At 71.9% G+C, this 57671-nt stretch carries 48 protein-coding genes and 3 pseudogenes (2 of these 51 running past the window's edge); 31 read left to right on the forward strand and 20 right to left on the reverse strand.

What is annotated here, in order from left to right:
* On the forward strand, positions 1–497 hold the 3' portion of the coding sequence (gene hutI / locus ACWCQS_RS25750) for an imidazolonepropionase (RefSeq protein WP_451006627.1). 679 nt of this gene lie to the left of the window's left edge; the window shows 497 of its 1176 coding nt (coding positions 680–1176); its start codon lies beyond the left edge, outside the window; it ends in the stop codon at positions 495–497.
* 30 nt (positions 498–527) lie between these two features.
* Here hutI and ACWCQS_RS25755 read toward each other — a convergent pair whose 3' ends face one another.
* Together ACWCQS_RS25755 and ACWCQS_RS25760 are read right to left on the reverse strand one after the other, a co-directional pair.
* Positions 528–2102: a ricin-type beta-trefoil lectin domain protein gene (locus ACWCQS_RS25755; protein ID WP_451006628.1), complete on the reverse strand. Its 1575-nt coding sequence runs from the start codon at positions 2100–2102 to the stop codon at positions 528–530.
* Between the two features lie 310 nt (positions 2103–2412).
* Positions 2413–3309 (reverse strand): RNA polymerase sigma factor SigF, encoded by an 897-nt coding sequence (locus ACWCQS_RS25760; RefSeq protein ID WP_451006683.1) that lies wholly within the window; start codon positions 3307–3309, stop codon positions 2413–2415.
* Between the two features lie 242 nt (positions 3310–3551).
* On the opposite strand from ACWCQS_RS25760, the gene ACWCQS_RS25765 reads away from it, so the two are divergent.
* The 7 genes and pseudogenes from ACWCQS_RS25765 to ACWCQS_RS25795 all read left to right on the forward strand — a co-directional run bounded on the left by ACWCQS_RS25765 (position 3552) and on the right by ACWCQS_RS25795 (position 11493).
* Positions 3552–3929 carry an STAS domain-containing protein gene (locus ACWCQS_RS25765; RefSeq protein ID WP_451006629.1) on the forward strand — a complete coding sequence of 126 codons (378 nt, stop codon included), beginning with the start codon at positions 3552–3554 and terminating at the stop codon, positions 3927–3929.
* Between the two features lie 326 nt (positions 3930–4255).
* A complete protein-coding gene (locus ACWCQS_RS25770; protein ID WP_451006630.1) occupies positions 4256–4825 on the forward strand; it encodes an ATP-binding protein in 570 nt (189 codons plus the stop codon).
* Between the two features lie 355 nt (positions 4826–5180).
* Positions 5181–6464, forward strand: a complete 1284-nt coding sequence (gene serS, locus ACWCQS_RS25775) for a serine--tRNA ligase (RefSeq protein ID WP_451006631.1) — start codon at positions 5181–5183, stop codon at positions 6462–6464.
* Positions 6465–6649: 185 nt separating this feature from the next.
* Positions 6650–7333 carry an LPXTG cell wall anchor domain-containing protein gene (locus ACWCQS_RS25780; protein WP_451006632.1) on the forward strand — a complete coding sequence of 228 codons (684 nt, stop codon included), beginning with the start codon at positions 6650–6652 and terminating at the stop codon, positions 7331–7333.
* A 388-nt stretch (positions 7334–7721) separates the two neighbouring features.
* Positions 7722–8513: pseudogene (locus tag ACWCQS_RS25785) on the forward strand (COG1470 family protein); the annotation flags it as partial.
* A 620-nt stretch (positions 8514–9133) separates the two neighbouring features.
* Complete coding sequence (locus ACWCQS_RS25790) at positions 9134–10219, forward strand: hypothetical protein (RefSeq protein WP_451006633.1); 1086 nt, start codon at positions 9134–9136, stop codon at positions 10217–10219.
* Positions 10216–11493, forward strand: coding sequence for a hypothetical protein (locus ACWCQS_RS25795; RefSeq protein WP_451006634.1), 1278 nt, complete (start codon positions 10216–10218; stop codon positions 11491–11493). Before ACWCQS_RS25790 ends, ACWCQS_RS25795 begins: the two co-directional genes overlap by 4 nt.
* A gap of 90 nt (positions 11494–11583) precedes the next feature.
* Here ACWCQS_RS25795 and ACWCQS_RS25800 read toward each other — a convergent pair whose 3' ends face one another.
* Positions 11584–13089: an oligopeptide:H+ symporter gene (locus ACWCQS_RS25800; RefSeq protein ID WP_388631858.1), complete on the reverse strand. Its 1506-nt coding sequence runs from the start codon at positions 13087–13089 to the stop codon at positions 11584–11586.
* 504 nt (positions 13090–13593) lie between these two features.
* Between ACWCQS_RS25800 and ACWCQS_RS25805 the strand changes: the two genes are divergently transcribed.
* Together ACWCQS_RS25805 and ACWCQS_RS25810 are read left to right on the forward strand one after the other, a co-directional pair.
* Complete coding sequence (locus ACWCQS_RS25805) at positions 13594–14271, forward strand: response regulator transcription factor (protein WP_020940464.1); 678 nt, start codon at positions 13594–13596, stop codon at positions 14269–14271.
* A gap of 44 nt (positions 14272–14315) precedes the next feature.
* Complete coding sequence (locus ACWCQS_RS25810; protein ID WP_451006635.1) at positions 14316–15587, forward strand: ATP-binding protein; 1272 nt, start codon at positions 14316–14318, stop codon at positions 15585–15587.
* Positions 15588–15593: 6 nt separating this feature from the next.
* On the opposite strand, the gene ACWCQS_RS25815 is transcribed toward ACWCQS_RS25810, so the two are convergent.
* Entirely contained in the window at positions 15594–16100 is a 507-nt protein-coding gene (locus ACWCQS_RS25815) for a GtrA family protein (RefSeq protein WP_451006636.1), read from the reverse strand.
* Between the two features lie 182 nt (positions 16101–16282).
* On the opposite strand from ACWCQS_RS25815, the gene ACWCQS_RS25820 reads away from it, so the two are divergent.
* From ACWCQS_RS25820 to ACWCQS_RS25830, 3 genes are read left to right on the forward strand one after another with little or no spacing between them, the layout of a single operon-like run.
* Complete coding sequence (locus ACWCQS_RS25820) at positions 16283–17422, forward strand: 5-(carboxyamino)imidazole ribonucleotide synthase (RefSeq protein ID WP_451006637.1); 1140 nt, start codon at positions 16283–16285, stop codon at positions 17420–17422.
* Positions 17419–17940: a 5-(carboxyamino)imidazole ribonucleotide mutase gene (gene purE / locus ACWCQS_RS25825; protein ID WP_388631847.1), complete on the forward strand. Its 522-nt coding sequence runs from the start codon at positions 17419–17421 to the stop codon at positions 17938–17940. Before ACWCQS_RS25820 ends, purE begins: the two co-directional genes overlap by 4 nt.
* 6 nt (positions 17941–17946) lie before the next feature.
* A complete protein-coding gene (locus ACWCQS_RS25830) occupies positions 17947–19134 on the forward strand; it encodes a dipeptidase (protein ID WP_451006638.1) in 1188 nt (395 codons plus the stop codon).
* On the opposite strand, the pseudogene ACWCQS_RS25835 reads toward ACWCQS_RS25830, so the two are convergent.
* Positions 19074–19292: pseudogene (locus ACWCQS_RS25835) on the reverse strand (alkene reductase); the annotation flags it as partial. The gene ACWCQS_RS25830 and the pseudogene ACWCQS_RS25835 overlap by 61 nt on opposite strands.
* Here ACWCQS_RS25835 and ACWCQS_RS25840 point away from each other — a divergent pair.
* Both ACWCQS_RS25840 and ACWCQS_RS25845 read left to right on the forward strand, forming a co-directional pair.
* Positions 19234–19665: a hypothetical protein gene (locus ACWCQS_RS25840; protein ID WP_451006639.1), complete on the forward strand. Its 432-nt coding sequence runs from the start codon at positions 19234–19236 to the stop codon at positions 19663–19665. The pseudogene ACWCQS_RS25835 and the gene ACWCQS_RS25840 overlap by 59 nt on opposite strands.
* 125 nt (positions 19666–19790) lie before the next feature.
* Positions 19791–20885: a dipeptidase gene (locus ACWCQS_RS25845; protein ID WP_451006640.1), complete on the forward strand. Its 1095-nt coding sequence runs from the start codon at positions 19791–19793 to the stop codon at positions 20883–20885.
* A 10-nt stretch (positions 20886–20895) separates the two neighbouring features.
* Here ACWCQS_RS25845 and ACWCQS_RS25850 read toward each other — a convergent pair whose 3' ends face one another.
* Positions 20896–21288 (reverse strand): VOC family protein, encoded by a 393-nt coding sequence (locus ACWCQS_RS25850; RefSeq protein ID WP_451006641.1) that lies wholly within the window; start codon positions 21286–21288, stop codon positions 20896–20898.
* Between the two features lie 20 nt (positions 21289–21308).
* A complete protein-coding gene (locus ACWCQS_RS25855; protein WP_388631837.1) occupies positions 21309–21668 on the reverse strand; it encodes a VOC family protein in 360 nt (119 codons plus the stop codon).
* Positions 21669–21766: 98 nt separating this feature from the next.
* Between ACWCQS_RS25855 and ACWCQS_RS25860 the strand changes: the two genes are divergently transcribed.
* Positions 21767–22273 (forward strand): CGNR zinc finger domain-containing protein, encoded by a 507-nt coding sequence (locus ACWCQS_RS25860; protein WP_451006642.1) that lies wholly within the window; start codon positions 21767–21769, stop codon positions 22271–22273.
* Between the two features lie 108 nt (positions 22274–22381).
* On the opposite strand, the gene ACWCQS_RS25865 is transcribed toward ACWCQS_RS25860, so the two are convergent.
* On the reverse strand, positions 22382–23725 hold the full coding sequence (locus ACWCQS_RS25865) for a UDP-glucose dehydrogenase family protein (protein ID WP_451006643.1): 1344 nt from the start codon (positions 23723–23725) through the stop codon (positions 22382–22384).
* Between the two features lie 181 nt (positions 23726–23906).
* Between ACWCQS_RS25865 and ACWCQS_RS25870 the strand changes: the two genes are divergently transcribed.
* Together ACWCQS_RS25870 and ACWCQS_RS25875 are read left to right on the forward strand one after the other, a co-directional pair.
* Positions 23907–25064: an acyl-CoA dehydrogenase family protein gene (locus ACWCQS_RS25870; protein ID WP_451006644.1), complete on the forward strand. Its 1158-nt coding sequence runs from the start codon at positions 23907–23909 to the stop codon at positions 25062–25064.
* 163 nt (positions 25065–25227) lie between these two features.
* A complete protein-coding gene (locus ACWCQS_RS25875) occupies positions 25228–25590 on the forward strand; it encodes a four-helix bundle copper-binding protein (protein WP_451006645.1) in 363 nt (120 codons plus the stop codon).
* A gap of 58 nt (positions 25591–25648) precedes the next feature.
* On the opposite strand, the pseudogene ACWCQS_RS25880 reads toward ACWCQS_RS25875, so the two are convergent.
* A pseudogene (locus tag ACWCQS_RS25880) lies at positions 25649–26260 on the reverse strand (ABC transporter permease); the annotation flags it as partial.
* Between the two features lie 530 nt (positions 26261–26790).
* Here ACWCQS_RS25880 and ACWCQS_RS25885 point away from each other — a divergent pair.
* Positions 26791–27261 (forward strand): DUF2690 domain-containing protein, encoded by a 471-nt coding sequence (locus tag ACWCQS_RS25885; RefSeq protein WP_451006646.1) that lies wholly within the window; start codon positions 26791–26793, stop codon positions 27259–27261.
* A gap of 111 nt (positions 27262–27372) precedes the next feature.
* Here the strand turns inward: ACWCQS_RS25885 and ACWCQS_RS25890 are convergent, their stop codons facing one another.
* Positions 27373–28998: an LCP family protein gene (locus tag ACWCQS_RS25890; protein ID WP_451006647.1), complete on the reverse strand. Its 1626-nt coding sequence runs from the start codon at positions 28996–28998 to the stop codon at positions 27373–27375.
* A 620-nt stretch (positions 28999–29618) separates the two neighbouring features.
* On the reverse strand, positions 29619–30941 hold the full coding sequence (locus ACWCQS_RS25895) for an LCP family protein (RefSeq protein ID WP_451006648.1): 1323 nt from the start codon (positions 30939–30941) through the stop codon (positions 29619–29621).
* Between the two features lie 119 nt (positions 30942–31060).
* Here ACWCQS_RS25895 and ACWCQS_RS25900 point away from each other — a divergent pair, with 119 nt between their 5' ends.
* Positions 31061–31621 (forward strand): acyl-CoA thioesterase, encoded by a 561-nt coding sequence (locus ACWCQS_RS25900; protein WP_388631812.1) that lies wholly within the window; start codon positions 31061–31063, stop codon positions 31619–31621.
* Between the two features lie 89 nt (positions 31622–31710).
* Positions 31711–33399 (forward strand): LCP family protein, encoded by a 1689-nt coding sequence (locus tag ACWCQS_RS25905; protein WP_451006649.1) that lies wholly within the window; start codon positions 31711–31713, stop codon positions 33397–33399.
* 1 nt (position 33400) lies between these two features.
* On the opposite strand, the gene ACWCQS_RS25910 is transcribed toward ACWCQS_RS25905, so the two are convergent.
* Positions 33401–34918 carry an LCP family protein gene (locus tag ACWCQS_RS25910; protein ID WP_451006650.1) on the reverse strand — a complete coding sequence of 506 codons (1518 nt, stop codon included), beginning with the start codon at positions 34916–34918 and terminating at the stop codon, positions 33401–33403.
* Between the two features lie 128 nt (positions 34919–35046).
* Here ACWCQS_RS25910 and ACWCQS_RS25915 point away from each other — a divergent pair, with 128 nt between their 5' ends.
* Positions 35047–36075, forward strand: a complete 1029-nt coding sequence (locus tag ACWCQS_RS25915) for a glycosyltransferase family 2 protein (protein ID WP_451006651.1) — start codon at positions 35047–35049, stop codon at positions 36073–36075.
* 117 nt (positions 36076–36192) lie between these two features.
* Here ACWCQS_RS25915 and ACWCQS_RS25920 read toward each other — a convergent pair whose 3' ends face one another.
* The 3 genes from ACWCQS_RS25920 to ACWCQS_RS25930 form a co-directional block, all read right to left on the reverse strand.
* Positions 36193–37953: an LCP family glycopolymer transferase gene (locus tag ACWCQS_RS25920; protein ID WP_451006652.1), complete on the reverse strand. Its 1761-nt coding sequence runs from the start codon at positions 37951–37953 to the stop codon at positions 36193–36195.
* Positions 37954–38184: 231 nt separating this feature from the next.
* Positions 38185–39366 carry an LCP family protein gene (locus tag ACWCQS_RS25925; RefSeq protein WP_451006653.1) on the reverse strand — a complete coding sequence of 394 codons (1182 nt, stop codon included), beginning with the start codon at positions 39364–39366 and terminating at the stop codon, positions 38185–38187.
* Positions 39367–39503: 137 nt separating this feature from the next.
* Positions 39504–40259: a TIGR03089 family protein gene (locus ACWCQS_RS25930; RefSeq protein ID WP_451006654.1), complete on the reverse strand. Its 756-nt coding sequence runs from the start codon at positions 40257–40259 to the stop codon at positions 39504–39506.
* Between the two features lie 122 nt (positions 40260–40381).
* Here ACWCQS_RS25930 and ACWCQS_RS25935 point away from each other — a divergent pair, with 122 nt between their 5' ends.
* Positions 40382–41770 carry a peptidoglycan recognition protein family protein gene (locus ACWCQS_RS25935; RefSeq protein ID WP_451006684.1) on the forward strand — a complete coding sequence of 463 codons (1389 nt, stop codon included), beginning with the start codon at positions 40382–40384 and terminating at the stop codon, positions 41768–41770.
* A gap of 185 nt (positions 41771–41955) precedes the next feature.
* Positions 41956–43038 (forward strand): sugar phosphate nucleotidyltransferase, encoded by a 1083-nt coding sequence (locus ACWCQS_RS25940; RefSeq protein ID WP_451006655.1) that lies wholly within the window; start codon positions 41956–41958, stop codon positions 43036–43038.
* Between the two features lie 377 nt (positions 43039–43415).
* Here the strand turns inward: ACWCQS_RS25940 and ACWCQS_RS25945 are convergent, their stop codons facing one another.
* The 4 genes from ACWCQS_RS25945 to ACWCQS_RS25960 all read right to left on the reverse strand — a co-directional run bounded on the left by ACWCQS_RS25945 (position 43416) and on the right by ACWCQS_RS25960 (position 47315).
* Positions 43416–44435 carry a DNA-3-methyladenine glycosylase family protein gene (locus ACWCQS_RS25945; RefSeq protein ID WP_451006656.1) on the reverse strand — a complete coding sequence of 340 codons (1020 nt, stop codon included), beginning with the start codon at positions 44433–44435 and terminating at the stop codon, positions 43416–43418.
* Positions 44436–44523: 88 nt separating this feature from the next.
* The gene (locus tag ACWCQS_RS25950) at positions 44524–45831 is read right to left on the reverse strand and encodes a coenzyme F420-0:L-glutamate ligase (RefSeq protein WP_451006657.1); all 1308 of its coding nucleotides are present in this window, start codon (positions 45829–45831) and stop codon (positions 44524–44526) included.
* Complete coding sequence (gene cofD, locus ACWCQS_RS25955; protein ID WP_450986998.1) at positions 45828–46787, reverse strand: 2-phospho-L-lactate transferase; 960 nt, start codon at positions 46785–46787, stop codon at positions 45828–45830. The genes ACWCQS_RS25950 and cofD overlap by 4 nt, the downstream gene beginning before the upstream one ends.
* Positions 46788–46820: 33 nt before the next feature.
* Entirely contained in the window at positions 46821–47315 is a 495-nt protein-coding gene (locus ACWCQS_RS25960; RefSeq protein WP_451006658.1) for a cysteine dioxygenase, read from the reverse strand.
* A 623-nt stretch (positions 47316–47938) separates the two neighbouring features.
* Here ACWCQS_RS25960 and ACWCQS_RS25965 point away from each other — a divergent pair.
* The 3 genes from ACWCQS_RS25965 to ACWCQS_RS25975 all read left to right on the forward strand — a co-directional run bounded on the left by ACWCQS_RS25965 (position 47939) and on the right by ACWCQS_RS25975 (position 53595).
* Complete coding sequence (locus ACWCQS_RS25965; protein ID WP_003975777.1) at positions 47939–48202, forward strand: WhiB family transcriptional regulator; 264 nt, start codon at positions 47939–47941, stop codon at positions 48200–48202.
* A gap of 192 nt (positions 48203–48394) precedes the next feature.
* A complete protein-coding gene (locus ACWCQS_RS25970) occupies positions 48395–52072 on the forward strand; it encodes a glycosyltransferase (protein ID WP_451006659.1) in 3678 nt (1225 codons plus the stop codon).
* Entirely contained in the window at positions 52069–53595 is a 1527-nt protein-coding gene (locus ACWCQS_RS25975) for a DUF5719 family protein (protein WP_451006660.1), read from the forward strand. The genes ACWCQS_RS25970 and ACWCQS_RS25975 overlap by 4 nt, the downstream gene beginning before the upstream one ends.
* Positions 53596–53710: 115 nt before the next feature.
* Here ACWCQS_RS25975 and ACWCQS_RS25980 read toward each other — a convergent pair whose 3' ends face one another.
* Positions 53711–54094: a metallopeptidase family protein gene (locus ACWCQS_RS25980; RefSeq protein WP_451006661.1), complete on the reverse strand. Its 384-nt coding sequence runs from the start codon at positions 54092–54094 to the stop codon at positions 53711–53713.
* A 504-nt stretch (positions 54095–54598) separates the two neighbouring features.
* Between ACWCQS_RS25980 and ACWCQS_RS25985 the strand changes: the two genes are divergently transcribed.
* The 4 genes from ACWCQS_RS25985 to ACWCQS_RS26000 all read left to right on the forward strand — a co-directional run.
* Positions 54599–55024: a DUF3499 domain-containing protein gene (locus ACWCQS_RS25985; protein WP_094216539.1), complete on the forward strand. Its 426-nt coding sequence runs from the start codon at positions 54599–54601 to the stop codon at positions 55022–55024.
* Positions 55025–55160: 136 nt separating this feature from the next.
* Positions 55161–56525: a phosphomannomutase/phosphoglucomutase gene (locus tag ACWCQS_RS25990; protein WP_451006662.1), complete on the forward strand. Its 1365-nt coding sequence runs from the start codon at positions 55161–55163 to the stop codon at positions 56523–56525.
* Between the two features lie 131 nt (positions 56526–56656).
* Positions 56657–56827: a Trm112 family protein gene (locus ACWCQS_RS25995; protein ID WP_451006663.1), complete on the forward strand. Its 171-nt coding sequence runs from the start codon at positions 56657–56659 to the stop codon at positions 56825–56827.
* 59 nt (positions 56828–56886) lie between these two features.
* Positions 56887–57671 carry the 5' portion of an SIS domain-containing protein gene (locus ACWCQS_RS26000; RefSeq protein WP_451006664.1) on the forward strand. It continues 343 nt past the right edge of the window, so 785 of the gene's 1128 nt are visible here — the first part of the coding sequence; the start codon lies at positions 56887–56889; its stop codon lies off the right edge, out of view.

A 57671-nucleotide genomic window follows, 5' to 3' on the forward strand; every position in this document is an offset into this window, starting at 1 on the left:
GTATCCACGCCAACCAGCTCTCGTACGGCCCCGGCGTCCAGCTGGCCGTCGAACTGGACGCGGCGAGCGCCGACCACTGCACCCACCTGACCGACGCGGACGTCGACGCCCTGGCGAACAGCGACACGGTCGCCACCCTGCTGCCGGGCGCCGAGTTCTCCACCCGCGCCGAGTGGCCGGACGCCCGCCGCCTGCTGGACGCCGGCGTCACGGTCGCTCTGTCCACGGACTGCAACCCGGGCTCGTCCTTCACCTCCTCGCTCCCCTTCTGCATCGCCCTGGCCGTCCGCGACATGCGGATGACCCCGGACGAGGCGGTCTGGTCGGCCACGGCGGGCGGTGCGGCGGCCCTGCGCCGCACCGACGTCGGCCACCTCACCCCCGGCGCCCGCGCCGACCTCACCCTCCTGGACGCCCCCAGCCACGTCCACCTCGCCTACCGCCCGGGCGTGCCCCTGGTCAGCGGGGTGTGGCGGCGCGGCGAACGCGTGGTCTGAGCGGGGACCGGCGGCGGAGCAAGGCCCGCCTCACCGCGCCCCCGCCCGCCACCGCTGCTCCCCGCCGTCGGACAGAGGCTGGAGGGACACGTCGTAGCGGCCGTCCGGGGTCACCGCTGTCTCGATGGCGATGTTCGGGCGGATCGTGCCGTCGGGGTCGATGGTGAAGCGGAGGTTCTCGCCGTTGCCGCCGTAGACCGAGTCGCAGGTCCAGATACCCACGCCGCGGTCGGTCGAGCCCCGGCTGTCCAGGCAGAAGTCGTCGTCGGCCGCCGACCGCAGCACGCCCAGGTAGGTGTCGAACCGCCAGCGCTGGGTGTCCGCGGAGGAGCAGGGGGCCGTGATGACGTCGTTGCCCTGGGACACATCGCCGTCGCGGATGTCCAGGCAGCGGCCCGTCGCCAGGTTCACCACCTGGGTGAAGGAGGCGCCGGGCGGTGCGAACGAGGGCGACGGCTTGGGAGTGGGCTTTTGGGTGTGCGGCGGGTGCGTGGCCGTGCGGGACGGGCTCGGCGTGGCGGACGACGGCCTGGGCGAGGGGGACCTCGTGGGGGACGGCGACGGGGACGGGGAGGGCGAGGCCGTCGGCGTCGCGGTCCTCGTCACCGGGGGCGGGGTGGGCGTCGCCGCGGTCGGCTGCTGTTCGTCGGTGTGTGCCGGGGTGAGGAGGAACACCAGGAGCGGGGTCAGGGCCACGCCCAGGGCCGCCGAGGCCAGCAGGACACGGCGCCGGGGCGGCCAGGACGGACGTACGGCGGCGAGGCGGGGGGCGGCCGGGGGTTCCGCGGCGCGTATGTACGCCGTTCCCTGCCACGGCAGCAGGCCCTCCGCCAGGGCCTGCCGGGGCGAGTCCCGCAGGGCCCGCAGATCCTCGAACGCGGCCGTGCAGTGCGGGCAGCGGGCCATGTGGGCGTCCAGGTCGGCGCTGTGGCGCGGGCCGTCCGGCCGTACCGCCTCCTCGATCAGCCGGCGGAAGTCGGCGCAGCGCGGGTCGTCGGAGGCGGCGAGACGGTGGCGCAGACAGGCCTGGGCCAGGGCCTTGAGGGCCTGCGGGGTGCCGTAGGCCACGTCGACGCCGCTCAGGCCGAGGAAGGCGGCGGTGCGGTCCTGCGGCTCCGCCTCCAGCACGCCGTACCAGATCAGGCCTTGGGTACGGGAGGGCAGCGAGCGGAACGCCGGGAGCAGCGGCGGGGTGGGGCCCTCGGGCAGGCCGGAGGCGTTCAGGACGAGCAGCAGTCCGGGGTCGAGGCCGGCGGAGCGCTCGTCGCGCGCCCAGCCGGCCGCCAGCCGTGCGGTGAGCAGCAGCAGCCGGTGGCGCAGCGGGACGGCGGGGTCGACGCCGCGGGCCGTCTCGCGGGCCGCCGTGGTGAAGACCTCGGCCGCCAGCCGGCGGGCGGCCGACTCTCCCGCGGCGCACAGCCGGGCGTAGACCAGGACCGCCGGGTCGTGCCGGCGGCGCAGTTCCTGCAGGGCGGGGTACGCCGTCGCCGTGGGGGAGCGGAGCAGTTCGGTCAGCCGGGTGTCCGGCGCGTTCTCGAGTTCCCCGGGCGTCCCGGTGTCGCCCGTCTCGGTTCCGCCCGTTCCGGCCCCGTCCCCCTGAGCCATGCGTCCAGCCTCCTCGCACCCCCGGGCACCGCGCCGTTGCGGCCCCGGTCTGACATACCGGCCAGTAGCCAGTTAGGGGGGCCATAGTGGTCGAGGGGGGCGGCCGGGAAAAGAGGTTTCCGCGGGTAACCACATAACGGTTGGGACCACGGGGCGAGTTGGCCGGAAGAGCGGCCCGGAACCGGGATTGGCATGCGCAGTCCGGGATACCCGTGCCACTCGGAGAGGTGGGTCCGGCGGCGGAACGCCGCAGCGGCCCGGCATCGGTGGCCGGGCCGCTGCGCAGGCGTCACAGCAGCGGACGCGGAGGTCACTCCTCGAGTGTCAGACCCTTGCGCAGCCGTACCAGCGTGCGCGACAGCAGCCGGGACACGTGCATCTGGGAGATGCCGAGTTCCTCGCCGATCTCCGACTGGGTCATGTTCGCCACGAACCGCAGGGAGAGGATCTTCCGGTCCCGTTGCGGGAGTTCGGCGATCAGCGGCTTGAGGGACTCGACGTACTCGATGCCCTCCAGCCCGTGGTCCTCGTACCCGATGCGGTCCGCGAGCGCGCCCTCCGTCTCGTCCTCCTCGGGCTGGGCGTCCAGCGAGGAGGCGGTGTACGCGTTCGAGGCGGCCATGCCCTCGACGACCTCGTCGTTGGAGATGCCGAGCCTCTCGGCCAGCTCCTGGACGGTCGGGGCCCGGTCCAGCCGCTGGGCCAGCTCGTCCCCGGCCTTGGCCAGGTCCAGGCGCAGCTCCTGCAGCCTGCGCGGAACGCGCACGGACCACGAGGTGTCGCGGAAGAAACGCTTGATCTCGCCGATGATGGTCGGCATCGCGAAGGTCGGGAACTCGACCCCGCGGGAGAGCTCGAAGCGGTCGATCGCCTTGATCAGGCCGATGGTGCCGACCTGGATGATGTCCTCCATCGGCTCGCTGCGGGAGCGGAAGCGGGAGGCGGCGAACTTGACGAGCGCGAGGTTGAGCTCGACGAGCGTGTTGCGGACGTACGAGTACTCGTGCGTCCCTTCCTCCAGCGACTGAAGGCGCTCGAAGAGGGTCTTGGACAGGGCCCGCGCGTCGACCGGGCCGATCTCGTCGTACGGGGGGATCTCCGGGAGTCCCTCGAAGGGCTCGAGGGCGTCGATGGGATGATCCAGTTGTTCCGGTGGGGGTGTCGACGTCGCGAGCGGGGTATGCGATGCGTCGAGCCGGGGTGACATGGTGTCCTCCATCGTTCTCGGCATACGGCTGCCGAAGCCATGCGTGCACTGCGGTGTGCGGCGCCTCCGAAGCCGGCGTGTAGGAGTAGGTGTCCTACTAGCCCTACCTGCTCGACCGAGCCGATCGCAAGTGCGTCCTGTTCGGGTATGTCCGGTTCTGTGAGGTTCTTCAGGTGCCGGAGTGTGCAGGGAGGGCGTAATGTTCGAGACCAGTCAGCGTCCGCGACCTCGGGAGAGACGGCATGGACCACGGGACGGTCGGCAGCGCACAGTCGGGCCGGCTTCTGGTGGAGGTGCGGGAAGAGGGCTCCAGCGCCGTTGTGACACCGGCGGGTGAGCTCGATCACCACACCGCCGATCTTCTGCGTGAGCCTCTCGACGACCTTCTGGCCAAGGGCTTCTCACGCCTCGTCGTGGACTGCACCCGCCTGGAGTTCTGCGACTCCACGGGGCTGAACGTCCTGCTCGGAGCCCGGTTGAAGGCCGAGGCCGCCGGGGGCGGGGTCCATCTGGCGGGGATGCAGCCGGTGGTCGCCCGTGTGTTCGAGATCACCGGAGCCGAGGCGGTCTTCACCGTGCACGACTCCGTGGAGGCGGCCCTGGCCGACGGCGCCGGCTGAGTCCGCCGTCCCCGCCCTCCCGCGCGCCACCGGCCCCGGGCGCCCGTTTCCGGCACGCCGAAAACGGGGGTGTTGTGCCGGATCGGCCGGGCAGGAGAGGGCAGGAGAAGGCGGGGAACCCCCTGACGACCGCCGGCCCGGACCGCCCCGGCACCGGCGAAACGACTGGACGGGACGTACGTGCGACGGACGGGCGAGCGGGACACCCCGCGCGGACAGCGGCCGGAGGGCCTGCGCACAGCGGGCGGACGACGTACGGACCGGCCGGCACGGAGCAGTGCCGGCCCTTTGAATCTGAACTGGTGAATCGGTGAGGTGAAGCGCTGATGAGCACCACCCGGCCTTGCTCGCCGGGCGACCGCGGCCCGGAGCCCAGCGGCGCTTCCGGGGCGTCCGAGGAGGGTGCGCCGACGACAGGCGCGCCCACGGGGGCAGCCGCGCCGTCCGTGCCGCCCGGCCCCGCCGACGGCACTCAGGGCACCGGCGGGCCGCAGGTCCGCAGGATCGGCCTCGCGGGCGAGAGCGGGGTCGTACCGCTCGCCCGCGACTTCGCCCGCCAGGCGCTGTACGCATGGGGCTGGCTGCCCGCCGCGGGCGCCGACCGGCGAGCCGCGGCCGAGGATGTGCTGCTCGTCGTCTCCGAACTGGTCACCAACGCCTGCCTGCACGCCGAGGGCCCCGACGAACTGCTCCTGGCCTGCGACAACAAGGTGATCCGGATCGAGGTCTCGGACCGCGGTGCCGGCCAGCCGGCCCCTCGCACCCCGCACCGCGCCGGCCGCCCCGGCGGCCACGGCATGTTCATCGTGCAGCGGCTGTGCCTGGACTGGGGTGTCGTACGCGCCGCGGGCCGGCCGGGCAAGACGGTGTGGGCGGAGCTGGGTGCCCCGGCGTGAGCGCCCCGCTTCGGAGCGCGCGGAAATTCGCTTTCCTGTGGGTACGAGCCTTCCTACCCTGGGTGCAACGCGCTGACGGAGACGAGTAGCCCGGGCCCAGCGAGCCGAGAGAGCCGCCACCCGCTGTGAAGGCGGCCTCGCACCCCGGTGTGAATCCCCTCCCGAGTGCGGGGAGGAACGGACCGCCGCGCCACGACGGCCCCCATGCCCCGCCGGCCGGCCCCCGTCATCGGGCCCGACGAGGCCGTCGTAGACGGCGAAGGCGTGGTGGCACCGCGAGCACCCTCTCGCCCACGCCCCGAGGGCACCGACCCGGGGCGGACCGTGCCGCCCCGCCGACCAGTTGGGCAGCACCATGCTTGACGTCACCCTCATCCGACAGCACCCCCGACGCGTCCGCGAAGGCCTCGCCAAGCGAGGCCTCGACGTGGACCTCGACGCCTTCCTCGACCTCGACGAACGGCTGCGCGAGGCCCGTACGGCCCTGGAGCGGCTGCGCGGCGAACGGCGCCGCGTCTCGGCGGACGTCGCGGCCCGCCGCCGGGCCGGCGAACCGGCGGACGAACTCCTCGGCAGGGCCGCGGAACTGGCCGGCCGGGTCGCGGAGGCGACCGCCGCGCACGGCAGGCTGGACGCCGAACACCGCGCGTTCCTCGACGGCCTGCCGAACCTCCCCGACCCGGACGTGCCCGCGGGCGGCAAGGAGCACAACGAGGTCGTCCGCACCGAGGGCACCCGTCCGGAGTTCGGCTTCCCGCCCCGGGACCACGTGCAGCTCACCGAGGACCTCGCACTGGTCGACCACCGGCGCGGCGCCGCGCTGGCCGGCAGCGGGAACTGGGTCTACCGGGGCGAGGGCGCCGCGCTGGAGTGGGCCCTGCTCAACCACTTCCTGGACGGCCACCGGCGGGCGGGCTACACCTTCGTGCTGCCGCCGCACCTGCTCACCTGGCAGGCCGGCTACACCGCGGGCCAGTTCCCGAAGTTCGCGGACGACGTCTTCGTCACCGACCGCTCGCCCGACGGCCGCCCCGAGCGGTTCCTGCTGCCGACCGCCGAGACCGCGCTGGCCGCCCTGCACCACGGCGAGACCCTCGACGAGGCCGAGCTGCCGCTCAAGTACGTCGCCTACACGCCCTGTTACCGCAAGGAGGCCGGCGGCTACCGCACTGCCGAGCGGGGCACCCTGCGCGGGCACCAGTTCAACAAGGTCGAACTGTTCCAGCTCACACGGCCCGCCGATTCGGACGCGGCTCAGCGGGAACTCCTCGGCCGCGCGGAGGAGTTGGTGGCCGGCCTCGGCCTGCACCACCGGGTCACCCGGCTCGCCGCCGGGGACACCAGCGCCGCGCAGGCCAGGACGTACGACGTGGAGGTCTGGCTGCCCAGCCTCGGCGCCTACGTCGAGGTCAGCTCGGTGTCGAACGCCCGCGACTACCAGGCCCGGCGCGGCGGCATCCGGTACCGCCCGGCGGGCGGCGGCAGGGCCGGGTACGTCCACACCCTCAACGCCTCGGGCCTGGCCACCAGCCGTCTGGTGCCGGCCCTCCTGGAACAGCACCAGCGGGCCGACGGCAGCGTCGCCGTGCCCGAGGTGCTGCGGCGCTGGGGCCTGCCGGAGGTGCTGCGCAGGCCCTGAGGCCCGGGCCGGCCCGGGCCCACCCTCCACTCCAGCCACGCGTCACACACGCCGGATCGCCACAACTCCGGCGTGTGCTGCGTCTTCCCTCCTCGCGGCGCCGGGCGTACCTTGACGGCCAAATCTGATACGTCGTCAGGAACTGCTCGTCCGAACGAATCCGGAACGAATGGGGTGGACCGACCGTGTCGTACCCGAAACGAACCGCCGCGCTCGCGTCCGCCGCGGCCCTGGCCGGCTCGGCGGTGCTGCTGGCCGCGCCGGCGGCCCACGCCGACGTCGTTGACGTCAACTACCGCTGTCAGACCCCGATCGGCGTCAAGAGCGCCGTCTCGCCCATCGACATGACGGGCGTCAAGAGCGGCAGTGGCTACAAGATCACCATGTCCTGGCAGAAGGGCGTCTCCTCCAGCCCGGTCGAGCTGGGCAAGGGCGCGATGACCCCGAGCGCGAGCATCGTGCTGGGCGGCGCCGACAGCGGCACACTGCCGGTCAGCGGGCCCGCCAACGCGGCCGCGATCCCCGCCAACACCCCGATCAAGATCAGCGACTTGACCGGCACGTACACGCCGAAGAAGACCGGCAAGGTCACCTTCACGCCGGGCACGCTGATCATCAAGGCGCTCGGTACTACGACTACCTGCACGCCGACCAACAGCCCCAAGCCGGGGCTCACGCTGGACGTGACGGCGGCCGGCGGATCGTCGTCCTCCTCGGCCTCGGGCGGCTCCTCCTCCGGCGGACAGCTCCCGCAGACCGGCCCCGAGGACAGCGCGATCGCCCTCGGCACACTCGGCGGCACGGTGCTCCTCGCCGGAGCGGCGGGCACGCTCTGGCTGACCCGCCGTGGCCAGCCGTCCCGGCGCTGACCCGGACCGACGACCACCGAAACCCGGGCCGCCCGGTGGAGCCCGGTAGCCGCACCAGCTCGGGCAACGGCTCAAGCCGGTAGCTGCCGAGGCTCGGGCGACTGCTGAAGCCGGGGGCAGTCGCCGAAGCCGAGGTCGTCGCCGAGGCCAGGTCGTCGGCGAAGCCCAGACCCATCGCCGAAGCCCAGGTCGATCGCCGAAGCCCGCGGGCCACCGCCGAAGTTCGGGCCAACCGCTGGAGCCGCCCATGCCGTCCGCCGTCCGCGCTCTGACCCACGCGCTGAGCCGTGCTCTGACCCGCGCGCTGAGCCGCGCTCTGCCGCGCCGCCGACGCCCGCCAGGGTCCCGCGCCCCGACCAGCCACCGGCGCCCGCTCCGGACCAAGGCGCTGCTCCCGGCCCGCGTCGTCCTGCCCGCGACCCTGTGCCTGTGCACCGTGCTGGGTGCCGCGCCCGGCGCCTCAGCCACACCCGCGCGGTGGTCCGTCGCGCCCGCGGGCGGTGGTCGTCCGTCCTTCTACGCCGAGGGTCCGCCGGGGTCGGTGCTGCAGGACACGGTGGCCGTCACCAATCCCGGGCGGGCGCCGGTCGTCGTGCGGCTGTCCGGAAGCGGCCTGCGGACCGTCTTCGCCGACAAGGCCGAGCACGGGATACGCGTTCCGGCCCGCACCCGCGCCGAGGTGCCCTTCACGGTGACCGTGCCGGCCGGGGCCGCGCCCGGCGACCGCTCGGGTGCCGTCGTCGCGCGGGACACGCGGGGGCGTACGGCCACCGTCCCGGTCCGGCTGCGCGTCGGTGGCCCGGCGCTCGCCGCGCTGACCGTCGAGCACGTCGCCGTGCACGCCGAGGGCATCACGTACGAGCTGGTCAACCGCGGTACGACCGTCCTGGTGCCGAGGCTCGCGGTGCGCGTGGACGGCGTCCTCGGCCGGGTCCTGGACCGCGCGCCCCGCACCCTGCCCGTCCACCTGCGCCCCGGCGCCCGCGTGAAGCTCACCGAGCCCTGGCCCGACCGGCCCGCGCTGGACGCGGTCGACGTACGGCTGACGGTCACGGCCCCGGGCGGAGCCCACGACACGGCGACCACGTCGGCCCGGTTCGTGCCGTGGCCGGCGGTGGCGGGCGGCGCGTTGCTCGCGGGAGCGATCGCGGTGCTCACAGTCCGCAGGCGGCGCCACCCCAGGCCCTCCCACCACCCGGCACCCGAGGACTCGGCCCCGGACATCCCGACGCCCGGTGCCCCAGCCTCCGACGCCCCGGCGGCCGGGAGTTCCTCCTCCGGTCCCTTGCCGACCGGCACTTCGGCCTCCATCGCGCCGCCCCTCGACGGTCAGGGCCTCGAGGACTCTGTGACGGGCTCGGTGACGGCGGGTGTTCCGATGCCTGGTGTGGCGGCCCCCGGTGGCCCGGCGGCTCGGGGCTTCTCCGCTGGTCCCTTGCCGACCGGCACTTCGGCCTCCACCCCGCAGCCCCTCGACGGCCGGGCCCTTGAAGGCTCTGTGACCGGCCCGGTGACGGCGGGTGTTCCGACGCCTGGTGTGGCGGCCCCCGACGGCCCGGCGGCTCGGGGCTTCTCCGCTGGTCCCTTGCCGGCCGGCACTTCGGCCTTCACCTCGCCGCACCGCGTCGGCCCGGCCCCCGAAGGCCGCACAACCCGCCCGCTGGTGCCGGGGGCCCCGGCACCCGGTCCGGCGTCGGGAGGCCCGAGGTGGCCCGGCTGGGTGGAAGCCGCCGGGGGGCCACCCACCGGTCCGGCACCCGGTGGTGGGCACGGCGGTGAGTTGACGGAAGGTGCGGTGCAGTGAGCGGGAAGGCAAGGATTCTGCTGCCGGTGACGGTGCTCGTGGCTGTGCTTGGGCTGCTTGTCGGTGGTCCGGTGTCCGCGGCGGACGGCCCCGTCGTGAAGCTGTCGGTGGCTCAGGCCGGTGCCGGTGGCTCGGTCACCGTCACGGGCAGTGGCTGGAGGGCGCGCACGTTGCTGATGGTGTTGGTGTGTGGGCGGGCCACACCGGCCCGGGGTGTCATCGGTGGCACCAACTCCTGCGCCAACGGCGACGGGCGGGCCGTGACCACCGACGCCCAGGGGGCCTTCAGCCGGAAGCTTCCGGTCGCCGAACCTCCCGTGCCCTGCCCCTGTGTGGTGCACGTGGCCACCGTCACCGGCGCCAAGGCCGAGGCGGACGCCGTCCTGCAGATCGCCGGGCATCCCGTCGCCCCGCTGCCCGCCGAACAGTCCGGAGGGCGGCTGGCCATTCTCTCGGACACGCGGCTGACCGGGTCGAGCGGACTGCTCACCTGGTTCGGGGCGCCGCCGAGCCGCACCCTCGTCCTCACCGTCGGCAACACCGGCACCGGCGCTATCAAGGACCCGGTGTTCCAAGTCGGCTCGGCGCACGGCGTCTTCGCGCCGCAGTGGGACGACCGGCAGTGGCACGGCACCCTGGCGCCCGGACGGAAGGCCGAGGTCAGACTGCCGGTCGAGCTGTCCGCCGGGGCGCACGGCGACTACACCGTCTCCCTGAAGTACGACGGCAGGGTCCTCGCCGAACAGCCCTGGGGCGTGGGCCGCCCCTGGGGCGTGACGCTGTTCTGGATCCTGCTCTGCCTGGTCGTCCCGGCCGCGCTGTTCCGCGTCGGCATGGCCGTGGTGGACCGGGTGCGCCCGCGCCACCCGGCTGCCGCCCGCCTCACCCGCACCCTGCGCCTGCCCCGGCTCCCCCGGCTGCCCCGCACCGGCGGCCGTACCACCGAACCGCCCCCCACGAACCCGACCCTGCCGTGGTTCGCCCCGGACTCCGTCCCGGGTGACCCGGTCGGCCGGCTCTCCGCACCGCACTCCGACAGCCCGACGAGTCCCACGACTCCCACCAGGAAAGGACCGACGTGAGCATCCGAAGGAGAGGTACGGCCGCGGGCGCCGCGCTGGCGCTGAGCGGTGCGGGCGTCCTGCTCGGCCTCGCCGCGAGCCCCGCGCAGGCGGCCGAGGTGTCGTACGCCACCCACTGTGTGCCACCCGCGGGCATCAGCCCGATCGACGGCACCACGAAGGTCGACATCACGGCCCCGGCCACGGCGAAGGTCGGCGACACGGTGGACGTCGTGTGGAAGTTCGTGCAGGCCGCGTCCAAGAATCCCGACATCATCGACCTGCCCGCGAACTCCGTCCAGCCGTCCGGCGTGCTGAAGGCGGCCGGTGCGCAGGTCGCCGACATCGCCATGCAGGGGACGCGCACGAACCCCGCGATCCCCAAGGGCGGCGCCATGGTGCTGTCCGACATGAAGGGCAGCATCAAGCTGACGACGGCCGGCGAGGTGACGCTGACACCGGACGCGTACACCGTCAACGCCATGTCGACGGACACCAAGTGCACACCGAAGGAGACCGTGCAGAAGGCGGCGACCATCCAGGTGACCGGGGGTGACGGCGGCGGCAGCACGTCCAGTGCGACACCGACGCAGTCCACGACCCCGACCCGGTCGGGCACCCCCACCCAGTCGGCCACCGCCACGGCGACCGGCGGCAGCGGGCAGACCGACTACACCGGCAAGGAGGTGCAGATCCCCTACGCCTGCAAGACCCCGATCGGCGACAAGAACGCGACCTCGCCGGTGCAGATCAACGCGAAGAGGAACGGCGGGAACTTCGATCTCACCGTGCAGTTCAAGAAGTCGGTCATGAACAGCCCCGCCGACATCCCGAAGGGGTCCGTGAAGCCGTCCATGGAGGTGGTGCTGGGCGGCGCCGACAAGGGCACGGTGCATGTGGAGGGGCCGACGAACGCGAAGGACATCAAGTCCGGCGACCCGATCGAGATCCCCGACCTCACCGGCACCTACAAGCCCGGCGCGAGCGGCACCTCGACGCTGTCCCCGGGCGTCCTGACGGTCAAGGCGCTCGGTACGACCACGACGTGCACGCCGACGAAGACGGAGGTCTCGCTCACCCTGGACACCAGCCGGCAGCCGGGCGGCGCGTCCGGAGGCACGTCCACCTCCGGCGGCTCGACGAGCGGCGGCGGCAGCACCTCCGGCTCCGGCGGGCTCGCCCAGACCGGCGCGAGCGACCACGGCGTGCTGAAGGCCCTCGGCCTGGTGGCGGGCACGGCGATCCTGCTGGGCGGCGCGGTGTTCACGTTCATGCCGAAACGAAGGGCACGCTGACCCCCCTGACCTCGCCGACCCTCCTGACATGAAAGAGGGCCGCCGCACCCACAGGGATGCGGCGGCCCTCTCCAAGCCAGGTCCGGACGACTAGTGCACGTCGCCCATCAGCTTGTTGACCTTCTTGCGGTAGATCCACACCGCCGCACCGGCGACGACGGCGAGCACGGCCTCCAGGGCGACGAAGCCCATCTTGTCGAGGTTGACGCCGCCGATGGCCGGGTTGGACACCAGCGCGGTGACCGAGTCGCCCGCGGTGACCGCGAGGAACCAGACGCCCATCATCTGCGAGGCGTACTTCTTCGGCGCCATCTTCGTCGTGACGGACAGACCCACCGGAGACAGCGTCAGCTCACCGACGGTCTGCACGAAGTAGATCGCGACCAGCCACATCGCCGCGGCCTTGTGACCGCCCTCGGCGATCGACAGCGGGGCGAGGAAGAGGAAGAAGGACGCACCGATCAGCACCAGACCGGAGGCGAACTTCACGATCGTGCTCGGCTCCTTGCCACGGCGGTTCAGCCACAGCCACAGCCAGGCGAAGACCGGCGCCAGCGCCATGATCATGACCGGGTTGACCGACTGGTACCAGGAGACCGGGAACGTCCAGCCGGCGATCGAGTTCTTGGCCGAGCTGTCCGCGAAGAGCGACAGGGTCGAGCCGCCCTGGTCGTAGATCATCCAGAAGACGGCGGCGGCGACGAAGAACCAGATGTACGCCGACACCTTCGACTTCTCGGCCGAGTCCAGGTCCTTGTCCCGGCGGATGCGGGCGATGACCAGGATCGGGACGATCAGGCCGATCAGGGTGAGCGGGATCAGCGCCCAGTTCAGGGTGAAGTGGCCGGTGCCGCCGACGAGGCCGTAGAAGACCGCGGCGATGACCAGCCAGATCAGGCCCTTGCGCAGGGTGGCGGACTTCTCCGCGGCGGTGAGCGGGGTCGGGACCTCGCTGCTCTTCGGGTTCAGGTGGCGGCCGCCGAGCAGGTACTGGGCCAGACCCAGCGCCATGCCGAGCGCGGCCAGCGCGAAGCCGAAGTGCCAGTTGACGTTCTCACCGACGGTGCCGATGACCAGCGGAGCGGCGAAGGCACCGAGGTTGATGCCGATGTAGAAGAGGGTGAAGCCACCGTCCCGGCGCGGGTCGTCCGGGCCCTTGTAGAGGTGGCCGACCATCGTGGAGATGTTGGCCTTCAGCAGACCCGAACCGATGGCGACGAGACCCAGGCCGACGAAGAAGCTGGCGGCCACGGGCAGTGCGAGGCACAGGTGGCCGAGCATGATGACGATGCCCGCGACGGCGACCGTCTTGCGGGGGCCGAGGAAGCGGTCCGCGACCCAGCCGCCGGGCAGGGCGAGCAGGTACACGAGCGACACGTACACCGAGTAGATCGCGGTGGCCGTGCCCGCGCTCAGGTGCAGGCCGCCCGGAGCCACCAGGTACAGCGGGAGCAGAGCCCTCATGCCGTAGTAGGAGAAACGCTCCCACATCTCGGTCATGAAGAGAGTGGCCAGGCCGCGGGGGTGGCCGAAGAAGGTCTTCTCGGACCCGGGGGTGCCCGGGCGGACCGAGTCCTTCGTCAGGCTGGACGCCATGGTCGTTCCTTGCTGGTCGGGACGCGCTTGTGGAGCGTTGCGCGCCCGGCGGGGGCCGGCACCGGCACGGTCGGTCGTCCGCCCCCAACGCCCGAGGGGATTCCGCATCCGGGTCTCGGAGGCGGTGGACGGCGACCACCGGGATCCACGCCCCGTCGCGCGGCGATGCGCTGCGGAGCCCGGCCAGAGGTCATTCCTTTCAGGGCTGATCTTGATCAGCCCGCACACAAAAGAGACCCCCAGCGTCATCTGCCCGCCGAAGGTCCCCTGGTGTACTACAGGCGTTCAGGTCACTTTAAGACAGGACACTGCCGGATATGGAAGGACTTGAGACGCGGATCACAGGTGTCGGGGGAACCGCGGGACCGGAATCGAAGGTCCTTCCTACGATCGCATCCCCAGAGCGATGGTTCGTACCAACGCCGTGCCGGCGGTGTACGAAGGTAAGAGTTCCTGGAAGCGATCACACCCCAGCACCGTGCGCGGGCGGTCTACCATCACTGCATGACCCGTGTACTGCTCGCCGAGGACGACGCGTCCATCTCGGAGCCGCTGGCCCGCGCCCTGCGCCGGGAAGGTTACGAGGTCGAGGTGCGCGAGGACGGACCCACCGCGCTCGACGCCGGGATGCAGGGCGGCGTCGACCTGGTCGTACTGGACCTGGGCCTGCCGGGCATGGACGGCCTGGAGGTCGCCCGCCGGCTGCGGGCCGACGGCCACACCGTGCCGATCCTCATCCTGACCGCGCGCGCCGACGAGGTGGACACCGTCGTCGGCCTGGACGCGGGCGCCGACGACTACGTCACCAAGCCCTTCCGGCTCGCCGAACTGCTCGCCCGGGTACGGGCCCTGCTCCGGCGCGGTGCCGCCGAGCCGCAGCAGCCGCCGGCCACGCACGGGGTGCGGATCGACGTCGAGTCGCACCGGGCGTGGATGGGCGACGAGGAACTCCAGCTCACCGCCAAGGAGTTCGACCTGCTCCGGGTCCTGGTGCGGGACGCCGGCCGGGTCGTCACGCGCGACCAGCTGATGCGCGAGGTCTGGGACACCACGTGGTGGTCGTCCACCAAGACCCTCGACATGCACATCTCCTGGCTGCGCAAGAAGCTCGGCGACGACGCGGCGAACCCCCGCTACATCGCCACGGTGCGTGGAGTGGGCTTCCGCTTCGAGAAGAGCTGAGCAGCCCCGCGCGGGGGACCAGCGATCACCTCAGGTAACGGAACATGCGCCGACGTCTCATCCAGTCCACCCTCGCCGTCGTCCTCGTGGTGATCGCCGTCTTCGGCATCTCCCTGGTGATCGTCGAGACGCGGACGATCAGCAACAGCGCCCAGGAGCGGGTGGACTCCGAGGCGATCCGGCTGGCCAGCATCGTGGACAGCCGGCTCCTCGCCGCGGAGAAGGTCAACGCGGACGTGCTGCGCAATCCGGTGAGCAAGGAGCAGTACGCGGTCATCCGCATGCCGGGGCAGCCGCCGATAGAGATCGGCTCCAAGCCGCGGGGCGATGTCATCCGCGCCACCCAGCAGGGCGAGGAGGGCGAGACCGTCACCGTGCAGGAGCCGCGCTCCGCGGTGACCCGCGAGGTCGGCCGTACCCTGCTGATCATCGGCCTGGTGGCGCTGCTCGCGGTGGTCGCGGCGGTGCTGCTCGCCGTACGCCAGGCCAACCGGCTCGCCTCCCCGCTGACCGACCTCGCGGAGACCGCCGAGCGGCTCGGCTCCGGCGACCCGCGCCCGCGGCACAAGCGGTACGGCGTCCCCGAGCTGGACCGGGTCGCCGATGTGCTGGACTCCTCCGCCGAGCGGATCGGGCGCATGCTGACCGCCGAGCGGCGGCTGGCCGCCGACGCCTCCCACCAGCTCCGCACCCCGCTGACCGCGCTGTCCATGCGCCTTGAGGAGATCACCCTCACGGACGACCCGGACATCGTGAAGGAGGAGGCGAACGTCGCGCTCACCCAGGTCGAGCGGCTCACGGACGTGGTCGAGCGGCTGCTGACGAACTCCCGCGACCCGCGTACCGGCTCCGCCGTCACCTTCGACCTGGACGAGGTCATCCAGCAGCAGCTCGCCGAGTGGCGGCCCGCCTACCGCAGCGCCGGCCGGGCCATCGTCAGCTCCGGCAAACGGCATCTGCAGGCCGTCGGCACGCCGGGGGCGGTCGCCCAGGTGCTGGCGGCGCTGATCGAGAACTCCCTCATGCACGGGGGCGGGACCGTCGCGCTGCGCACCCGGGTCACCGGCAACCAGGCCGTGGTCGAGGTGACCGACGAGGGGCCCGGGGTCCCGGCCGACCTCGGCGCGCGGATCTTCGAGCGGACGATCAGCGGGCGGAACTCCACGGGGATCGGCCTGGCCGTCGCCCGCGACCTCGCGGAGGCCGACGGCGGCCGCCTTGAGCTGCTGCAAGCTCAGCCGCCGGTGTTCGGTCTGTTCCTGTCACGCACGCCGCCGACTCGCAAGGCGGAGGAGGACCGGCCGACGGTGCGCTGAACCGGGTTACGGAACCCGCTGGGACTTCGGCTTCGGCTCGGCGTGCGGCCTCTTCGACTCGGCCACCAGGATCGACTCCGCCTCCTGCGACGGCTGCACCCGGAACACCCAGGTGCGGTACGACCAGAAGCGGAACAGGGTCGCGACGCCGATGCCGACGAACTTGAAGACGTTGCTCTGCAGCGGGCTGTCCCAGCCGAAGCCGTAGGTCGCCGCGTACAGCACGCCGTTCTCGATCACCAGGCCGATCGCGCTGAAGAAGAGGAAGAGCGTGAGTTCCTTGGTCCGGCCGCCCTTGTCGCGGTCCCGGTACGTCCAGTAACGGAAGCCCACGTAGTTGAAGGCGATGGCGACCACGGTCGCGATGATGCTCGCGCGCACCACCGGCAGGTCGGAGACGTGGCGGACCAGGTTGAACACGCCGAGGTTGACGAAGATGCCCGCAACGCCGACGGTGCCGAACTTGGCCACCTCGCGTACGAGCCGTTGCAGCCCCGAGGAACGAGGTTCCATGGCTGTGCAGCTCCTGTCCGTAGGTTTCGTCGGCCCAGCCATGCTATCCAGACGAACCGTCGCCTGCCTGTGCACAAGGCCAAGACCAGGAAACAGATCGGAAAGAGGGCGGAAAGTGGCTGGTAAGAGTTTGTGAGAGGGACGCGATCGGGCCGTCCCGGCGCGGCCGATACGCTAGGGGTGTGACGTTCCCGGTAGTCGGCATGGTCGGCGGGGGGCAGCTCGCGCGTATGACGCACGAGGCGGGCATCCCGTTGGGCATCAGGTTCAAGCTTCTCAGTGACACCCCTCAGGACTCGGCGGCCCAGGTCGTGAGCGATGTCGTCATCGGCGACTATCGCGATCTGGACACGCTGCGTGAGTTCGCGCGCGGCTGTGATGTGATCACCTTCGATCACGAACATGTACCCACCGAGCACCTCAGGGCCCTGGAGGCGGACGGCATCCCCGTGCGTCCGGGGCCCGACGCGCTGGTGCACGCCCAGGACAAGGGCGTGATGCGCGCAAAGCTCGACGCGATCGGCATCCCGTGCCCGCGGCACCGGATCGTCGCCGACCCGGAGGACGTGGTCCGGTTCGCGGCCGAGGGCGACGGCTTCCCGGTCGTCCTGAAGACCGTCCGCGGCGGCTATGACGGCAAGGGCGTGTGGGTCGTGGAGACCGCCGAGGAGGCCAGCGAGCCGTTCCGGGCCGGCGTCCCGGTCCTCGCCGAGGAGAAGGTCGACTACGTCCGCGAGCTCGCCGCCAACGTCGTACGCTCCCCGCACGGCCAGGCCGTGGCCTACCCGGTGGTGGAGTCCCGGCAGGTGAACGGCGTCTGCGACACGGTGATAGCCCCCGCGCCCGGCCTGGACGAATCCCTCGCCCTCGAGGCCGAGCGGATGGCCCTGACCATCGCCAAGGAGCTGGGCGTGGTCGGGCACCTCGCGGTCGAGCTGTTCCAGACCCGCGACGGCCGCGTCCTCGTCAACGAGCTGGCGATGCGCCCGCACAACTCCGGTCACTGGACCCAGGACGGCGCGATCACCTCGCAGTTCGCCAACCACGTCCGCGCGGTCCTCGACCTGCCGCTCGGCGACCCGCGCCCGCGCGCCCAGTGGACCGTGATGGTCAACGTCCTGGGCGGCGACTACCCGGACATGTACTCCGCGTACTTGCACTGCATGGCCCGCGACCCCAAGCTCAAGATCCACATGTACGGCAAGGACGTGAAGCCCGGCCGCAAGGTCGGCCACGTCAACACCTACGGCGACGACCTGGACGACGTGCTGGAGCGCGCCCGTCACGCTGCCGGCTACTTGAGAGGCACGATCACCGAATGAGCCCCGTTGTTGGCATCGTCATGGGGTCGGACTCCGACTGGCCCGTCATGGAGGCCGCCGCCAAGGCCCTGGACGAGTTCGAGATCGGCTACGAGGTCGACGTCGTCTCCGCGCACCGCATGCCCCGCGAGATGATCAACTACGGCGAGCAGGCCGCCGACCGCGGACTGAAGGTGATCATCGCCGGTGCGGGCGGTGCCGCCCATCTGCCGGGCATGCTCGCCTCCGTCACCCCGCTGCCGGTCATCGGCGTGCCGGTGCCGCTGAAGTACCTGGACGGCATGGACTCGCTGCTGTCCATCGTGCAGATGCCGGCCGGCGTGCCCGTCGCCACCGTCTCCGTCGCCGGTGCGCGCAACGCCGGTCTCCTCGCGGCCCGCATCCTCGCCGCGCACGACGAGGACCTGCTGCACAAGATGCGCGACTTCCAGCAGGACCTCAACGACCAGGCCACCGAGAAGGGCAAGCGGCTGCGCTCGAAAGTCGAGGGGTCGAGCGGGTTCGGCTTCGGGAAGTAACAGGCAATGACCTCACTGGACGAAGCACGGTCCCTGCTGCGCGAGTTCCCGGTCGTCGACGGCCACAACGACCTGCCGTGGGCGCTGCGCCAGCAGGTCCGCTACGACCTCGCCGCCCGTGACATCGCCGTACGCCAGGACGACCACCTGCACACCGACATCCCCCGGCTGCGCGCGGGCGGGGTCGGGGCGCAGTACTGGTCGGTGTATGTGCCCTCGGACCGGCCCGGGGCGGTGCCGGCGACCCTGGAGCAGATCGACTGCGTACGGCAGCTGATCGCCGGGCACCCCGCCGATCTGCGGGCCGCGCTGACCGCCGCCGACATGGAGGCGGCGCGCGCGGAGGGCCGTATCGCCTCCCTCATGGGCGCGGAGGGCGGGCACTCCATCGACAACTCCCTCGGCACCCTGCGCGGTCTGTACGAGCTGGGTGTGCGCTACATGACGCTCACCCACAACCACAACAACGACTGGGCGGACTCCGCCACGGACGAGCCGAAGGTGGGCGGTCTGTCCGCGTTCGGCCGCGAGGTGGTCCGCGAGATGAACCGTCTCGGCATGCTGGTCGACCTCTCCCACGTGGCCCCCGCGACCATGCGGGCCGCGCTGGACACCACGTCCGCGCCGGTGGTCTTCTCGCACTCCTCCGCGCGGGCCGTGTGCGATCATCCGCGCAACATCCCCGACGACGTGCTGGAGCGCCTGCCCGCCAACGGCGGGGTGGCGATGGTGACGTTCGTGCCGAAGTTCGTGCTGCAGGCGGCCGTCGACTGGACGGCCGCGGCCGACGACAACCTGCGCGCCCACGGTCTGCACCATCTCGACACCGGACCCGAGGCGATGAAGATCCACCGGGCCTTCGAGGAGCGCAACCCGCGCCCGATCGCCACGGTGTCCACGGTCGCGGACCACCTGGACCACATGCGTGAGGTCGCCGGCATCGACCACCTGGGCGTCGGCGGCGACTACGACGGCACCGCCTTCACCCCGGACGGCCTCGGCGACGTCTCCGGCTACCCGAACCTGCTCGCCGAACTGCTGGACCGCGGCTGGTCCAGGGCCGACCTGGCCAAGCTGACCTGGCGGAACGCGGTACGGGTGCTGGGCGCTGCGGAGGACGTGGCCCGTGACCTTCAGGCCACCCGCGCCCCGTCCAACGCCACCATCGAGTCGCTGGACGGCGGCTCCGCCTGACCCGCCAGGGCGGGGTGGTCGTTGTAGCCGGCGGCCCCGCCCACGTACATGAAGGACCGGTCCCGGACCGGGTTGAGCGGTGCGCCGAGGCGCAGCCGGGTGACCAGGTCCGGGTTGGCGAGGAACGGCCGGCCGAGCGCCACCAGATCGGCGCCGGCATCTGCCGCGACAGGCGAGGTCCAGCCCCTTCGGACGGAGACCCAGGGGCCGCTCACCGCCGAGCGCATCCCCGGCGGCCACCGCGACTGCCCGGAGACGGCCGTCGACCGCGTCATCCGGATCCAGGAGCTGCACGCGGCCGGGCTGCACAGCGGGAAGATCCGGCAGCTGCTGCCCTGCATGCGCGACCGGGACGGCGGACCTTCCGCGATCGCCACCCTGCGCCTGGTACGGGACCCGACCGCCGAGCGCGACCGGATCGACCGCATGATCGCCGATCTCGGGCTCCCCCACTCTCGACTGCGCTCGAGCGGGGGGACCCCCATCCGGGAGACCCTGGACGAGGTGATCCCCACGGCCCGGGACGCCTGACCGGCCGTACCCCCGAACGCCCCACTCACCAGGAAGCCATCCTCCCCTCCGTGCGACCGTGGCGATACGCCTCAGCCCGACGTAGCTCACGACCGCGTAGGCAACGACGACGTACGGAGCCCGCCATGGCCGACCTCCAGGACGACATCCCCTCCCCGACCGAGGTCGACGAGGGTGACGGCCTGCCGGACGACCCCTTCCCCTCGGAGTCCGCGTCCCTGGAGCGGGCCCACGCCCTGCTGGCGGCCCACCCGGTCGCCGACGGCTACAGCGGACTGCCGTGGGCCCTGCGTCATCTGTCCTGGTACGACCTGGAGCTGGGCGAGGCGGCCATCGACACCGACATACCCCGGATGCGTGAGGGCCACGTGAGCGCGCTGTTCTGGTCGCTGCACCTGCCCGAGGGCCCCGGCGGCGACCGTGCGACCTCCGCGACCCTGGAACAGCTGGACCAGGCGCGCGCGGTGATCGAGGCCCATCCGGAGGGACTGCGCCTGGTGGGCAATGCCGGGCAGATCATCGACGCCCGCAACTGCGGCCGGGTCGCCGTGGTGCTGGGCCCCGCCCACGCCACCGCGCTCGACGACTCCCTCGGCATCCTGCGCGTCCTGCACGCCCTCGGCCTGCGCGTGCTCACGCTCGCCGGCACCGCCTGGGCGGGGGAGGCGGGGCTGACCCGGTTCGGCGAGGAGGTCGTGCGCGAGATGAACCGGCTCGGGGTGCTCGCCGATGTCTCCGCCGCCTCCCGGGCCACCGCCGAACGCGCCTTCGCGCTGTCCAAGACGCCCGTGCTGTGCACCCGCTCTGCCGCAGGCGCCCTGCGCCCCCACCCGGCCAACCTGCCCGACGGACTGCTCGCGGCGCTGGGCGCGGCGAAGGGCCTGTGCATGGTGCCGCTGACCGCCGAGCAGACCGGGCCGACGGTCCAGGACGTCGCCGACCACCTCGACCACGTCCGCGACGTGGCCGGCGCCGAGTGCGTGGGCCTGTCCGGCACCTACGACTCCGGCGCCGCCCACCCCCGCGACCTCGCCGACACCTCCCGCTACCCCCACCTGATCGCCGAACTGCTCCGGCGCGGCTGGTCCGAGACCGAGCTGTCCCTGCTGACCTGGGGCAACGTCCAACGGGTGCTGCGCAGCGCGGACTTCACGGCCCGCGCCGCGCAGCACCGCCGGGAGTCGTCGAACGCGAGGATCGGCGAGCTGCACACCCCCTAGCTCACCCGGGTCACGGGTGGTCGATCCGGCACAGGCAGAACGGATGCCCGGCCGGGTCTGCGTACACCTGGAAGTCCTTCTTCTCCCGGTCCTCCAGATCCAGCGGCCGGGCGCCCAGCGCCAGCAACCGCTCATGGGCCACGTCGATCTCCGCCCAGGTCCGGCCCGCGTCGAAGTCGAGGTGGAACTGCTGGCCGTTGCGGTCCGCGCGCGGCCACTCCGGCGGGGCGTACCCCTCGGCCCGCTGAAAGGCCAGCCGCGGCCCGTCCGGCACCCGCAGGACGACCCAGTCGTCGTCCTCGGCGTCCGGGGTGCCCCCGGCCACCGCCGCGTAGAAGGCGGCCAGCGCATGCGGATCGGGGCAGTCGAGCACGACGGAGCGGAACCGGGCGACGGACGCCATGATGTCCTCCTTCGGACGCCTCAGCAGGCGCACAGACAGAACGGGTGCCCCGCCGGGTCGGCGTACACACGGAAGGTCCGCTCGCGGTCCTCCGCGTCCAGGGGCTTGGCGCCCAGCTCCAGCACCCCCTTCTCCGCCGCGTCCAGGTCCTCCACGACCAGGTCCAGATGGAACTGCTGCGAGTCGTCCGGCGCGGGCCACTTCGGCGGCACGTGCCCGGGCGCCTGCTGGAAGGCCAGTGCCGTCCCACCGGGCACCTTCAGGTCGACCCACTCGCCGTCCCCCTCCACCGTGCCGCCCAGCACCTCGGCGTAGAAGCCGGCCAGCGCACGGGGGTCGGGACAGTCCAGTACCACGACACCGAACTTGGCGAGAGCCATGACCACCTCCGTAAGTTGTCACGGACAGGGTTACCCATAGAGTCGGGCAACCGGTAACGGTTACTGCATGCTCCCGCATTGGGGGTAACGTCGCAACCATGAATGAGAGATCGGCCGCCCCCGGAGCCCTGGCGCTGGTCGAGTCCCTGGTCAACACGCTGGACATCGAGAGCGGCGCCGACACGCTGGACACCGAGGAGGGCCGGGCGCGCTTCGGGATCGCCGAGGACGGGCTGGCGGAGGCGCGGGAGCTGCGGGAGTCGCTGCGGGCCACGCTGCTCGCGCACGCCGGGCACGCGCCGCACCGCGAGGTGACCCCGCTGGGCACGCTGCTGTCCCGCGCTCCCCTGTACGTCGCCGTGGACGACCGCGACGGCTCCGCGGCCCTCGCCCCCGCCCCGGACGCCCCGCTGCTCTCCCGGGTCGCCGCCGCCGTCGCCGAGGGGCTGACACAAAGCACCTGGATGCGGCTGAAGGCCTGCGAGTCCGAGACCTGCCACTGGGCGTACTACGACCGCAGTCCGGCCGGACGCGGCCGCTGGTGTTCCATGCAGGTGTGCGGGGCGCGGGCAAAGATGCGCCGGTACCGGGCCAAGGAGGGGTAAGACACAGGCAGTTCACCGGCCATGTATGTGTCCGGTGGTGCAGAATGCGGAAAGACGCCGGTTCGGCCGACTGAGCCTCGGCCGAACCGGCGTCACCTGTCCCGTGGGTTATGCGGTCGGGCGGCCCATCGCCCGGTACGTCCAGCCAGCCCGGCGCCACAGCTCCGGGTCGAGCGCGTTGCGGCCGTCCAGGATCAGCCGGGCCGCCGCGACCTCGCCGAGCGCCGCCGGGTCCAGCTCGCGGAACTCCCGCCACTCGGTGAGGTGCAGGACGACATCGGCGCCCCGGACGGCGTCCCGCGCGGAGTCGGCGTACCCGAGGGTCGGGAACACGCGCCCGGCGTTGGCCATGCCCTTCGGGTCGTACACCGTGACCTGGCCGCCCTGCAGGTGGATCTGGCCGGCCACGTTCAGCGCGGGCGAGTCGCGCACGTCGTCCGAGTCGGGCTTGAACGTGGCGCCGAGCACCGCGACCCGCTTGCCGAGGAAGGAACCGCCGCCGAGCGCCTCCCGGGTCATCTCCACCATCTGCCCGCGCCGGCGCATGTTGATGGAGTCGATCTCGCGCAGGAAGGTCAGCGCCTGGTCCGCGCCCAGCTCGCCCGCCCGTGCCATGAACGCCCGGATGTCCTTCGGCAGACAGCCGCCGCCGAAGCCGATCCCGGCGCGCAGGAACTTCTTCCCGATCCGGTCGTCGTGCCCGATGGCCTCCGCCAGCTTCGCCACGTCACCGCCCGCGGCCTCGCACACCTCCGCCATCGCGTTGATGAAGGAGATCTTCGTCGCGAGGAAGGAGTTCGCGGCCGTCTTGACCAGTTCGGCCGTCGGGAAGTCGGTCACCACGAACGGCGTGCCCTCGCCGATCGGCGTCGCGTACACCTCCCGCAGCAGCTTCTCGGCGCGCTCGCTGCGCACGCCCACCACGATCCGGTCCGGGTGCAGGGTGTCCTGCACGGCGAAGCCCTCGCGCAGGAACTCCGGGTTCCAGGCCAGCTCGGCGTCGCCGCCCGCCGGGGCGTGCTCGGCGAGATAGCCGGCCAGCCGCTCGGCCGAGCCCACCGGCACGGTCGACTTGCCGACGACCAGGGCCGGGCCGTGCAGATGCGGAGCGAGAGAGGAGACGGCGGAGTCGACGTACGACATGTCGGCCGCGTACTCCCCGTGCCGCTGCGGGGTGTTCACGCACACGAAGTGGACGTCACCGAAGGCGCCGATCTCGGCCCAGTCGGTGGTGAAGCGGAGCCGCCCGGTGGAGCCCTCGATACCGGCCACGTGCCTGCGCAGCAGCTCCTCCAGCCCCGGCTCGTACATGGGGGTCTCGCCGCGCTCCAGCATGGCGATCTTCTCGGGTACGACGTCGAGTCCCAGTACCTCGTAGCCGAGCTCGGCCATGGCCGCGGCGTGTGTGGCGCCGAGGTAGCCGGTGCCGATCACGGTGATCTTCAGGCTCATGGATGCGCTCCAGCTCGGGTACGTCGGTGTTGCGGCCCCTGAGCATAGTCGGGTGCCTCGACGGGCAATTTCCCCGCTGTCGTGTAGCTCACGTAGGCGTGCTGCAGGCGGCCCTCTAAAATTTGAGTTACTTAACGGTAATTAGCGTCAGTATCACTGCGTCTTTGGAGCGTGAGAGACCGTGGCCGGATCGGCTGACTTCGACCTGTACCGCCCGTCCGAGGAGCACGACATGCTCCGCGACGCCGTCCGTTCCCTGGTCGAGGCGAAGATCGCGCCGTACGCCGCGGCGGTGGACGAGGAGGCCCGCTTCCCGCAGGAGGCCCTCGACGCCCTCGTCGTCAATGACCTGCACGCGGTGCACGTCCCCGAGGAGTACGGCGGCGCCGGCGCCGACGCGCTCGCCACGGTGATCGTGATCGAGGAGGTGGCCCGCGCCTGCGTGTCCTCCTCCCTCATCCCCGCCGTGAACAAGCTCGGCTCCCTCCCGGTGATCCTCTCCGGCGGCGAGGAGCTGAAGAAGAAGTACCTGACCCCGCTCGCCAAGGGCGACGCGATGTTCTCGTACTGCCTCTCCGAGCCGGAGGCGGGCTCGGACGCGGCCGGCATGAAGACCAAGGCCGTCCGCGACGGCGACCACTGGATCCTCAACGGCGTGAAGCGCTGGATCACCAACGCGGGCGTGAGCGAGTACTACACGGTGATGGCGGTCACGGACCCGGCCAAGCGCTCCAAGGGCATCTCCGCCTTCGTCGTCGAGAAGTCGGACGAGGGCGTCTCCTTCGGTGCTCCCGAGAAGAAGCTCGGCATCAAGGGCTCCCCGACCCGCGAGGTCTACTTCGACAACGTCCGCATCCCCGCCGACCGCATGATCGGCGAGGAGGGCACCGGCTTCATGACGGCCATGAAGACCCTGGACCACACCCGCATCACCATCGCCGCCCAGGCGCTCGGTGTCGCGCAGGGCGCCTTCGACTACGCCAAGGGCTATGTCCAGGAGCGCAAGCAGTTCGGCAAGCCGATCGCCGACTTCCAGGGCATCCAGTTCATGCTCGCCGACATGTCGATGAAGATCTCGGCGGCCCGCGCCCTCACCTACCAGGCCGCGGCCGCCTCCGAGCGCGGCGACGCCGACCTCACCTACCTGGGCGCCGCCGCCAAGTGCTTCGCCTCGGACGTCGCGATGGAGGTCACCACCGACGCCGTCCAGCTCCTCGGCGGCTACGGCTACACCCGCGACTACCCGGTGGAGCGCATGATGCGCGATGCCAAGATCACCCAGATATACGAAGGCACGAATCAGGTCCAGCGGATCGTCATGGCCCGCAACCTGCCGTAAACGGCAAGGACCTTCGGGTCTGTTCGGAAAGGCGCCCTCCGGGGCGCCTTTCTGCTGCTGCGGCGCACCTTACGACCGGTCGGTCACATGCACGCGGGGCCGGGGCGACGTAGGACGGAAGCACACGGGGTCCGCCCCGGGCCCCCGCCTCCGAGGAGGAGCCATGACCCAGTCCCAGATGATGCCGGCGCTCACCCAGCAGATGCAGGAGTGCATCGAGGCCTGCATGAACTGCCACAGCGTGTGCGAGGAGACCATGAGCTCCTGCATGCAGAAGGGCGGCCAGCAGCAGATGCAGGTCATGCGCGCCCTGATGGACTGCTCCGAGATGACCCGCATGTGCGCCGACATGATGATGCGCCGTTCGCCCATGTCCGCCGAGATGTGCACGCTCTGCGCCAAGGTGTGCGAGATGTGCGCCGAGGCGTGTATGTCCATGCGTGACGACCCGCAGATGATGCGCTGTGCGGAGGCGTGTCGCCGCTGTTCGGAGACCTGCCGTGCGATGGCGGGCGCCGGCATGTGAGCCTCGCCGCCGAGAGCCGGAAAGGGGCGAGGGCACCCGGACGGGTGCCCTCGGACGGTCACTGCCGCAGCGCCTCCAGCGGCTCGATACGGGCCGCCCGCAGCGCGGGGTAGAGGCCCGCCGGCAGGCCGACGACGGAGCCCACGAGCGGGGCGGGCAGCACGGTCATCGGGTCCACGATGGCGGTCCAGTGCTGCACCAGGGCGACGGTGACGACCGTGCACACCCCGATCGCCGTGCCGATCAGTCCGCCGAGTGTGCCGAGCGTGGTGGACTCGGTGAGGAACTGTGCCGCGATGTGCCGGGGGTGGGCGCCCAGCGAGCGGCGCAGACCGATCTCTCCGGTGCGTTCGAGGATCGCCACCAGCGTGGTGTTGGCGATGCAGAGCGCGCCGATCACCAGGCAGATGGCGGCCAGCAGGAGGAACAGTCCGGACAGCGATGTGTTCACGGCGTCCCGCAGGGCGTGCGGGTCCGGCGGCGGGCTGGCGTGCAGCAGCCGGGGGTGTGCGGGCAGCAGGGCAAGCGGGGCCTGGCGGGCGATGAGGTGGGCCGCGCCGATCCGGGTGTGGATGATCATCTCGGCCGGCTGGTCGGCCGGCGGCCCGAACGCCTTGAGCGCGGTGCTGGTGGGCAGCATCGCGCCCATGAGCGCCTTTGGCTTGCGCTGTTGGGACGGTGAGAACCGCTCCGGTCGTGGCCGCGGCCGTGATGGTCGTCCGTACGTTCTGTCCGTCGAGCCGGTTGTCCCAGTCCGGGTTGTGCGTCACCTGCACCGGGAGATAGGGGAGGTCACCGTTGGCGGTGGCGCCCGAGCCCTGGGCCGACGCGCCGTCGGGGATTCGCCGGCCGGCTGGGAGCCGGTCCTGTCGCATGTCAAATGGCGGCAACCCGAGTTGGCGCCGTAGTTGATCACGGTTGTTGATGTTCCGTCAATCTCCATATCCGTGCATGGCCGTTGCCCTTCCTGTGGACGGCTATAGCGTTTGCCATGGGCATGGCCATAGGTCATGATCTTCCGGTCGATTCTGTGATCGATCTGTGGAGACTGACGGGGGATACGCGATGACCGGGCGCAGGCTGCGCGACCACGGAAGCTGACCACCGCGGCTCTCAGCACCACAGCCTTCCCAACTGCGGCTGGCCGTCAGGCTTCTGACGATGCGCCGGTCGGCCTCCCGGCATGCGCAGGAGAAAGTCATGAACCTGAAGAAGCGAGCCCTAGCCCGCACCGCCGTCGTGTTCGGCGGCGTCGCCCTGTCGGTCATCGCCGCCACCGGTGGCGCGCAGGCGTACACCAACGACGGCACCAGCCCGGCGTCCACCGGCTGCGCCAACGACGGGACCACGGTCGAGTCCGCGCCGATGACGAACAGCGCCGGCACCCACGGCACCATCGAGCTGCGCTACAGCCTGACCTGTCACACGGCCTGGGCCCGGCTCACCCTCAACAACCCGCAGCGCGCGTGCGGAAACGCCTCCGCCGGGTACGCCTGCTCGGTCGCGACCGTCACCCGCAACAACGACGGACGCACCTACAGCTGCACCATCACGCAGGGCCAGACCCAGTGCTACACCCCGCAGGTGTACGACAAGGGCATGACGTCCCACGCCACGGGCTACATGGACAGCGTCAGCGGTGAGATGCAGATCCGTACCGCCGCGTACTGATCACCGCCGCGCACCACGCCCACGGGGCCGCAACTCCTCGCGGAGTCGCGGCCCCGTCGTCGTACGCGCGGCCTGTGCGGTGACCGGGGCTGCCCGGTCACCGCGCCTTCCTCACCAGGTGAAGCCCTGCTGGACGGTCATGCACGCGTCCTTCTTGTCGCCGGGGAGCACGGCCGCCGTGGACGGCGCCTTGGTCGGCTCGGTGGGCGCCTTGTACGCGGTGCCGGTGCGCCAGTCGGCGCCCACGACCAGCGTGACGCCGGAGACATCGGTCGACTTGCGCACCTGCTTGAGCGGGATCCCGAGCGCCTTGGCCACCGCCTCGGCGTCCCCTGCGAGGTCGGCGCTGGGATACAGCAGGGTGGTCCTGGCCTCCGAGGCCGGCGTGGTGTCCGCCTTGGCCTGGGTGAAGCCCTTGCCCTCCAGGATCTGGACGACCCCGCTCGCCCGCTGGGGCGTGGGCGCCTCGTCGTTCGATCCGGTGCCGTTGCGGACCTGCACCGCGATCTTGCCGTCCGGGTCCGTGGGAGTCTTCGGCTGCTCCTCGGTCTTGTGCTTCACTCCGCGTCCGTCCAGCGGGGTGTCGTCGCGGACCATGGAGATGAGCTGGTCGGCGTCCTCGGGCGCGGGCACGAGCCGGGCATGGTTCTGCGACCACTGCACGGTCGGCAGCGTCGTCATCGTGATGCGCTTGGTGGGGACCTTCTTGAACTCCTCGGACAGGTCGTACAGCTTCGCGATCGTCCCCAGGCCTTCGTCGACCTTGAGGGCCTTCGTCGCGGTCTCCGCCAGACTGCGCATCGCGCCGGGGTTGGTCAGCGTCGCGTTCTTGCGCAACTGGCGCACCATCGCGCTCATGTACATGTGCTGCGCGTGGGTACGGCCGAGGTCGCTGCCGTCCTCGAAGCCGTAGCGGGTGCGCAGCCACTGCAGGGCCTGCTCGCCCTTGACGTACGTCGTCCCCGCCTTCAGCTTCAGGCCGGAGCCGTGCCCGTCGGAGGTGTGCGACCAGACGTTCTGCTTGACACAGACCGGGACGCCGCCGATGGCGTCCGCCATGTCGACCACGCCGGAGAAGTCGACCATCATGAAGTGGTCGATGTGGATGTTGGTGAGGCTCTGCCAGGTGGCGACGGTGCAGCCGGGGCCGCCGCGGGCCAGCGACTCGTTCGCCATGGCCAGGGAGAGCGCCGGGTACTTGTGGCCGTCGTGCGGGTCGGTGCACCTGGGGATCGGGATCATCGTGTCGCGGGGCAGGCTGACCACGGACATGTTGGTGCGGTCGGCCGACACATGCACCAGCATCTGCACGTCCGCGAGGCCCGCGCGGCCCACATCCCCCTTGGACCCGCCGAGTTGGAGGTCCTTCGCGCTGTTCCGGCTGTCCGAGCCGATCAGCAGGACGTTCAGCGGCGTCTGGCCGGCCGCGTTCGGGGTCGCCTTGGGCACGTCCGAGTCGCCCAGGTTCAGCTTGTCCTTCTGGATGTTGGCGTTGAGGTGCTCGTAGTAGAGGTAACCCGCGCCGGCGGTGCCGAGTATGACCACCGCCAGGGTCAACGCCGACCAGCGCAGTATCCGGCGTTTGGGGCGCGGTGATCCGGGCTCCGTGCGAACTCTGTGGCCACGGTTGCGCCGACGGTCATGGCGCCCGCCCTCCGGCTCGCCCTCCACATCGGTTTCACCGGTGTGCCGAGCACGCGGTACCGCCCCCTCCTGGTCCACGCTGCTGCGTGTCATCTCCTGCCCTCCCGCCCTCGGCACCCTTACACCGCGGCTTCGTTGCGCGCCCACCGCCCTCCACGGAGGCGTACGGCGCCCTTGTCGTTTGTGTGTCGGTCGTGTGCCGCGGTGACCGGGCACAGTCCGAAGCGCGGGGCCGGCCCCGGCCCGTGCCGTGGCGCCGCCGCGCTCAGTTAGACGCAGAACCGGGCCCTTGCGTCACGAGGCGCGTGTGACTTCGGCGGCGGACGCCGAAAGGCCCGGGAGCGCGGCGAGTTCACGCACCTGTCCCATGGGGACGGGAGGGTGCGTCGCCCGGGCCGTGCCGGTCGCCACGGTGTTCCGCCGGGCCGACGCGGCGATGCCGTCACCCCGTCCACGGCCTTGTGTGTCCACGGTCGCTTCGTCCTCCGCCGGGCCGCGCGACGAGTCGCCCCCCAAGCCCCTCGATACAGTCGGTCGAACGGCGTACGACGGCGCGGTCGTTCCGCGCCGGATCGCACACACTATCCGCACAGTTCAGCGGCTGGACACTGCGTTGACAAACCCCGGGGCTCGCACAACCGGTCGATTCGTCCGGTATCTGGGGAATGGACAGCGCGCCTTGATCGATGCTTTACCCCGCCGTGGGCGAGGAGCTAGTTGCCGGAGACGGTGACCTTCTGGTCGTTGTTCAGCTCGTTCACCAGCGTCTTGACCTTGGCCTTGTCCCAGACGAGGTTGCCGCCGGCGGAGCCGGAGATCGGCATGTTCATGGACGTGCCGTCACCGCCCTGGACGCCCTTCATCGCCCAGAACATCGAGCCCAGGTCCCACAGAGACATGTCCTTGTCGACGATCAGGGAGTCCAGACCCGCGCCCATGGTCGGGTAGAACTTGAAGGGGTTCAGGACCGTTCCCGGCGTGGCCACCTGGTGGGCCAGGGCCGACAGGAACTTCTGCTGGTTCTTGGTGCGCTGCAGGTCGGAGGCGGCGAACGCGTGCCGGGTGCGGACGAAGGCGAGGGCCTGCTGGCCGTTCAGCGTCTGCTTGCCGGCCTTGAAGTCGGCGCCGGACCACTTGTCCTTGAAGCCCTTGTCGATGTTGATCTCGACACCGCCGACCGCGTCCACGATGTTGGCGAAGCCCTGGAAGCCGATCTCGACGTAGTGGTCGATGTGCAGACCGGTGTTGTACTCGATCGTGCGGACCAGCAGCGTCGGGCCGTCGTACGCGTACGCCGCGTTCAGCTTGTTCTGTCCCATGGCGGGGCGGATCTTGCCGGACGTGGAGCCCCGGAACGACGGGATCGTGACGTTCGAGTCGCGCGGCAGCGAGATCAGCGTGTCGCCGTTGTCGCCGACGTGCAGGATCATCATCGAGTCCGTGCGCTTGCCCTCGGCGGCGCCGGTGTGCAGCTTCTTCTCGTCCGCCTTGGACATGCCCTCACGGCTGTCCGAGCCGACGATCAGGTAGTTGGTGCCGGCGCCCGACGCCGGCCGGTCGATGACCTTGGACAGGTCGACCTCGCGGCGCAGCTTGGAGTCGGCCCAGAAGTAGGTCGCGACGGATGTGACGACCAGCACGGTCGCCAGCGTGATCACGGTCCACTTGATCCGGCGCCGCCAGTTCGGGCGCGGCCGGTAGCGGTCGAGTTCCGGGTCCGCGTCGTTGTCGTTGGGCACGAAGCCGCCGGGCCGCCCACCGCCGCCGTACACCTGCCCGGTGTTGTAGCCGCTGTCGTAACCGGCGCCGTCGTCGTACCCCTGGCCGTCGACGTACGACGGCTGCTGCGGGACTCCGGCCCCGTACGGCGGCGCCGCGGGGCCGGGGTCGCCGTAGGAGCGCTGCCCGGGCGGTACCGCCGGGCCGCGCCGCACCTGACGCATCACGCGGGCGTTCTCCGGCTGCGCGCCGGCACTGCCGCGTCCATAGCGCGGGCCGCGGTTGTCGTCGGACCATCCCTCGGGCCAGTCATTCATGCGCCCCAGTGTGCAGGGCCTCGGTGTGAGGCTTACAAGGGCTGTCGGAAAATAACAGCGCCGCTGTTGCGAAGCCGACACAAAATCCGCGATTGTCACTTCGGCATAAGGTGGAGGGCATGACAGACCAGGCCACGGACGCGGAACCGGACATCGAGCCGGATATCCCGGGCAAGCCGACATCCGCCTCGCGCACCACCCTCAGCCACATCATGACCCATAACGACACCAACCTGCTGGGGACGGTGCACGGCGGCGTGATCATGAAGCTGGTCGACGACGCGGCGGGCGCCGTGGCGGGCCGGCACTCCGGCGGTCCCGCCGTCACGGCCTCCATGGACGAGATGGCCTTCCTGGAGCCGGTCCGCGTCGGTGATCTGGTCCATGTGAAGGCACAGGTGAACTGGACCGGCCGCACCTCCATGGAGGTCGGCGTCCGGGTCCTCGCCGAGCGCTGGAACGAGTCGGCCCCGCCCACTCAGGTCGGCTCCGCCTATCTGGTCTTCGCGGCCGTCGACGCCGACGGCAAGCCGCGCCGGGTGCCGCCGGTGATCCCCGAGACCGACCGGGACCGCCGCCGCTACCAGGAGGCCCAGATCCGTCGCACCCACCGTCTGGCCCGCCGCCGGGCCATTCGCGAGCTGCGCGAGAAGCGTGCGGCCGAGGGCTTCGAGGACTAGCAACTCCCGTCCTCTTCAGGGGGGTTGTACGAGAGTGGGAAAGGTCACGGCCGTCCGCTGCCGGTGATCTGTGTGGATATTGTGATGGCGTGGACACATCAGGCCTGGATCACGGCGACGGCATCGACCCCGCGGACCAGTGGGTGCGCAACCCGCACACGGGCGAGTACGAGCTGCGGCCGGCCCCGTCCGCCGGCCGGCCGGACGTGCCCGGGCCCCGGTCGGCACCGGATGCCGCGGGCGAGTCCCGGGTGCCCGGCACTCGCCCCGCGGCGGGCCGAGCCGGCAGCCGTGCCGACGGCCGTGCCCGGCGCGGGACCGGAAAGAAGGCCGGCCGGAAGTCCACCGGAAAAAGGGTTCTGCTGTGGACCAGCGGCACGCTCGCCTTCGTCGTCGTCGCCGGTGCCGTCGGCGGCTATCTCTACCTCAAGCACCTCGACAGCAACATCACGACCACCGACACCGCAGGCGCCACCAGCGACTCCTTCAGCAAGGACAAGGCGTTCAACATCCTGGTGATCGGCACCGACAAACGGCAGGGCAAGGGTGACTCCGGCTACGGCGACGCCAACAGCGTCGGGCACGCGGACACCAACATCCTGCTGCACGTCTCCCAGGACCGGACGAACGCGACCGCGCTCAGCATCCCCCGGGACCTGATCACGGACGTACCGGACTGCCCGACCAGACAGCCGGACGGCTCGCTGCGGACCATCCCGGGCGCTCAGGGCGTCCGCTTCAACACCAGCCTCGGCCAGCTGAGCCGCGACCCCGGCTGCACGGTCCGCACCGTGGAGCAGCTCGCCGGGGGCATGAAGATCGACCACTTCATGATGGCCGACTTCAACGCCGTGAAGACGCTGACCACGGCCGTCGGCGGGGTCGACGTCTGCCTCGCGCACGCCGTCAAGGACAAGAAGTCCCACCTGGACCTGCCCGCCGGGCCGTCGAAGATCCAGGGCGAGCAGGCCCTGGCCTTCGTCCGCACCCGCTACAGCTGGGGCAACTTCGGCGACCTGGACCGCATCAAGGTCCAGCAGCAGTTCCTCGGAGCGCTGTTCCGCAAGATGAAGTCCGACTCCACGCTCACCAGCCCGGGCAGACTGCTCGACCTGGCCGAGACGGCGACCAAGGCGCTCACGGTGGACAAGGGCATCGGGCACATCACCACGCTCAAGGACGTGGCCCTGGAACTGAAGAAGGTGCCGCCGAAGAACATCACCTTCGTCACCCTGCCGGTCCGGGACAACCCCGCCGACGGCCCGGTCCACAAGACCGTCCTCGTACAGGAGGGGCCCGCCCGGCAGATCTTCGCCATGATCGGCGACGACGCCTCCTTCACCGAGGTGAAGAAGCAGCACAAGGCGCAGGAGGCCGGCCGGCTCGAGGGCCCGCGCTCGGCGCCCGGCGAGGTCCGGGTCGACCTCTACAACGCCGGCGCCCCCGGCGGCTCCGCCCAGGCGGCCCTGTCCTGGCTGCAGACCGAGAAGGGCGTGACCAAGTCCGCCCAGCTCGGCAACAGCGGCACGCACCAGCCGAGGACCACCTTGGAGTACGCCCCCGCCCAGGCCGCCCAGGCACGCGAGCTGGCCGACCTCATGGGGCTGCCGGCCACCGCGCTGAAACCGGGCCGGAGCGAGACCAACGACCAGGGACTCCCGGCGATCGTGCTGCGGCTCGGCGCCGACTTCCGGGGCGCGGGCACCCCCCTCACCGGTCCCGCCAAGCCCCCGTCCGTTCCGACCCACACGGCCGACCAGGTCAAGTGCGCCTCGTGAGCTAGACGCCCGAGCACACCACCTCGCTGCCGCGCACGGTTGTCTGCTGCGGCTGGGCGGGGTCCTCGAAGTGCACCCGGTGCACGTCCTTGAAGTCCGCCCCGGCGACCACCTTCAGCAGCGGGCCCTGGCCCGGTACGGCGCGCAGTCCGGCCCCCGGCAGGGCGGCAGCCAGGGCGCGGGCCGAGCGGTCCCAGCGGGGGTCGTAGGAGATGACGGTGTGCGGCACACGGGCGGCCGTCACCGGCTGGTGCGTCGCGGCGAAGCCGGTCGCCGCGAGCGCCGCGTCGAGGCGTTTGCCGAGGCCGGCGGTGCCCGTGCCGTTCGCCACCTGCACCCGGACCTGCCCGGGGTCCACGTCGATGGTGGCAGGAGGCGGCACGTGCGCCCGAGCGCGGTGCGGGGGCGGGGGCGGCGCCGGGGCCACGGTGAGCGGCTTGTCGTCGCGCAGGGCGGCGAACAGCTGGTCCGCCTTGGCCTGGTCCCACTTCAGGGTCGAGCCGATGCCCTTGACGCCGTAGTTGACCTGCCCGATGGGCACGGTGGTGAACTCGGAGGAGGAGGGGGAGAAGTTCCGCATGGCCCGGCCCAGGTCGAGCAGCTCGTCGGTGCCGAAGCCCTCGTCGGCGCGGACCGAGCCGAGCACCGCGCGGGTCACGTCCCGGAACCGCATCGGGTCCAGCAGCATCCCGGAGGAGGCGGCCCGCTCGATCAGCGCGGCCAGGAACCGCTGCTGCCGCTTCATCCGGCCCAGGTCGCTCGTCGCGTCGACGTGCCGGGCCCGCACGTACTGCAGCGCCTGCCCGCCGTTCAGGGTGTGCGTGCCGGGGCTGAGGTCGAGCCCGCTGTACGCGTCCTTCAGCGGGGTCGGCGTGCACACGGTCACCCCGCCGAGGACGTCCACCGTCTTCATGAAGCTGGTGAAGTCGACCTCCAGATAGTGGTCGATCTTCACATGGGTCATGCTCTCGACCGTGCGGACGGTCAGCTGTGGGCCGCCCTCGGAGTAGGCGGCGTTGAGCTTGATCGGATGCGCCGGGCGCTGCTTCCCGGTCGCCGGGTCGGCGCTCGCGGGCACCTCGGCGTAGGAGTCACGCGGCAGGCTCACCACGGTGGCCCGCTTCCGGTTCTCCGAGATGTGCACGATCATCATCGTGTCCGTGCAGTGGCAGGGCGCCCCGCCCAGCCGGTACGCCCGCCGCTCCCGCTCGGTGATCTTGTCGCGGCCATCGGTGCCGACCAGCAGGATGTTCATGCCGTGGCCCGCGAGCGGCCGGTTCTTCATGTCCTTGAAGGCGTCGACCCGGGAGATCCCCGCGTCCAGGCTGCTGATCACCGCATGCCCGATCCCGGCGGAGGCGAGCACGACGACGGACAGCGTGCTCACCGCCCGCATGGCCCAGCGAGGCCGCCGTGGCGGCCGTACCGACCGCACGGGCCGCTCCTGCGGTCGCGGCACACGGCGGGGCGGCTGCGGTCGGCGCTGCGGACGCGCGGGGGACCGGGGCGGGCTTGCCAAGGGGGACACCTCCGGACGACGCCGTACGTGGGATCCGTGAGCACGGTAGGCCGGTACGATCTCCAGCCCGGCCCCACGCCCCGGCGGCGCGCACCGGTGTCCCCCGTTCGCGGTAACGTGAGCCCCCTATGAACGCCAAGCCCGACGTGCGGCTCCCCGCTGTTTCCGTGATCATGCCGGTCCTCAACGAGGAGCGGCATCTGCGCGGGGCCGTCCAAGCGATCCTCGCGCAGGAGTACGCCGGCGAGATGGAGGTCGTGATCGCCCTCGGTCCGTCCACGGACCGCACGGACGAGATCGCGGCCCAGCTCGTGGCGGAGGACGCGCGTGTGCACACCGTCCCGAACCCGACCGGCCGCACCCCCGCGGCGCTGAACGCGGCGATCAAGGCCTCCCGGCACCCGATCGTGGTCCGCGTCGACGGCCACGGCATGCTCTCGCCGAACTACATCGCCACCGCGGTCCGGCTCCTGGAGGAGACCGGCGCGCAGAACGTCGGCGGCATCATGCACGCCGAGGGCGAGAACGACTGGGAGCACGCGGTCGCCGCCGCGATGACCTCGAAGATCGGGGTCGGCAACGCCGCCTTCCACACGGGCGGCGAGGCCGGGCCCGCCGAGACCGTCTACCTCGGTGTCTTCCGCCGCGAGGCCCTGGAGCAGCAGGGCGGCTACAACGAGGAGTTCATCCGCGCCCAGGACTGGGAGCTGAACTTCCGCATCCGTGAGGCGGGCGGCCTGATCTGGTTCTCGCCCGAGCTCAAGGTCTCGTACCGCCCGCGGCCCTCCGTCCGGGCCCTCGCCAAGCAGTACAAGGACTACGGCCGCTGGCGGCACGTCGTGGCCCGCTACCACTCCGGCTCCATCAACCTGCGCTACCTCGCCCCGCCGACGGCCCTCTGCGCGATCGCGGCCGGCGTCGTCGTCGGCGCGGTGCTCACCCCGTGGGCCCTCGTCGTCCCCGGCGGCTATCTGGCGGCGATCGTCGCGGGCTCGGTCCCGGCGGGCAAGGGGCTGTCCGCGAAGGCCCGGCTGCAGATCCCGGTGGCCCTGGCCACCATGCACATGTCGTGGGGCTGGGGCTTTCTGACGAGCCCGAAGTCGCTGGCGCGCAAGGTCATCGCGTCACGGCGGCCGGCGGTTCTCGCCGCCAACTGACCTTCGCACGAAACGGCCAGTGCCCTTCCCGCGGGAAGGGCACTGGCTCTTTCATGCCGCTCTTTCATGCCGTCGGCGTACCGCGCCGACGCACGGCCCGCCGGGGTGCCCGAGTGCCTAGCTGGCGCACTTGACCTCGTTCGCCGTCGACTTGTCGACCGTCGGCGCCTTGACCGGAGCGGTGAGGGACACGCCCGCGCCCTTGAAGTCCTTGCCCAGGGTGAGCGTCATCGCGGGCAGACCCTGCGAGTTGATCACGCTCTTGCCGGGCTTGAGCGCGGAGCCCGGCAGGCCCATGAGGTGGGCCAGCTCCCGTGCCTGCGCCGCCTGGTCCGGGGCGTACTCCAGCGTGGTCTTGCTCAGTTCGGCCGGTGCGTTGCCCGCGTTCTCGGACTTGAGCACGCCCTCCTTGGTCTGGAGCCAGTCGAGGGTCTCCTGCGCGCTGCCGCCGACCGCACCGCCGTTGAGGACCCGCACCCGCACGTCGGAGGGCGCGGACCTGCTGCCCTTCAGGAGCGCGGCCTGCGCGTCCTTCGCCTCCTTCTGCTTCTTCTTCACCTCGGTGAAGGAGACGTCGTTCTTGATCGCGTCGAAGACCTGCGGGGCGGCACTCGGGTTGACGATGACCGTCTTGTGGACCGTGCCGTCGGCCGGGTTGTCGAGCACGGGCACGGTCACGAAGGAGATGTTCTTCGTCGGCACCTTCTTCAGCTCCAGCGCCACGTCCTTGAGCGTGCTCACCGAACCGATGCCCTTGTCGACGGTCAGCGCCTTCGTGGCCGCCTCCGCCAGACTGATCAGCTTGGTCGGGCTGGAGAGGGTGTCGCTGGAGGACATCTTGCGCATCAGCGAGGACATGAACTGCTGCTGGACCTTGATGCGGTCCAGATCGCCGTGGTTGCCCCAGCTGTGCCGGGTGCGGACGAAGGCCAGCGCCTGCTCGCCCTGGATGTTGTGCTTGCCCGCGGGCAGCTTCAGATGCGAGTCCGAGTCGTTCACGGCGTGCGCCAGGCAGACGTCGACGCCGCCGACCGCGGTCGTCAGCGTCTTCACCGCGTTGAAGTCCACCATCATGAAGTGGTCGACCGTGATGCCGGTGAGCTGGTCGACCGTGCGCATGGTGCAGCCGGGGTCGCGGCCCTGCTGGCCGAGGCTGGTGTTGAAGCGGACGTTGTCGGAGCCGGGGATGACCTTGGTCGAGCCGTCGGCCTGCTTGGTCGGGCAGTCCGGCACGTTCACGATCAGGTCGCGCGGAATGCTCAGCGCGGTGGCGTTCGTCCGGTCCTTGGAGACGTGCAGCAGGATGTTGGTGTCCGCGTGCCCGACGCTGTTGGCGTCGCCGTAGCCCGTGTTGCCCTTCCCGGTCCGCTTGTCGGTGCCGATGATCAGTATGTTGAAGGCGTCGTCCTTGCTGAAGCCGCTCTTGCCCGCGCTGCCGACGTCCGTCGTGGTGACGTTGCCCTCGAGGTGCTTGAGGTAGAGATAGCCGGCGGTGCCGATGGCGACCAGCATGAAGGCCGTCCCGCCGGCGGTCCACGCCAGCACCTTCTTCACCCTCGACTTCTTCTTCACCGGACGCCGGGCGGCCCTGCGCCCCTGCGGAGGCTCCGGCTCACCGACCCGGCGCCGGGCCGACCGCGGCGGCGGTACGTCATTGCCGCGCACCTGGCGCGGCTCACGGGTCCCGCCGGGCGCCGATTCGTTACGGCGGCGCGGCGCGCCGGCGCCGTCCCGGGGGGCGGGTCTACGGGGACCGGGAACCGGTGACTGCGGTGCGGAAGTGCCCAGTCGCAGTTCGTATTCACCGGTGTTCGGATTGAGCACCCACTGGTCGGCGGGATCGATATTGTCCGCCCGCCCACGGCCTTGCGCGTCCACGGTTGTCTGAATCCTCCGTCGGGGCCACGCGGCGCCTTCCCCCTCAAAGACGCTCGGGTCTCGGTGAAACAGTGCACGACCCCAGGTCGGACCTCGCGGCCAGGTGCACCGGATCGCTCACACTATCCGCCCAGTTCAGCGTCAAGCGACGCCGCTGACAAATTCCCCGTGCCTACAACTGGGCAATCCGCCTCATTTCCCGGACGGAAGTTCGGCGTCTTGATGTGCGCATTACTCACAGGTGTGTTCGGCGGCGGTGTTCCCGCGGAACGTCGGCGCGGGGGACGGGTCGCTCTTGCTGTCGGGCTCGCCGTCCGTCCCCGTGGCCTCCTGCGGTGTCTCCTGGGCCACCGCCACGGGCTGATCGGCCCGCAGCCGCGCGAACAGCTTCTCGGCCGCCGGCTCCACGAGTTGATCACGGTTGCTGTCGTAGATGTACGACTCCCTCGGCACGGTCAGGAACTGCACCCGTTCGGCGGGGATGTCGCGCAGCCCGCGCACCAACTGGTACAAGCCACGCAGACTGGCCAGTTCCGGGTCCGTGGTCAGCGCGGAGGTCGCCGCGTCCAGCACCGGATACAGCTTCACCGGGTTCAGCAGAACGTCGTTGCTCTGCATCTTGTCCACCAGCGCGCCGAGGAACCGCTGCTGGCGTTCCATCCGTTCGGTGTCGCTTCCGTCGCCCAGCGACTTGCGGGCCCGCACGAACCCCAGCGCCTGCTCCCCGTTGAGCCTGACCTTGCCCGCGGGCAGCTTCAACAGGGCCGCCTTGTCGTCGATGGGCTCCTTCAGGCAGACCTGCACCCCGTCGACGGCGTCCACCATCTTCTTGAACCCGCTGAAGTCCACGACCACGTGATGGTCGATCCGAATGTTCGTCAGCTTCTCGACGGTCCGTATCGTGCACGCCGAACCGCCCACCTGGAAGGCATGGTTGAACATCGCGAACACCGGCTCGCTGCGGCTGCCGTCCTGCTGCCGGCAGCCGGGGATGTCCACCATCAGATCCCTCGGCAGGGACACGGCGGTGGCGCTGCGCCGGTCCGCGGCCAGATGCAGCAGGATCGTGGTGTCCGACCGCTCGCTGCCCAGATCCCGCCCGTACGCGGAGTTCCCTTCCCCGGCCCGCGTGTCCGACCCGATCAGCAGGATGTTCTGCGCGCCCCGCACCAGCTCCGTGGGCCGCTCCCGCTCGTACCGCTCCAGTTCGCGGGCGGCCGCGTCATCGGCGGTGATGTTGTTGCTGAGCTTGGCGTAGACGGCCCAGCCGGCCCCGACGCCCGCCACGGCGAGCGCGGCCACACCGAGCGCCGTCGCCTTCACCCACCGCCGCCGATGCCGCCGTAGGAGCCCTGTGCCGGTGGCGGAGGCCCCCAGACCGGGACCGAGGGGCTTGCCAACGGTGTCGGTCACGGGTGGGGCACCCTTTCACGGCGTACGAGCGTCACGTCCTGCTCTTACGACCATGGCGGGGGAGGGTGGGGGAAGCGCCCTTTACTAGGCCGATCGGGGGAACCGTGACTGCCCGGGGACGCGGGGAACAGCGCTTTTCAGCGGCGCACCGCCGTCACCCGCTCACTCTCGATGCGCTTGGCGAGAGCCTCTTCGTCCAGCCGGTCCAGATGCCGGCACAGCACCACGGACCCTCCGGCGGCCAGCGGCGCGTACAGCCCCGCGCTGACCCCTTCCCAGGTGTCGTACGACAGCCCGGACAACAACCTCGATCCAGGCCCCGTCAGATCGAAGGAAGGCGCATCCGCGAGCGCCCGCTCGACAACCTCGGCCCCGCTGAACTCCGCCCCCGCGACGATCAGCGCGGGATCCTCCGCATCCACCGGGGCGAACGGCACGAACCGGTCCCCCTGCCCCGGCACTTCCACGGCGTAGTCGGCGAACCCGGCCGGGGTCTGGGGAAAACGCCCGCCGAGCGGCCGTAGCGCGAGCGCCACGCGCTCCCCGCCGCACGCCCGCGCCGCGTCCAGCGCATCCGGCCCGCTGACGACGACGTCCGCCGCGGCCGGATCCCCGCCGAGATCCGCCACCACCCCCACCGAGGAACAGGCCAGCAGCCACACCGCCGTCTGCCAGTGCGCCGGCAACAGCAGGGCGACACGGTCGCCCGGCCCGGCGGCGAGGTCTCCCTGAAGCAGATTCGCGGTCTTGGCCACCCAATTGGCGAAGGTGGCCACGGACAGTTCGACGCGTTCGCCCGTGGCGTCGTCGTAGAAGGTCACCAGCGGGCGGCCGGGGTCCGCGGCGAGCGCGGAAGCCAGCAGGTCGGCAGGGGTGCGATCGGTGGCGTTCACCCGGGAAAGGGTACGCGCGGGCGGACGTGCGCAGCGTGCGGTGGGGCCACCGGTTCGGCGGAACGGTCTCCGACGGGCCGTCAGTTCACCGTCGCCCCATCGTTGGACAGATTTGTATGAGTATGCCCAAGATCATGGCCATGCGTGGATTCCTGGCTTCCTCCATCGGCGCCCGGTCGATCGCCGCCCCCTCGGTCGGCGTCGCCTGCGCCGCGGCCCTCGCGTTTCCGCTGCTGTCCCCGCCCGCGGCCGCCGCATCCGCCGCACCCGCACGACCGGCAGCGGCCGGTGTCCCGGGCAGCACCCGCTCGCTGCCCCTCGTCCCCCTCTCCCGCGAGCGGGTCCTCGGCACCGCCCCGGAGCAGGGCCTGTACCGGCCCGACGGCGAGCACTTCTCGCTGCTCGGGGTGGTCTGGGACGACCCGGACGCCGAGCTGCACGGCCGGGTCCAGGTGCGGACGCGGTCGGCGCGGACGCGGGAGTGGTCCGGCTGGCGGGACGTCGAGACACACAACGCCGGCCACGGCGCCGACCCGGGTACGGCGGAACGGGACGCGCGGCGGGTGCGCGGGGCGACCGCACCGCTGTGGGTGGGCGACTCCGACGGCGTGGACGTACGGGTCCGCGCCGCCGACGGGGGCGTGCGGCGCGGTCGTACGGTCGAACCGACGCCCCCGCTGCCTTCCGGTCTGCACCTGGAACTCGTCGACCCCGGCGAGGAGGCGCCGCCCGAGGACGCGCCGGCCGACCCGCCCCCCACCGGTCCGGACACGGACGCGGCAGGCGCGGCCTCGGCGGCCGACACCGACCTCGCCGACTTCGGCGCCCCGGAGATCCCGGCGCTGGGCAGGCGGGCCACCGAGCGGGAACTCGCCCGCCTGCAAGGCCCGGTGGGGGACAAGCCCTACATCGGGCCGCGCCCGCGGATCGTCACCCGGCGCGGCTGGGGCGTGGACGAGTCACTGCGCGAACCCGGTTTCGTCTACACGAACAAGGTCAAGGTGGCCTTCGTGCACCACACGGACTCGGGCAACACGTACACCTGCGCCCAGGCCCCCTCCGTCATCCGCAGTATCTACCGCTACCACGTCAGAAGCATGGGCTGGCGGGACATCGGCTACAACTTCCTCGTCGACAAGTGCGGAACCATCTACGAGGGCCGGGCCGGCGGCGTGGCGAAGGCGGTCCGCGGCGCACACATCCTCGGCTTCAACAGCGACAGCATGGGCATCGCCGTGATCGGCTCGTACGGTGTGGCGAAGCCGTCCGGGGCCGCGGTGTGGGCCGTCGCCCGGCTCACCGCGTGGAAGCTCGGTCTCTACGGGGCCGATCCGCGTGGCAAGACATATCTCACGTCGGGCGGTGGCAACCTCTACCCCAAAGGTAAGAAGGTACGACTGGACGTGATCTCCGGCCATCGGGACGGATTCGCCACCGAGTGCCCCGGCAAACGGCTTTACGCCGAGCTCGGTACGGCCCGTTCCAGCGCGGCGCGCTACCAGGGGCGCTGAGCCGGCCGGGGCGCGCGCTCGGCGCAGTCTTCGGGGGCGCGCCGCTCTCACACCGTTCTCTCACCGATCTCGTGGGAAACCGCGTGGTTGTCAAGGGCGCCGCCGCTACGGTCTGCATACACTGACCGGCCGAAACGAGTGAAACGAGTAGTTCGGCCGGTCCCGGCAGGAAGCAGAGACGACAGGTGACAGAAGCGATCCTCCTGGTCGGCGGCAAAGGCACCCGGCTGCGTCCCCTCACGGTGCACACGCCCAAGCCCATGGTCCCGGCCGCCGGGGTGCCGTTCCTCACGCATCAGCTGGCGCGCGCCAAGGCGGCGGGCGTGGACCACATCGTCCTCGCCACCAGCTATCTGGCCGAGGTCTTCGAGCCGTACTTCGGCGACGGCTCCTCTCTGGGGCTGCACATCGAGTACGTGACGGAGGAGGAGCCGCTCGGCACGGGCGGCGCCATCCGCAACGTCGCCTCGCGCCTGCACTCCGGCCCCGACGAGCCCGTGCTGATCTTCAACGGCGACATCCTGACGGGCCTGGACATCAGGGCCCTGGTCGACACCCACAGGTCGACCGGCGCGGACGTCTCCCTCCACCTGACGAAGGTGACGGACCCGAGGGCCTACGGCCTGGTCCCCACGGACGAGACCGGCCGCGTCCGCGCCTTCCTGGAGAAGCCGCAGACGCCGGAGGAGATCGTCACCGACCAGATCAACGCGGGGGCGTACGTCTTCCGCCGCTCGGTCATCGACACGATCCCGCTGGGCAGGCCGGTCTCGGTGGAACGCGAGACGTTCCCGGACCTCCTCGCGGCCGGCGCCCATCTGCAGGGCATGGTCGACTCCACGTACTGGCTGGACCTCGGCACCCCGGCGGCGTTCGTCCGCGGCTCGGCCGACCTGGTCCTGGGCCGCGCCCCGTCCCCGGCGGTCCCCGGCCGCTGCGGCGACCGCCTGATCCTTCCTACGGCGACGGTGGCGCCGGACGCCAAGCTGACGGACGGCACGGTGGTCGGCGAGGGCGCGTTCGTGGCCGAGGGCGCGCGGGTCTCCGGCTCGACCATCCTCCCGGGCGCCGTCATCGAACCCGGCGCGGTCATCACCGACTCCCTCATCGGCACGAGGGCCCGCGTCGGCGAACGCACGGTCCTCACCGGCACGGTCGTCGGCGACGGCGCGATCATCGGCGCCGACAACGAGCTCCGCGAGGGAGTACGCGTGTGGTGCGACGCCCGCATCCCGGCGGGCGCGGTGCGCTTCTCCTCCGACCAGTAACACCTGCCGCCCGGCCGCCTTCCACGGGACCTGCGCCCCCGGACCCCGAAGGGGGTCCGGGGGCGGTGAGGAAACGGTGAGGGCGGTAGGGGGCGCTGGGTGCGGGCGCGTGGCTGATCGTGCAGTTCCCCGCGCCCCTTCGGGGCGCTCCCAATACCCACGCAGCTGCGGGCAGTCGTGCCGCTGGGGCGGCACGGGTGGGCGCAGCGGCACCCCGTAAGCGCGGGCAAGCGAAACGCCCCGTTGTCCAGCGGCAGCACTGCGCACCGCGCAAGCGCGGGCAAGCGAAAGGCCCCGTTGTCCAGCGGCAGCACCGCGCACCCCCGTAAGCGCGGGCAAGCCAAACGCCCCGTCGCCCAGCGGCAGCACCGCGCAGCTCACAGCAACCCGATGTCCACCCGAGGCATCTTCGGCGCCCTACGCGCAGGCACGTTCCCGCTCAGCAGAATCAACCGCACCGCCCGATGCCGCTGCCCGGCATACGGCTCCAGCAAGCGCAGCATCACCGCGTCGTCGGCATGACGGTCCCCCGCCAACGCCCACCCCACGATCCCCGGCAGATGCAGATCCCCGACCGTCACCGCATCCGCCGCCCCGTGACTCCGCTGCACCACCTCCGCCGACGTCCACGGCCCGACCCCCGGCACGACCTCCAACCGCGCCTGAGCCTCGGCCACCGGCATCCCCACCGCCTGCTCCAGCCGCGCAGCGGCCCGTACGGCCCGCAGAATCGTCGACGCCCGCTTGTTGTCGACCCCGGCCCGATGCCACTCCCAGGACGGAATCAGCGCCCAGGTCCGCGGCGCCGGCATCACGAACATCGGCCGTTCCGCGGCCCCCGCCGGTCCGGGCGCGCGCTCCCCGAACTTCCGCACGAGCAACCGCCACGCCCGGTACGCCTCATCCGTCGTGACCTTCTGCTCCAGCACCGAGGGGATCAAGGACTCCAGCACCAGCCCGGTCCGCGTCAGCCGCAAGCCCGGCCGCCGATGCCGCGCCACGGCCACGACCCGGTGCCGGGGCACGAACGCGTCCGGCTCGTCTGCCGCGCCGAGCCACTCGGGCAGCCGGTCCAGCAGCCACTCCGCCCCCGGCCCCCACGCCTCGCCGAGCACCTCACCGCCCTGCGCCCGCACCCGCAGCGTGCCCGGCCCGGCGGGCGTACGGCTGGCCCGCCACACGGATCCGTCCGCGGTGGCCCGGAAGGTGGGGTCGGCCGGCCCGCGCCGCAGCGGTCCGAGCACCAGCCCGAGGTCGAGCGGCCCGTCCGGCACCCAACGCCGTACCCGCGCCGGAGCGGCAGCCTGCCGCGGTATCCCGGCGGCGCCCGCGGGCACGCCGGCATCGCCGCCGCGCACGGTCGTGCGCGTGGGGCGCTGAGCGAAACGTCCTGCCACGGATGAGGTCCTGTGAAGTCCTGGGGGAGCCGGTGCGTGCTTCGAGACTAGGCGGTCGTACGCGGGCCAGGGCCGCGTACGACCGAACTCACCGCACCTCTATGAACGCCCCCGCGTCCCGCTCCGGCCGCGGTCTCGGCTCCTCGGCCGGATGCCCGACGGCCACCGCGCCCATCGGCTCCCAGTCCGCGGGCAGGTCGAGCACCTCGCGCACCACGTCACGGCAGAACATCGTGGACGACACCCACGCCGAGCCCAGCCGCTCCCCGGCCAGTGCGACCAGCAGGTTCTGCACGCCCGCGCCCATCGCGACGACGAACATCTCCCGCTCGGCGCCGTCCCGCCGCGCGTCCCCGTAGTGGTGCGAGCCGTCCATGACGAGGCACGGCACCACCAGGCAGGGCGCGTTGCGCAGGACGTCCCCGCGCCGCACCCGCTTGGCGATGGACTCCTCGCTCTTGCCGTCCCGGCGCAGGTCGGCGATCCAGGCCTCCCGCATCGCGTCCAGCAGCCGTACCCGCGATTCCGCCGACTGCAGCAGCACGAACCGCCAGGGCGTGGTGTGGTGCGGGGCCGGCGCGGTCACCGCCGCCGCCACCGCGCGCCGTACCGCGCCGGGGTCCACGGGCTCGTCCGTGAACGCCCGGACCGTCCGCCGCTGGGTCACCGCCTCGCGGACCGCCTCGGACGTGCCGAGCCGGAACATGTCGTCCCGCGCGGGCCGCACCAGCGCCCGCGCGCCCTCGCCGTCCTCGGGGGCCAGCACATGCGGCAGGCCGCGCACCACCGCGACCGGCCGGCCCGCCGCCTTGCCCTTGACCAGGTCGCCGGCGGCGGCCAGTTCGTCCGCCGTGGCGACGATCGTGGCGCTGAGCGGATTGCCGTGCGCGTCCGTGCCGCCACGCAGATCGTCCAGCACGCGTACGCCGGCGGCGCCGATCGCCACGTCCGTCAGCCCCGAACGCCAGGGCCGCCCGAAGGTGTCGGTGACGACCACACCGACGTCGACGCCGAGGGCGGCGCGCAGGCCGTCGCGGATCGCGCGTGCGGACGCGTCCGGGTCCTCCGGCAGCAACAGCACGGTGCCGGCAGGGGTGTTGGAGGCATCGACCCCGGCGGCGGCCATCACCAGGCCCTGCCGGTTCTCCACGATCCTGAGGGCGCCGCGCCGGGCCACCACCCGGACCGTCTCGGCGTCGATGGCCGCCTCCCGGTCGGCCGCCCCGACGACGCGGCCCTCCGCCTTGGAGACGATCTTGGAGGTGACGAGCAGCACATCCCCGTCGGCCAGACCCGGCTCGGCCGCGGCGATCAGCTTGGCGAGGTCGTCGCCCGGCTGCACCTCGGGAATGCCCGACAGGGCCCGGACCGTGTACTCCGGGCGCGCCTCGCTCACGCTCCCCGCACCTCCTCGGCCAGCGCCAGCGCCTCCCGCGCCATCTGCGCGGCCGCGTCGACGTCGGTCATCATCAGCGGTACGGCCCGGCAGCGGATGCCATCCGCCTCGACCCGCTCGACCGCGGCCGCGTCCACGGTGTCGACCAGCCAGCCGTCCAGCAGTCCGGAGCCGTAGTGCTCGGCGACCGCGGCGGCCGTCGACTCCACGCCGACCGCGGCGAGCACCTTGTCGGCCATGCCGCGCACGGGAGCGTCCCCGACGATGGGGGACAGGCCGACCACGGGCACGCCCGCGTCCGCGATGGCCTCCCGGATGCCGGGCACGGCGAGGATGGTGCCGATGGACACGACCGGGTTGGACGGCGGGAAGAGGATGACGTCCGCCTCGGCGATGGCCTCCAGCACACCCGGGGCCGGCTTGGACTGCTCGGCGCCGACCGGGACCACGGCCTCGGCGGGGACGGAGGCCCGCAGCCGTACCCAGTACTCCTGGAAGTGGACCGCCTTGCGCTCGCCGTCCACCTCCACGGCCACGTGCGTCTCGACGCGGTCGTCGGTCATCGGGATCAGCTTCACGCCCGGCTTCCAGCGGTCGCACAGCGCCTCGGTGACGGCGCTGAGCGGATAGCCCGCGCCGAGCATCTGCGTGCGCACGATGTGCGTGGCGAAGTCCCGGTCGCCGAGGCCGAACCAGTCCGGCCCGACCCCGTAGGCCGCCAGTTCCTCCTTGAGGTGGAAGGTCTCGTCGGACCGCCCCCAGCCCTGCTCCTCGTTGATGCCGCCGCCCAGCGTGTACATCACCGTGTCCAGGTCCGGGCAGACCTTCAGCCCGAAGAGGTGGATGTCGTCGCCGGTGTTGCCGATGACCGTGACGTCCGCGTCCGGCACGGCCCGCTTCAGACCGCGCAGGAACCGGGCACCACCGATGCCGCCTGCCAGAACCACAATGCGCATGGGGCAAGTGTCGCAGGCGGGTACGACAACGCGTCAGGCAGTCACCGGACGAGCTTCGCAGTGCGGGGAGGTGTGCATCGGCATCTCGGTCAGGCCGGGGTGGTACATGTGCAGGCTGACCGCCGGCTCCAGGGTGTCGTTGACGACCTCGTGGACGTACCCCGGCGCGAACACCCGCTGTGCTCCCGCCGTCAACGCGCGCGTGGCGCGTTCGGTGCGCTCGGTGAGCGTGCCCTCCAGGACGGTCAGGACACCGGAGGAGCGGCCGTGGTCGTGCAGCCCGCTGCCCTGACCCGGCACCCAGGACAGCAGCCACACCTCGTAGCCGGGGCCGGTGCGCAGCCGGTGGTACCAGCGGGTCGTCGCGTCGTACCGCACGAGGTGTGCCCACTGGGAGCGGTCGGCGGCGATCCGGCGGGCGAGGCCCACGAACTCGGCAACGGTGGCCGGGTGCTCGCGCGGCGGCTGGAGCAGGTGCGGGACTTCGAGGATGTCGCCGGCGATCTGGAGGTCGTTGTCGCTGTTCATGGGTGCGGTGGTTCCTCGGTGGGAGAAGGCCGGAGGGAACGGAGAGCGGAGAAAGCGGAAGCCCGGTCGCTCAGGACACGGGCCTACAACTGGAGCAAGGTGTGGCTCAACAGCTGCAACAGCGACAACAGCTACAGCGGGACCGGGCAGCACCGAGGGACCCGGCGGTGCGGGTCGAGGTGAGTGCCAAGTTCGCGAGCATGCCCACTAGGACATCGGTTCACACCCGCGGTGTCAACTCGACGCCCGGCATGCGGGACAGATTTCACCCCATCTGGTGCATCTCGGAGATGAAAGGTTTGTTCACCAGGATGGCGGGACACATGGGGCACATCCGGGCGCTCAAGCCTCGCGGAACGCGATCGAACGTCATGGCGTCCTTCTCCGTATAGATGTCCGTACGGGTTCCGGACGCCCCTCCGGGCCTCGTCTGCATGCCACGGTTTATGGCGATTTGAACACTTTCCGCACGGCCTTGGTTCCGCAGAGTGAATAACGGGCTCAATAGCAGATCTCGGCTTGACTCGCCCGGAGCAGCACACTTGTAATTTCACTCGTGTCGTTCAGCCGAAATCGGTAACGGCAACGCACACGGGGACGCGAAAGACAGACGAGGGGCGCACATGACCGAGCTGGTGCAGCAACTGCTGGTCGACGACGCGGACGAGGAACTCGGCTGGCAGGAGCGCGCGCTGTGCGCCCAGACCGACCCCGAGTCCTTCTTCCCCGAGAAGGGCGGCTCCACCAGAGAGGCGAAGAAGGTCTGCCTCGCCTGCGAGGTCCGCTCCGAGTGCCTCGAGTACGCCCTCGCCAACGACGAGCGCTTCGGCATCTGGGGCGGCCTGTCCGAGCGGGAACGCCGCCGGCTCAAGAAGGCCGCCGTCTGACCACTCCACGCACCCGTATCCACAACAGAACGTCACGAACGGCCCGTCGCCGGTGGGTTATCCACAGGTGGCGGGCCGTCCTGATGGCCAGCCGATAGTGTGGTCGCTCGTCCGAGACGCCCCGCTGTCCCCTCGGCCCCCGAGAGGGCGCGGGCGTCCACCGCAGTCCATCGAACCGGGGCCCGTACCTCGATGTCCGTGCACAGCCACACGGCAGCCCAAGAGCAAGCTGCCACACCAGAGTTCCCGCGCCACGTGGTGACCGCGGTCCTCGTCTCCCACGACGGCGCCCGCTGGCTGCCCGACGCGCTCGCCGGGCTGCTCTCCCAGGAGCGCCCCGTGCAGTACGCGGTGGCCGCCGACACCGGCAGCGCGGACGACTCCGCCCGGCTGCTCACCGACGCCCTCGGCGACGCCAACGTGCTGCACCTCGCCCGCCGCACCGGCTTCGGCCAGGCCGTCGAGGAGGCGACCCGCACCGCCCCGGTCCTCACCCCGGAAGAGCTGCCGTACCTCAAGCGCCCCAGCGGCTGGGACCCCGTCACGCGCACCTGGCGCGACGACGCCTACGACCTGCCCGAACTGCCGTACGGCGAGCCCATCCAGTGGCTCTGGCTGCTGCACGACGACTGCGCCCCCGATCCCGACGCCCTCGCCGAGCTGCTGCGCGTCGTCGACAACGAACTCGAACTGGGCCGCGACGACGTGGCGGTCGTCGGCCCCAAGCTCCGCGGCTGGTACGACCGCCGGCAGCTGCTGGAGGTCGGCGTCTCCATCGCCAACTCCGGCCGCCGCTGGACCGGCCTGGACCGCCGTGAACAGGACCAGGGCCAGCACGACCACGTGCGCACCGTGCTGTCCGTCTCCAGCGCCGGCATGCTCGTCCGCCGCGACGTCTTCGAACGGCTCGGCGGCTTCGACCGCCGGCTGCCGCTGATGCGTGACGACGTCGACCTGTGCTGGCGCGCCCACACCGCCGGCCACCGCGTCCTGATCGCCCCCGACGCCGTCGTACGGCACGCCGAGGCCGCCTCCCGCGAGCGCCGCACCGTCGACTGCGTGGGCCGCACCGCCGCCTCCCCGCACAAGGTCGACAAGGCCGGCGCCGTCTACACCCTGCTCGTCAACACCCGCGGCGCCGCGCTGCCCTGGGCGCTGCTGCGGCTCGTTTTCGGCACCGTCCTGCGGACCGTCGCCTATCTCGTCGGCAAGGTCCCCGGCCAGGCAGTGGACGAGATCCGCGGGCTGCTGGGCGTCCTGCTGCGCCCCGAGCGGATCATCGCCGCCCGGCGCCGCCGCGGACCCTCGCAGATCGACAAGGGCGAACTGCGTCAGCTCTTCCCGCCGCCCGGCGCCACCGTCCGGGCCACCGTGGAACAGCTCGCCGCCAACTTCACCAGCGGCTCCGACGACACCTTCCGGGCCGGCCGGCACGGCGGCGCCGTGGAGTCCGGGCCCGGCGGCGACGACGCCGACTTCCTGGAGGTCGAGCAGTTCGCCCGGCTCAAGCGGATCGCCCGCAGGCCCGGCCCCGTGCTCTTCCTCGTGCTGCTGCTGATGTCCCTGGCCGCCTGCCGCGCCCTGCTCGGCAGCGGCGCGCTCGCGGGCGGCGCCCTGCTGCCCGCCCCGGCCGGCTCCGGCGAGCTGTGGTCCCGCTTCGCCGACTCCTGGCACCCGGTCGGCGCGGGCGGCACCCCCTCCGCCCCGCCCTACCTCGCGATCATCGCGACCCTCGCCACGATCCTGTTCGGCTCCACCGGACTCGCGATGACGGTCCTGCTGGTCGCCTCGGTACCGCTCGCCGGATTCACCGCCTACTTCGCCTCCCGGCCGCTGGTCACCTCCCGGCTGCTGCGTGCCTGGGTGGCCATCGCCTACGCCTTCCTGCCCGCCACCACCGGCGCCCTGGCCGGCGGCCGCATCGGCACCGCCGTGCTCGCCGTGCTGCTGCCGCTCATCGCGCGCGCCGGCATCGCCGCGAGCGGCCTCGCGAACCGCTCCGGCGCACGCGGCAGTTGGCGCGCCACCTGGGCGTACGCGCTGCTGCTGACCATCACCACCGCCTTCACGCCGATCGTCTGGCCCATCGCGCTGCTCCTCGGCATCGGCGTGCTCGTCCTGCGCCGCGGCGACCTCGTCGCCCATGCCCTGCGTTTCCTCGCCCAGCTCGGCACCCCGCTGCTGGTCCTCGCCCCCTGGTCGCTGACGCTGCTCCCGACCGGCTTCTTCAAGGAAGCCGGCCTGGCCTACGGCACCTCGGCCGCCTCCGCGCTCGACCTGCTCGGCGCCAGCCCGGGCGGCCCCGGCACCGTGCACGGCCTGATGCTCATCGGCATCGTGCTCGCCGCCCTCGGCGCACTCCTGCGCTCCGAGCGGCAGCTCGGCATCCGCACCGCCTGGGCCGTCGCCCTGGTCGGCCTCGTCTTCGCCGCCTTGTCCAACCGGTCCGCCTGGGCCGGACCGGCCACGCTCGTGTACGGCATCGCCCTGCTGGCCGCCGCCGCCCTCGGCGCCGACGGCGCACGCGCGCGTGTGGCCGAGCAGAGCTTCGGCTGGCGCCAGCCCGTCGCCGCCCTGATCGCCTTCGCCTCGGCCGCGGGCCCGCTGCTCGTCGCCGCCGGCTGGATGATCCGCGGCGCCGACGGCCCCCTGGAGCGCCGCGACCCGACCCAGGTGCCCGCGTTCGTCGCCGAGGACTCCACCACCGGCGACCGGGCCCGCACCCTGATCCTGGACAGCGACTCCACCGCGCGCGTGCGCTACACCCTGGTCCGCGGCTCCGGCGCCCGCATGGGCGACGCCGAGATCAGCGCCGCCGACGGCCAGAACACCCGGCTGGACAAGGTCGTCGCCAACCTCGTCGCCGGATCCGGCGCCGACCAGGCCGACGAACTCGGCGGCTTCGCCGTGCGGTACGTCCTCGTCCACAAGGGCGCGCCCCGCGACATCACCCGCGTCCTCGACACCACCCCGGGCCTGAGCCGGCTCAGCCAGCAGAACGGCGGCGCCCTGTACCGCGTCGACCAGGAGGTCTCGCGGGCCGCCATCGTCCCCGCCGGCGGCTCGGGCGCGGCCCAGCCGGTCAGCGCCGGACCGGTGGAGATCCACACGACCGTTCCCGCCGGCCCGGCCGGCCGCGTCCTGCGCCTCGCCGACACCGCCTCCGAGGGCTGGACGGCCACCCTGAACGGCCACGTGCTCACCCGCACCACGCTCGACGGTTGGGCCCAGGGCTTCCAACTGCCCGCCGACGGCGGCAGGCTGGACGTCACCTACACCGACCCGATCACCCACACCGCCTGGCTGTGGGCCCAGGGCGCGCTCGCCGTCGTCCTGGTCGTCCTCGCCCTGCCCGGCCGCCGCCGCGACGTCGACGACGACCTGCCCGAGGAGGAGCCGCTGCCCGCACAGGCCACCGCGGGCGAGGGCCGCCGCGCCCGCCGGCTGCGGGCCCAGGCCGAGGAGCAGGCCGGCGAGGAGCAGGCCGGCGAGGACCAGCCGGCGGCACCGCCTCTGCCGGAGGAGCCCTCGGCCGCCGTACCCCACCAGCAGTCCTACGCGGAGTGGGACCAGGGGACGTACGTGGACGCCGGATACCCGGGCTACGGAACCGACCCGTACCAGAACGGCGGCCAGTACCCGCCCTCCGGCTACGACCAGCAGGCGTACCCGGCCGCCGACCCGTACCAGACGGGCCAGGACCAGTACGACCCGTACGCCTACGGCGGTACGGCCGACCAGATGCCGTACGACCCCACGAGCTACCAGCAGGGCTACAACCCGGTCTACGACCCCGCCCAGCAGGGCTACGACCCGGCCCAGCACCCCCACGGCACCGGCAGCGAGCGCCCCGACGGGAGCCAGCAGTGAACCGCACCACCCTGTCCCTGATCGCCGCCGTCAGCGCGCTGGCCGCCGTCACCGCGTTCGCCGCGTTCGACGGCCCGTCCGCCTCCGGCGCCCCCGCCCCCGAGGCGGCCGCGAACCTCCCCGTGCAGCGCACGAGCCTGCTGTGCCCGGCGCCGAGCATCTCCGACATCGCCGACACGTCGTACACATCGTTCACGCCCGTCACCCAGGGCGCGGCGAGCGGCGGCAAGGCCCAACTCCAGGCAGCCGGCCAGAACTCGGCGGACGGCACGGCCAACTCCCGGACGGGCAAGGCCTCGAAGGGATCCAAGGGCGGGAAGAAGACGGCGGACCAGCCCGTCCTCACCCCGAAGGCGCCGGGCACCCCGGCCACCGGCGACACCTCCGGCGCCGACGCGCCCGCGCTGATCGGCACCGCCGACGGGAAGTTCGCGCCCGGCTGGACCGTCCAGGAGACCACCGAGGTCGCCGCCGGCACCGGCCGCGGCCTGCAGGGCGTCAACTGCGCCGCCGCGGACACCGACTTCTGGTTCCCGGGCGCCGGCACGGCCACCGGCAGCACCGACTACGTCCACCTGACCAACCCCGACGACTCCGCCGCGGTCGTCGACATCGAGCTGTACGGCAAGGACGGTGCGATCAAGTCCCCGCTCGGCGAGAACCAGACCATCCCGCCGCACGCGAGCAAGCCGATCCTGCTCTCCACCCTCACCGACGCACAGCAGGCCGACCTGACCGTGCACGTCAGCGTGCGCAGCGGCCGGGTCGGCGCGTCGGTGCAGGCCCTGGACGACAAGACGGGCGGCGACTGGCTCGCCGCGGCCGCCGACCCCGCCGGCAGCCTGGTCCTGCCCGGCATCCCGAAGGACGCCACCGACGTCCGGCTGATCGCCTTCACGCCCGGCGGCGACGACGCCGACCTGAAGATCCGCCTGGCCTCACCGGACGGCCTGATCACCCCGGCGGGCAATGAGACCCTGCACGTGAAGTCGGGCATGACCACCACGGCCGACCTCGGCGCGGTGACCCGCGGCGAGGCGGGCTCCCTGGTCCTGACCCCCACGGACCAGTCGGTCCCGGTGGTGGCGGCCCTCCGGGTGGTCCGCGGCAAGGGCGACAAACAGGAAACGGCCTACATCCCGGCCACGGCTCCCGTCGGCACCCGCGCGACCTCGGCCGACAACAGCGCCAAGGGCACGACTCTCGCGCTGTCCGCGCCCACCGCCACCGCCACCGTCAAGGTCACCGCGTCGGCGGGCAGCGAGGGCGGCACGGCGACGACGAAGACGTTCACGATCAAGTCCGGCACCACGCAGGACGTGCCCGTGCCCGTCCCCTCCGGCCTGCAGGGCACCTACGCCCTCACCGTCGAAACCGTCTCCGGCGGCCCGGTCTACGCCTCCCGCACCCTCTCCGCCACGGAATCCGGAATCCCCGGCTTCACCATCCAGACCCTCCCGAACGACCGGGGCATGGTGGCGGTACCGACGACGACGCAGGACCTGTCGGTCCTGCAGAAGTGAGGTGACGTTCCGTGGCGCCGTCGGCTGCGCGGCACCGCCGCCGCTGCGGGCCGTCGTGCCGGCTGGGGCGGCGCCCACCTTGCCGGCGCCGTAGCCCCGCAGGGCCCCGCGGGGACTAGTCCTCCCCGTACCGCGGATCCACAGTCTCCGGCGTCAGCCCGAGCAGCTCGGCGACCTGCTCCACGACCACCTCGTGCACCAGCGCGGCCCGCTCGTCCCGTCCCTTGGTCCGGATCTCCACCGGCCGCCGGTACACGACCACCCGCGCCCGCCGCCCGTCCCGCGCGGCGACGACCCCGCCCAACGGCACGGCCTCGTCACTCCACCCCTGCTCACCCCGCCCCTCCAGCCGGGGCACCTCCAGCACCAGGAAGTCGATGTCGGCAAGCTGCGGCCACCGCCGCTCGAGACGCTCCACGGAGTCCTGCACCAGGTCCGCGAACACATCGGCACGGCTGGCCGCCAGCGGCACCTGCGGCGGCGCGATCGGCCCTCGCATGCCCCTTCCGTGACGATCACGGCGACGGGGCCCGGGGCCGGCGGCACGGGGCGGTACACGGTTGTCCATCACTGGGGAAGCGTAGTCCCCGCACGCTCCCCCCGCCCGACCCCACACGGCAACCCACCCCCCACCCCACCCCGCCCGGGCACGTCCGACCAGCCACACCCGATCAGCCCCGCGGGCGAGCACATCCCCGGCCGATCGAGGCCCCTCGGCAGCCGATCACGTCCCCGCCGATCAGCCCGCCCCCGATCGGCCCCGTTCGGCTCCGACCGGCCCTCTCCACCCCGTGTCGCAGGTTGACCGTTCCAGCCAACGTCTGGCTCGTTTCCGTAACCCTCCAAGACCGCTGAACTCAAGGCAATTGACGGTGTTTGTGCCGAGTCATGACCGTATCGAGTCGCGCCCAAAACCCGCCGAGAACCCGTCCACGCAGGTCAACACGGCCTCCTCGAAGGGGTGTGTGGGGGGTTTCACAGCACGACACGGTGGAGTGACCTGGTGGAGAGTCGTCGCGGCCCGCTCAAGAGTGCGGTACCGTCCAACGTCGTGAGCCCTGTACGTCGCTGTTCGCGCACCGCTTGCGGCCGACCCGCCGTCGCGACGCTGACGTACGTCTACGCCGACTCGACCGCGGTCCTCGGCCCGCTCGCCACCTACGCCGAGCCGCACTGCTACGACCTGTGCGCCGAGCACTCCGAACGCCTCACCGCCCCCCGCGGCTGGGAGGTCGTCCGCCTCCTCGACGGCTCCGCCCCCGCGCGGCCCAGCGGAGACGACCTGGAAGCGCTCGCGAACGCCGTGCGCGAGGCGGCCCGCCCCCAGGAGCGCGCAGCCGAGGCGGGCGGCGGCGGAGGCCGTACGGCGGACCCCATGGAGGTCGCCCGCCGCGGCCACCTGCGAGTCCTGCGCTCCCCGGACAACTGAGCCCACCGCTCCTCAAGCCGGCGCACGGCACCCCACCCCTGGTTACGACTGGGCCTCCTCCTGGTGTCCGCACACCTCGCCCTTACCCCGGACGGGTAGTTTGTGGGCACACATAGGACTTTCAGGAGGGTTGGCCGTGGCTGCTGATCTGTCGCAGATCGTGAAGGCGTACGACGTACGTGGAGTGGTTCCGGATCAGTGGGACGAGTCACTGGCCGGGCTCTTCGGCGCCGCCTTCGCGGAGGTGACGGGTGCGGCGGCCATCGTCGTCGGCCACGACATGCGGCCCTCGTCCCCCGGCCTGACCCGTGCCTTCGCGCGCGGCGCGGCGGACCGCGGCGTGGACGTCACCGAGATCGGGCTGTGCTCCACCGACCAGCTCTACTACGCCTCCGGCGCCCTGAACCTGCCCGGCGCGATGTTCACGGCCTCCCACAACCCGGCCCAGTACAACGGCATCAAGATGTGCCGCGCGGGCGCCGCCCCGGTCGGCCAGGACACCGGCCTCACGCAGATCCGCGAACTGGTCGAGCGGTGGCTGGAGTCGGGCGCACCCGAGCCGGTCGCCCAGCCGGGAACCCTGACCACCCGTGAGACGTTGGACGACTACGCGGCGCACCTCCGCTCGCTCGTCGACCTGACCTCCATCCGCCCGCTGAAGGTCGTGGTCGACGCCGGCAATGGCATGGGCGGCCACACGGTCCCCTCGGTCTTCGTCGGCTTGCCCCTGACCCTCGTCCCGATGTATTTCGAACTGGACGGCACCTTTCCCAACCACGAGGCCAACCCGCTCGACCCGGCCAACCTGGTGGACCTGCAGAAGCGCGTCCCGGCGGAGGGCGCCGACCTCGGCATCGCCTTCGACGGCGACGCCGACCGCTGCTTCGTCGTGGACGAGCACGGCGACCCGGTCTCCCCGTCCGCGATCACCGCGCTGGTCGCCGCCCGCGAGCTCGCCCGCAACGGCGGCAAGGGCACGATCATCCACAACCTGATCACCTCCCGTACGGTCCCCGAGGTCGTGAAGGAGAACGGCGGCACCACGGTCCGCACCCGCGTCGGCCACTCCTTCATCAAGGCCGAGATGGCGCGCAGCGGTGCGATCTTCGGCGGCGAGCACTCCGCGCACTACTACTTCAAGGACTTCTGGAACGCCGACACGGGCATGCTGGCCGCCCTGCACGTCCTGGCGGCCCTCGGCGGCCAGGAGGGCCCGCTGTCCGCCCTCACCGCCCAGTACGACCGCTACGTCGGCTCCGGAGAGATCAACTCCACCGTCGCCGACCAGGCCGACCGCCTCGCCGCGATCCGCTCCGCGTACGAGAACCGCGCCGACGTCACCCTGGACGACCTCGACGGCCTCACCGTCGCCGCCGCCGACTGGTGGTTCAACGTCCGCCCCTCCAACACCGAGCCCCTCCTCCGCCTGAACGCCGAGGCGAAGGACGAGGCCACGATGACCAGGATCAGGGACGAGGCCCTGTCGATCATCAGGGGCTGAGCGGCCGGGCGAACGGCGTCCAGGGGGCGGTGCCCCCTGGACGGTACTGGCAGCCCGGCTCAGCCCGTCCACCAGCGGTACGCTGACCAGGCACATCCACAGACAGACACCCGCCCTCGAAGGGACACCCCATGCCGCTCGAAGCCGGCCTTCTGGAGATCCTCGCCTGCCCGGCCTGCCACGCCCCCCTCAAGGAGCAGGGCACCGAGCTGATCTGCACGGGCCAGGACTGCGGCCTCGCCTACCCCGTCCGCGACGACATCCCGGTCCTCCTCGTGGACGAGGCCCGCCGCCCCCAGTGACGACGCCCCTCACGGCGTAGACAACCCGCACAGGACCCCGGCGCTCGGAGGCACCGCCCATGCTGGACGAATCGCTGCTCGACACCCCGGAGGGCCTCGCCGAGGCCGACCGCCGAGGCCTGCTGCGCGGCGCCGCCGAGGCCGGCGCCCGCGTCCGCACCGCCGCCCGGCACGCCACCGAGGCCGGCGTCGGCGACCTCAAGCCCGACGGCCGCCCCCGCGCCGTCCTCATCGCCGGCCCCGGCGCCGCCGCCACGCACACCGCCGACCTGCTCGGCACCCTGGCCGGCGTCGGCAGCCCCGTGGTCCGCCTGGCCCCGACCGGCGTCGCCCCGGCCGCCGGCGCCCTGCGCTGGGAGCTCCCGGGCTGGGCCGGCTCCGTGGACCTCCTGCTGATCGCCACCCCGGACGGCACCGAACCGAGCCTGTCCCTCCTCACCGACCAGGCCTACCGCCGCGGCTGCTCGGTCGTCGCCGTCGCCCCGGCCGGTACCCCGCTCGCGGAGGCGGTCACCGGCGCCCACGGGCTGTTCGTACCGATGGCGACGGCGCCGTACGACCAGGAGGAACCGCTCGCCGCGTCCTCCCCGGGCGTCTTCTGGGCGCTGCTCACCCCGCTGCTGGCGCTGCTGGACCGGGTCGGACTGATCAGCGCCCCGCCGGACGCCCTGGAGAAGGTCGCCGACCGCCTGGACCACATCGCCGAACGCTGCGGCCCCGCCATCGCGACCTACAGCAACCCGGCCAAGACCCTCGCCGCCGAACTCGCCGACGCGCTCCCCGTGGTGTGGACGGAAGGGCCCTCGGCGGGCCCCGCGGGCCACCGTTTCGCCGCCGCCCTCGC

The sequence above is a fragment of the Streptomyces sp. NPDC002076 genome, assembly GCF_053593835.1.

What these genes read in the sequence shown, in the direction of transcription:
- ACWCQS_RS25915 (WP_451006651.1), top strand. Translation starts at nt 35,047, where the DNA reads ATGAACGCCAAGCCCGACGTGCGGCTCCCCGCTGTTTCCGTGATCATG.
- ACWCQS_RS25865 (WP_451006643.1), bottom strand. Translation starts at nt 23,725, where the DNA reads ATGAGCCTGAAGATCACCGTGATCGGCACCGGCTACCTCGGCGCCACA.
- ACWCQS_RS25885 (WP_451006646.1), top strand. Translation starts at nt 26,791, where the DNA reads ATGAACCTGAAGAAGCGAGCCCTAGCCCGCACCGCCGTCGTGTTCGGC.
- ACWCQS_RS25980 (WP_451006661.1), bottom strand. Translation starts at nt 54,094, where the DNA reads ATGCGAGGGCCGATCGCGCCGCCGCAGGTGCCGCTGGCGGCCAGCCGT.
- ACWCQS_RS25970 (WP_451006659.1), top strand. Translation starts at nt 48,395, where the DNA reads ATGTCCGTGCACAGCCACACGGCAGCCCAAGAGCAAGCTGCCACACCA.
- ACWCQS_RS25770 (WP_451006630.1), top strand. Translation starts at nt 4,256, where the DNA reads ATGAGCACCACCCGGCCTTGCTCGCCGGGCGACCGCGGCCCGGAGCCC.
- ACWCQS_RS25845 (WP_451006640.1), top strand. Translation starts at nt 19,791, where the DNA reads ATGGCCGACCTCCAGGACGACATCCCCTCCCCGACCGAGGTCGACGAG.
- ACWCQS_RS25805 (WP_020940464.1), top strand. Translation starts at nt 13,594, where the DNA reads ATGACCCGTGTACTGCTCGCCGAGGACGACGCGTCCATCTCGGAGCCG.
- ACWCQS_RS25850 (WP_451006641.1), bottom strand. Translation starts at nt 21,288, where the DNA reads ATGGCGTCCGTCGCCCGGTTCCGCTCCGTCGTGCTCGACTGCCCCGAT.
- purE (WP_388631847.1), top strand. Translation starts at nt 17,419, where the DNA reads ATGAGCCCCGTTGTTGGCATCGTCATGGGGTCGGACTCCGACTGGCCC.
- ACWCQS_RS25830 (WP_451006638.1), top strand. Translation starts at nt 17,947, where the DNA reads ATGACCTCACTGGACGAAGCACGGTCCCTGCTGCGCGAGTTCCCGGTC.
- ACWCQS_RS25875 (WP_451006645.1), top strand. Translation starts at nt 25,228, where the DNA reads ATGACCCAGTCCCAGATGATGCCGGCGCTCACCCAGCAGATGCAGGAG.
- ACWCQS_RS25965 (WP_003975777.1), top strand. Translation starts at nt 47,939, where the DNA reads ATGACCGAGCTGGTGCAGCAACTGCTGGTCGACGACGCGGACGAGGAA.
- ACWCQS_RS25815 (WP_451006636.1), bottom strand. Translation starts at nt 16,100, where the DNA reads ATGGAACCTCGTTCCTCGGGGCTGCAACGGCTCGTACGCGAGGTGGCC.
- ACWCQS_RS25810 (WP_451006635.1), top strand. Translation starts at nt 14,316, where the DNA reads ATGCGCCGACGTCTCATCCAGTCCACCCTCGCCGTCGTCCTCGTGGTG.
- ACWCQS_RS25895 (WP_451006648.1), bottom strand. Translation starts at nt 30,941, where the DNA reads ATGAATGACTGGCCCGAGGGATGGTCCGACGACAACCGCGGCCCGCGC.
- cofD (WP_450986998.1), bottom strand. Translation starts at nt 46,787, where the DNA reads ATGCGCATTGTGGTTCTGGCAGGCGGCATCGGTGGTGCCCGGTTCCTG.
- ACWCQS_RS25855 (WP_388631837.1), bottom strand. Translation starts at nt 21,668, where the DNA reads ATGGCTCTCGCCAAGTTCGGTGTCGTGGTACTGGACTGTCCCGACCCC.
- ACWCQS_RS25960 (WP_451006658.1), bottom strand. Translation starts at nt 47,315, where the DNA reads ATGAACAGCGACAACGACCTCCAGATCGCCGGCGACATCCTCGAAGTC.
- ACWCQS_RS25900 (WP_388631812.1), top strand. Translation starts at nt 31,061, where the DNA reads ATGACAGACCAGGCCACGGACGCGGAACCGGACATCGAGCCGGATATC.
- ACWCQS_RS25935 (WP_451006684.1), top strand. Translation starts at nt 40,382, where the DNA reads ATGCCCAAGATCATGGCCATGCGTGGATTCCTGGCTTCCTCCATCGGC.
- serS (WP_451006631.1), top strand. Translation starts at nt 5,181, where the DNA reads ATGCTTGACGTCACCCTCATCCGACAGCACCCCCGACGCGTCCGCGAA.
- ACWCQS_RS25760 (WP_451006683.1), bottom strand. Translation starts at nt 3,309, where the DNA reads ATGTCACCCCGGCTCGACGCATCGCATACCCCGCTCGCGACGTCGACA.
- ACWCQS_RS25755 (WP_451006628.1), bottom strand. Translation starts at nt 2,102, where the DNA reads ATGGCTCAGGGGGACGGGGCCGGAACGGGCGGAACCGAGACGGGCGAC.
- ACWCQS_RS25890 (WP_451006647.1), bottom strand. Translation starts at nt 28,998, where the DNA reads ATGACACGCAGCAGCGTGGACCAGGAGGGGGCGGTACCGCGTGCTCGG.
- ACWCQS_RS25765 (WP_451006629.1), top strand. Translation starts at nt 3,552, where the DNA reads ATGGACCACGGGACGGTCGGCAGCGCACAGTCGGGCCGGCTTCTGGTG.
- ACWCQS_RS25995 (WP_451006663.1), top strand. Translation starts at nt 56,657, where the DNA reads ATGCCGCTCGAAGCCGGCCTTCTGGAGATCCTCGCCTGCCCGGCCTGC.
- ACWCQS_RS25860 (WP_451006642.1), top strand. Translation starts at nt 21,767, where the DNA reads ATGAATGAGAGATCGGCCGCCCCCGGAGCCCTGGCGCTGGTCGAGTCC.
- ACWCQS_RS25800 (WP_388631858.1), bottom strand. Translation starts at nt 13,089, where the DNA reads ATGGCGTCCAGCCTGACGAAGGACTCGGTCCGCCCGGGCACCCCCGGG.